The following is a 57,539-nucleotide window of genomic DNA, read 5'->3' as shown; positions in this document are numbered from 1 at the left end:
TCGATCACGGTGGTGGTGCCGCCAGCCAGTGCATCGCGCGTTGCGGCAAAACCAACCGCATCCGCACCAATGCCGGTATGGGGGTCAACCCCGCCCGGCAGGACCAGCAGGCCATCGGCGTCAATGATCGTGCAGCCGCTGGGGGCTTCAAGCTCAGGCCCCACGGCTAGGATTTCCCCCACGCCGCCGCACAGTACGTCCACCCGCAGGCTGGCCTGCCCCGTGACCACCGTGCCGCCGCGTATCAGCAGCAGGTCGCGTTGCGCGCCGTGCTTCATTGCTGCCCTCCGTCACCGATCTGCCTACAGGCTATCGTGCAGACGCCGCCTTTTTGAAAAAAGGCGGCACCCAAAAACTTCTATTCCGATTCAGTTTCCAACTTAGTGATCGCGGATGCGCACCGACATGTCCATGGCGCTGCCCAGGCGTTCGAGCCTGCGGCGCACGCTTTCGCCCTGCACCACGTCGCGCCCCGGCGCGAAATGCAGCGACAGCGTGCCGCCCGCCATTTCCAGCCGCGTGCCATCAAGCAGGGCTTCCGTGCCGCCACTGACCGTGTAAGCCAGCCGGAGCGCCTGCCCCAGCACCACGGCACGGGCAAACTGCGCGGGGTCAAGCAACTGCCGCGAGGGTTGCAGATACGCCACCGACAGGTCAGCCCCGTAGCGCACCGCAAGCGTAAGCGACAGGAAAGCCCGCGCCTGATGCGTAAAGCCCACGCCCTGCAGGCGCAGGATGCGCAGATAGGTCTGCTCGGCGCGGTATTCCGGGTGGTCATGCGCGCCGACATCCGAAAGCCAGCACGCCACCGTGCGCAGGCGGGCGGCCACGGGGTCATCATCGGGGAAGAGCGGCGCCGTCCAGTCCGTCAGGCGTTCGGGCAACTGCATGCTGCGCCCGAGCATGCTGCACATCTCGCGGGCCACGGCCTGCTGCGGGTCGTTATCGGCAACGCTTGCGGCGACATTGCGCATGTACCACCCCTCGCGCAGGCCATCGACACAGAAGACCAGCCCGTTGGGCTGCGCATGCCGCATGAGCCGGCGCAGCACGGTGGCGGCAAACGGCGCATCATCAAGCCGCTTGCGCGGCACGTTGGGCAGGCGCTCGATCGAACGTTTGTTGGCGCTCAGGATCCAGTCCGTCATCTCGCGCGCGGTGTCGGGCGCAAGCTGATAGAGATGCACGATATTGAGCGGATAGGCCGTGCGCGCGATCTGCATGCGCGCCAGCGCCCGAAAGGCGCCACCCACCAGATACAGATCCTGCCCGCGCACGGCCTCCAGCCAGTCCACGCGGGCCAGGTCTTCATCCACCAGCGTGCGTGCCCGGGCCAGATCGCCATCGGAGCGGTCATCGAGCCGGATCACCCCCAGCGGCAGGGTGCAGGCATCACACTTGCGCCCGTTCTCGATGCGGATCAGTTCAAGCGAGCCGCCGCCAATATCGGCCACCAGCCCGTTGGCGTCGGGTATGCCGCACAGAACGCCGGTGGCGGAATAATCGGCCTCCTCCTCCCCGCTCAGGATACGGATGGGCACGCCAGGCAGGCGCGATTTCAGCCCCGCCACGAATTCCGGCCCGTTGGTCGCATCGCGCACGGCCGCCGTGGCCAGCACCTCGAACGGGCTTGCCTCCATGCCGCGCGCAATGGCGTTGAAGCGGGCCATGACCTCCATGGCCAGGGGCACCGCCTCCTCGTTCAGCCGGCCCGTGGCGTTCAGCCCCCGGCCCAGCCTGAGCACGACCTTCTCGTTGAAAATAGGCGCGGGATTGCGCGAAATGCCGTCAAACACCACAAGGCGCACGGAATTCGAACCCAGATCAATGACCGCCGAACGGCGAAACCCGCCAGCACCCGTCACATCGCGCCCCATATGCTGCCCGCGCGTCCTGCCTTGAGCGTGCCCATGCCGTAATCCTCAGTCCTCAATAATCTGTTCCGCATGCCACGGCTGCGATGCGCTGACCCGGATCGGGGCTTCTGGCGCGCCACGTACCGGGTAGCCCGGATGCTCCATGAAATACTCATGCGATGAAAAGGGCCTGCGCCCCGGCTCCAGCCGCCGCCAGACTCCGTTACGCTGTAGAATCCACGACTGCAGGTTGTCTTTGAGATCGATCATCATGATCTGGTCAAGCACGCGGGCATGAATTTGCGGGTCGAGCATGGGCACCATGCTTTCCACCCGCCAGTCCATGTTGCGCTGCATCCAGTCCGCCGAGGAAATGTACAGCTTCGCCTGCTTGGATGGCAGGCGGTGCCCGCCACCAAACGCATAGATGCGCGCATGCTCGAGGAAGCGCCCCACGATGGACTTGACCTTGATGTTCTCCGAAAGGCCGGGCACGCCAGGGCGCAGGCAGCAGATGCCACGCACCACCGCCACAATGCGCACCCCCGCGTTGGATGCGGCATACAGCCGGTCGATCAGGTCGGGATCGACCAGCGAGTTCATCTTGAGCCAGATCTGCCCCGGCCTGCCCGCCTGCACATGCGCGATCTCGCCTGCGATCAGGTCTTCAAGCGTGCGGCGGATGGTCACGGGCGAGAACGCGATCGCCTCCATCTTGGCAGGCATGGCGTAGCCGGTCATGTAGTTGAACAGCCGCGCCGAATCGCGTGCAAGCTCAGGGTTGCACGTAAAGAACGACAGGTCGGTATAGATCCGCGCCGTAATGGGGTGGTAATTGCCGGTGCCAAAATGCGCGTACGAGCGCAGGCCACTGCCCTCACGCCGCACCACGAGGCTGAGCTTGGCATGGGTCTTGAGGTCGGAGAAGCCAAAGACCACCTGCACGCCCGCCGCCTCGAGCGCGCGGGCGAGGCGGATGTTCGCCTCCTCGTCAAAACGGGCGCGCAGTTCGACCATGGCGGTGACCGCCTTGCCTGCTTCCGCCGCCTCGATCAGCGCTTTCACGATCGGGCTGTCACGCGATGTGCGGTACAGCGTCTGCTTGATCGCCACCACGGCGGGGTCGAGCGCTGCCTGCCGCAGGAACTGCACTACCACGTCAAAGCTTTCAAACGGGTGATGCACGATCATGTCGCGCGCGCGGATGGCGGCGAAGCAGTCGCCCCCGCAATCGACAATCCGCTCGGGGAAGCGCGGCGTGTAGGGCGGGAACAAAAGGTCGGGCCGGTCATCGACGATCAGCTGCTTGAGGTCCACCACCCCGATGAGCCCGGACTGCACGAACACTTCATCAGGCGGGGGCGCAAGCCCGTCGGCCATGGAGCGGGCCAGGTCCTCGGGCATGCGCGATTCGATATCGAGATGGATCACCACGCCACGCCTGCGGCGCTTGAGCGCACTCTCATACGAGCGGACCAGATCCTCCGCCTCGTCCTCGAATTCCACATCCGTGTCGCGCACCACGCGCATCACGCCCCAGTCGCCTGCCACGAGGCCGGGGAACAGGCGGTCGATGCACATGACAATCAGGCGCTCGAGCAGGATGAAGCGCGTGACGCCGGGCGGCGAAAGGGCATCTGGCAGGCGGATGAAACGCTCGATGCGCGCGGGCAGCAGGATCAGCGCCTCCATCACGAACTGCCCGGTCTCGGCATTCATCAGCCGCAACGCCTGGGCTATGCCCATGTTGGGGATGAAGGGCAGCGGGTGGGCGGGGTCGATGGCCAGCGGCGTGAGCACGGGGAAGACGCGCTCCATGAAGCAGCTCTCCAGCCATTCCTGTTCCTCGGCGGTGAAGGAGATTTCATCGCGCACCACCACGCCGGCGGCATCGAGTTCGCGCTGCAGGTCGCGCCAGATGCGCTGCTGCTCCTGCAACAGCCGCCCCGTGCGTTCGCGCACGGCGGAAAGCTGCTGCTGCGGCGTCAGCCCGTCGGGCGAGGTCTTGACCAGCCCCTCGCGCACTTGCCCCACAAGCCCGGCCACGCGCACGGAATAGAATTCATCAAGGTTTGACGCGCTGATCGACAGGAAGCGCACGCGCTCGAGCAGCGGGTTGCGGGGATTGTCGGCCTCGTCAACCACGCGCTGGTTGAAGTCGAGCCAGGACAGTTCGCGGTTGATGAAGCGGGCGGGCGATGTGGCGTCGATCCGGGTTTCAGGCGCCTCGCGCAGGGCGACCTGCCGCCCTGCCGCTTTGGTGGAGGTTGCGCGGCTGCGCGCGCGGGGCGCCGGTTTTGCGCCCGTGGCAGGCTTGCGTGGCGTTCTGGCCAATGGATTCGCGCTCCCGTTCGGCGGTGGCATTGCTTGTTGCAAGTGATTCTAGACGACGGAGCATCCTCTTGGCCAGCGCCAAGCCCCTGCGTGCCCCGCAGCGTTCAGGACCGGCATCCTGAAGTCCGGGATGAGGCTGCTTTCAGAATGCTTCGGTAGAACGCCGCCTTTTTGAAAAAAGGCGGCACCCAAAAACTTTTATTCTGAATGGGATGCCTGCCAACATGCTTCAGGCTGAAAGCCGATGAATTTTTTATGACACGCGCAAACCGTCGTTTTTCTGGTCCGCAGGCACCAGCGGCGGCTCGGCTGGCAGCAGGTCGGCCAGTGCCTGCGCGGCCAGGGCGCGGGTGACCGGGCGGCCCGAGGCAAGGGCTGCATGGTCGAGCCGGTTCGCGGCCTCCTGCATGGCCAGCGCCGTGCGCGGCAGGCGGCGCAGCAGCCACTCCACCACCGGCTGCGCCACCACGATCTGGCGCTCGGCCAGCAGGCGCAGCAAAAGCACGCGCAAAAGCCCGTCGCCCGGCTGGCCAATGGCCACCGCCATGGTCGCACGCAGCCTGCTGGTCAGGTCCGGCAGGGCCACCGCCCACCGCGCGGGTGGCGTGCGCGCGCCCAGCAGCAGCACCATGCCATGCTCGCGCGCGGCATTGATCAGGTGCAGGAGCGCGCGTTCATCGGCGCATTCATCAGCACTATCGAGCGCAATGGCCATGAGCGGCGCCCGCGCGCCACAGGCCGGGAACAGGGCCGCCACATGCGCGTGCGACAGGCTGGCCCCGTGCAGCAGCCGCGCGCCATGACGCTGCGCCCAGATTTCAAGCAGGTGTGTCTTGCCGGTGCCAGCCGCCCCCCACAGCGCCAGCCTGCGCTCGGGCCATGGCGTGGAGCCGAGCAGCCAGCTCCGGGCTGCGGCGTTGGAAGCGGCAAAAACGAAATCGGCGGCACGGAAACGCGGCGTGTGGGCAAACGGCAACACCATCTGGCCGATCACCCCGGCAGGCGTGTTTTCATCCGTTTTCAGCTTCGTATGCTCAACCACCGCTTTGTGCGCAGCCCCACCATGACGTAAAGAAAGCCGGAAGTCCGTTTGAACCCGGCTCCAAGGGCGGTTTTCATAGCCTGCGCGAGGGAGTCCGGGAAAGTGATAGTTTGCTTGTGAAAAAGGCCTGCTGCATGACGTCCGCCCCCCGCCCGACCACACCTGCCTCCGACAACGCGCCAAGCGCCACCTACCGCGATGCCGGGGTGGATATCGCGGCGGGCGACGCCCTTGTCGAGGTCATCAAGCCTGCGGCCAAGGCCACGGACCGCCCCGGCACCATGGGCGGGCTTGGCGGATTCGGCGCGCTGTTTGACCTCAAGGCCGCCGGTTTCTCCGACCCCATTCTCGTGTCATGCACCGATGGCGTGGGCACCAAGCTCATGATCGCCATTGAAAGCGGCCTGCATGAAACCGTGGGCATCGACCTCGTGGCCATGTGCGTGAACGACCTTGTGGTGCAGGGCGCAACGCCGCTGTTCTTCCTCGACTACTTCGCCACCGGCAAGCTTGCGGTGGAAGATGCCGCCAAGGTGGTGCGCGGCATAGCAAAGGGCTGCGCCGAGTCCGGTTGCGCGCTGGTGGGTGGCGAGACCGCCGAGATGCCGGGCATGTACGGCCCCGGCCATTACGACCTGGCTGGCTTTTCGGTTGGTGCCGCCGAGCGCACGGCGCTGCTGCCCGGGGATATCCGCCCCGGTGACACGCTGATCGCGCTGCCTTCGGCGGGCGTGCATTCCAACGGATTCTCGCTGGTGCGCAACATCGTCAGGCGCAGCGGGCTGGGCTGGGATGCCCCCTGCCCGTTTGCCGATGGCCTCACACTGGGCGAGGCGCTGATGACGCCCACCACCCTGTACGTGCGCCCCGTGCTCGACCTGCATCACGCGGGCCTGCTGGTGGGCGCTGCCCACATTACCGGCGGCGGCCTGCCGGGCAACCTGCCGCGCGTACTGCCCAAGGGCGTGCGCGCCGTGCTGGATGGCACGTCGTGGCCGGTGCCGCCGGTCTTCCCGTGGCTGGCCAGCATTGGCAATGTCACCACCGAGGAAATGCTGCGGGTATTCAACTGCGGCGTGGGCATGGTGCTGGTGGTGCGCGATGCCGATGCCGCCATGGCGAAGCTGGCCGAGCGCGGGCAGCAGGCCTTCATCATCGGCACCATAACCCAGGGCGAAAGCCCGGACAGCCCGGCCACGCTGACCTTTGATGAACTACCCGAACTGCGTGACTGACCCCGCCCCGATGCACAAGACTCCCATTGCCATCCTCATCAGCGGGCGCGGCAGCAACATGCGCGCGCTGATCGAAGCCTGCGCTCAGCCTGACTATCCTGCCCGCATTGCCCTGGTGCTGAGCAACAACCCCGACGCGCCGGGGCTGGACGTGGCGCGTTCCGCAGGACTTGCGGCACAGGCCATCGACCACCGCGCCTACCCCCGCGACCGCGAAGGCCATGAGCGCGCACTCGATGCCACGCTGCGCGCGGCGGGCGTGGAATATATCTGCCTTGCGGGCTACATGCGCCTGCTCACCCCCTTCCTGACCACGGCGTGGAAAGGGCGGATGCTCAATATCCACCCCAGCCTGCTCCCCGCCTTTCCCGGCCTGCACACGCATGAGCGCGCGCTGGAAAACGGCACCCGCATCCACGGCTGCACCGTGCATTGGGTGACGGAGGGCATGGATGAAGGCCCGGTCATAGGCCAGGCCGCAATACCCGTGCTCGATGGCGACACGCCAGACATGCTCGCCGCCCGCGTGCTGGTGCAGGAACACAGGCTCTACCCCGCCGCCCTGCGCCGCGTGCTGGCTCCGGCCACGATCCCTGTGCCTGACGCGGCTGACAGCCTGCTGGCGGTTTAAACGGGCTTCCCGGCGCTGCCTTTTTCATGAAGGCAGCGCCGTGTCGAAGCTTTTTGAAAAAAGCTTCACCAAAACACTTCTTCTTTTTCGCTTTCATCCTGGCCGGGCCTTTGCGCGGCCAGTTCTGTCATTGTCGCCTTCCAATATCATTATGTGCGATAAAATATTGATGCGCCCGTCAGCCCGCAGGCATAAAAAAAGCCGACCCGAAGGTCGGCTTTTCCGCAACCGGGGCAAATGCCCCGGCCCGTCACTGATCCAAAAGGATCAGGGCAGGATCTCGGTGCCGGCGAAGAAGAAGGAGATCTCGTTCTTCGCGTTCTCGAGGCTGTCGGAGCCATGCACGGAGTTGGCTTCGATGCTCTCGGCAAACTGGGCGCGGATGGTGTGGGCTTCGGCCTTCTTGGGGTCGGTCGCACCCATCACTTCGCGGTTCTTCAGCACGGCGTTCTCGCCTTCAAGCACCTGCACCACGACCGGGCCGGAGATCATGAAGGACACGAGATCGTTGTAGAACGGGCGCTCCTTGTGCACTTCATAGAACGCGCCAGCGGTCGCCTTGGTCAGCTGGATGCGCTTCTGCGCCACGATGCGCAGGCCATTGCCTTCGAACACGGCATTGATCTTGCCGGTCAGGTTACGGCGGGTCGCATCGGGCTTGATGATGGAGAGGGTACGTTCGACTGCCATGGGACAGCTCCTTTCAACGGGTTGCAAAATATACGAGGCGGCATTGGACATAAGCCGACATCACCTTACAACCGCCATCTAGAGCATATCGCCGCAGACTGGTAGGTACAAACCCGCACGAAACCAGCCATGCCCCCTTTATTGCCGGAGTTTTCCGCCCGTGAGCCTGCTCGTCATATCTGACCTCACCCTGCGCATTGCAGGGCGCACCCTGCTCGATGGCGCGAGCCTGAGCATCGACCCTGGCCGCAAGATCGGCCTCGTGGGCCGCAACGGGGCAGGCAAGTCCACGCTGCTGGCCGCCATTGCGGGTGACATCGCGCCCGATGGCGGCTCCATCCACCTTTCCGCCCGCGCGCGCATGGGCCGCATCAAGCAGGAGGCCCCTACCGGCTATGGCTCCCTGCTCGACACCGTGCTGGCGGGCGATACCGAGCGCACGGGCCTGCTGGCCGAATCCGAAACCTGCACCGACCCCGCCCGCATTGCCGATATCCACGAGCGCCTGCTGGCCATCGATGCCCACAGCGCGCCCGCCCGCGCAGCCGCCATCCTGTCCGGCCTTGGCTTTGACGCCAGCGCCCAGGCGCGCCCGGTATCCGACTTTTCGGGCGGGTGGCGCATGCGCGTGGCACTCGCCACGGCCCTGTTCCTCAACCCCGACCTGCTTTTGCTTGATGAGCCGACCAACCACCTCGACCTCGAGGCCACGATCTGGCTCGAGAACTGGCTGGCCCGCTTTGGGGGTGCTGCCCTGATTGTCAGCCATGATCGCGGCCTGCTCGACCGCGCGGTCGATGCCATCGCCCATCTTGACCGGGGCAAGCTCACGCTCACGCCCGGCGGGTATGAGGAGTTCGTGCGCATCCGCACCGAGCAGGCGCTGCAACAGGCCCGCATGGCCGAGCGCATCAATGCCAAGCGCGCGCATATGCAGTCCTTTGTTGACCGTTTCCGCGCCAAGGCCACCAAGGCCAAGCAGGCGCAGGCCCGCATCAAGGCGCTGGAAAAACTGCCCCAGATCGACAGCGTGGTGGAGGACGTGCCCAGTCACTTCGCCTTCCCCGAGCCCTCGCCCCTGCCGCCGCCCATGCTGACCATGGAGCGCGTGAGCGCGGGGTATGGCGATCACACCATCCTGTCCAACCTGTCGCTGCGCATCGACATGGAGGACCGCATCGCCCTGCTCGGTGCCAATGGCAACGGCAAATCCACCTTCGCCAAGCTGGTGGCGGGCAGGCTGGAACCGCAATCGGGCACGATCCAGCACAGCCCCAAACTCAAGGTGGGCTATTTTGCCCAGCATCAGGCCGAGGAACTGCGGCCCGATGAAACGCCGGTGGACCACATGGCCCGTGCCCTGCCCGAGGCCACGCCGCCTGCCGTGCGCGCGCAGCTTGCCCGCTTCGGGCTGGATGCGGAACGGGCCGAAACCCCCACGCGCGACCTCTCAGGCGGCGAAAAGGCCCGCCTGCTGCTGGCCCTTGCCACGCGCGATGCCCCGCACCTGCTGATCCTGGATGAACCGACCAACCACCTCGACCTTGATGCGCGCGATGCGCTGATCCGCGCCCTGGCGGAATTCGAAGGCGCGGTGCTGCTGATCAGCCACGACCCGCATCTGGTTGAACTCGTGGCCGACCGCCTGTGGCTGGTAGGCGATGGCACGGTGCGCCCGTTTGAAGGCGACATGGCGGAATACCGCGTGTGGCTGACCGAACGCGCCCGCGCGGTGGCAGCCAGCAACCCCGACCGCCCCGCCGCCGCCCCCAAGCGCGATGACCGCCGCGAACGCGCCGAGGCCCGCAAGGCCACGGCCCCCCTGCGCAAGCGCATCCGCGATGCCGAGCAGCTTATGGCAAAACTGGTGGCCGAACGCGCAAAGCTGGAAGCCCGCCTTGCCGACCCCAAACTGTATGAAACCGGCAAGCCCGAGGAAGTGACGGCGCTCAACACCCGCCTAGCCGCCATTGCGCGCGAACATGACCACGCCGAGGAAGACTGGCTGGAAGCCGAAACCGAGCTTGAAGCCGCGAATGCGGACTAAGGCCGATAAAAGTTTCTGGTGAAGCTTTTTTCAAAAAGCTTCGAAAAAACGCTGCCTTTTTGAAAAAAGGCAGCACCCAAAAACTTCTATCATTTACAGGTCGCTTTCCGGGAACCGGCCAGCCCGATCAGGAAAATCCCCAGCCCCGCAGCCGAGAGGCAGGCCCCGGCCCACCCGACCGACTGCGCGCCATAACCCGCCGCAATCACCGCTCCACCCAGCCACGCCCCGAAGGCGTTGGCGATGTTGACGGCGCAGTGGTTGAGCGCTGCCGCCAGCCCCTGCGCCCCGGCTGCCACGTCCATCAGCCGGGTCTGGAGTGCGGGCAGCAGGGCGATGATGCAGCCGGTCAGGCCGATGACCGGCAGGATCAGCCAGACATTCCCCGCGCAGAGCGCAAACAGGCATGACATGAGCGTGCTCGCCACCAGGGTTACGATGATCGCCAGCACCGGGCTGACATCAACCAGCCGCGCGCCCGCCATGTTGCCCGCCACCATGCCCAGCCCCCACAGCATCTGGGCTACCGGCAGCACATCGGCGGAGACCCCGGTAACCCCCAGCAGCACGGTGGAAAGATAGGTGCCGACACAGAACATGCCCCCAAACCCGACCGCCCCCGTAGCCAGCGTCAGCCAGACCTGCGGGCGGCCGAGCGCCCCAAGCTCGCGCCGCACGGAGGACGCATGGGCAGGATCGACCGGCACCTGCGGCAGGCTGCGCGCCATCAGCCCGAAGGCGATGAGACCCATGAGCGTGACCAGCCCGTAAACCGCGCGCCAGCCCAATGCTTCGCCCACCCATGTCACCAGCGGCACGCCCACCACATGCGCGATGGTAAGGCCCGAAAACACGCCCGCCACCGCCCGCCCCCGGCGTGCGGGTGGCACCATCGCTGCCGCCACCAGCGCCGCCACGGCGTAAAAGGCGCCATGCGGCACCCCGGTCAGAAAACGCAGGGCCACCAGCGTGCCGTAACCGGGGGCAAGGGCGCACCCGGCATTGCCCGCCACGAACACGGCCTGCAACACCAGCAGCAGCCTGCGCCGGGGCATGCGGGCGGCAAACAGGGTGACAAGCGGCGCGCCCACCACCACGCCCAGCGCATAGGCGCTGATGACATGCCCCGCCACCGGCACGCCAACGCCAAGCGAGCGCGCCACGCCGGGCAGCAGGGCCATGAGCGCGAACTCACCCGTGCCGATGGCAAACGTAGCCACTGCCAGCGCCACCCAGACCGCCCATGCGCGACCCGCCGGAAGGGGGGCCATGTTCGCGTCACTCACATATCCGCCCTTTCCCGATGGCGAAGATTGGCTTACCGCTTGCACATCAATGCGGCATTAACCCATCAGGGGCCATATCACTTTAGCAGACCATCCGTGGCAGAATTTTACCCTCGGGCAATCCGTCCATCCTGCCCGGCGTTATCCGGGTTCACGCCACGCGCACGCCTTTCCCGTTCCACATGTTCCATGCCCAGCATACGGACCCATAGATGACAGCCTCTCCGCCCACGGCTCCCGCTTCCAACGAACCCGATTCAAAGCCTGTCCATCACAAGGATGACATCACCGACCCCCGCGCCACCCAGCTCGCACGCATCTATGCCCTGCTGCGGCTGACGCTGATCGTGACCATCGTGGTCATGCTGATCTGGGTGGTCGGCGATGTGCTGATGGTCATCTTCGCCGCAACCCTGGTGGCCGTGATCCTGCATAACCTTGCCGGTCTTGTTGAACGGCGCACGCGCATGCCTTACTGGCTGGCGCTGACCATCGTGGTGGTGGTGCTGATCGGCGCGCTGACCGGCCTGATCTGGAGCAGCGGGCCGGAAATATCGGAGCAGGCGGTCAAGCTGCGCACCGCGCTGAGCGAGCAGGCCCACAACCTGCGTGACAGCATGGGCAATTCCTCCACCGGGCGGATGATCCTTGATAAGCTGCCCACCACCCTTGGCGGCAACGAACAGACCTCGGGCAATGCCGGATTCGGGTCCATCGCGGGGTCGATGACCGGCTTTGTCTCCTCGGCCTTCGGGGCGGCGGGCACGCTGGCTGTGATCCTGATCGCGGGGCTGTATTTCGCCATCTCGCCCGAAATCTATGTCAATGGCATGCTGCGGCTGATCCCCCACCCCTACCGCAGGACATCGCGCACGCTGCTGCTGACCGCAGGCCGCACGCTATGGGCCTGGACGGCGGGGCAGGCGCTGGACATGACGGTGGTGGGGCTGCTGTCCTTCATCGGGCTGTGGTGCATTGGCGTGCCGCTGGCCCTGGCTTTGGGCGTGGTGGCGGGAATGGCCAATTTCATTCCCTATATCGGGGCCTTCGTGGGGGCGGTGCCTGCCGTGCTCATCGGGCTGTCGCAGGGCACGCGCGAGGGGGTGATGGTGCTGGGGCTTTACGCCGCCATCCAGTTCTTCGAGGGCAATGTCATGGCGCCGCTCATCCAGCGCCACGCGGTCAAGATGCCGCCGGGGCTGACCATCCTGTCACAGACGATCTTTGGCACCATCCTCGGCATTCCGGGCCTGATCCTGGCCTCGCCCCTCACCGCCGCCCTGCTCGCCACCATGGACAAGGCCACGCCTAAACTGGACGATGACGAGCGGGTTTAGGCACCGGCAAGCACAATGCCGCCTTTTTGAAAAAAGGCGGCACCCAGAAACTTTTATCTTTACCAGGTCGGTCTTGTCGCCCTGCGGCCATCAGGCCTGCAGGGTATTCACATCCACATGCGCCATGCCCGCGCGGGTGGCAGCCTGCATGCCCTCCGGGCTGTCCTCGAACACGAGGCAGGTGGCGGGCAGGCAGGCAATGCTGCGGGCAGCCAGCAGGAACATGTCCGGCGCGGGCTTGGGGTGGTTCACATCATCAATGGTGATGATGACATCAAACAGCGTCTCAAGCCCGAGATGGCCCAGGCAGGCCGAGACAACCTGCCGCGACCCGTTCGAGGCCACCGCCATGGGCAGGCGGCCATGATAGGCACGGGCGATATCGGTCACGACCGTGATCTCGCGCAGCACATGCAACTGCCTGAGCATGCTGGTCCGCGCATTCGAGATGATGCCATCGCGGTCCACCACGCGGCCAAGGCGCTGCTCGACAATATCGAGCACCATGTGCTCCGACATGCCGCCATGGCCATGAAACCACTCCGGCGGCACGCCGTGGCCGATCGCATCCTCAAGGGCCGCGAGCCAACCTTCACGGTACAGCGGCAGGCTGTCGACGAGCGTGCCGTCGCAATCAAAGATCAGGCCCTGCGTGCCTGCGCGCACAAGGCTCATGGAAAGGCCGACCGGGCATAGTCATACTGGTTGACCAGATCCCGCAGCGCGTCGAAATCCTTGTCCTTGTAGTGATGGAAGCGGATCACGGCGCCGGGGCGCTCCTCTACGAACACGGTGTTGTTCCAGTCAGCGGCGCTGATGCCGGTCCACAGCGTGATGCGGTACGGCACGGCGGGGCCACTGGCCTGCTTGCCATCGGGCGCCACCTGCATTTCCATCACGGCATCACCACTTGAAGGCGGGGTCTGGCCCAGCGGCCCCCAACCCTTGGTGTGGCCCTGCAGCCAGTCATTGAGCGTCTTGACCTGCGCTGCCGTGAGCGTGCGCTCGCGCCGCATGGGGCCGACCGCAATGGTGCCCGACTGCATGGTGGGGAAGCTTAGCGGCCGGAAATTGGGCATGGCCATGTACCACAACCCTGCTGCCGTGCCGATGGTGATGAACAGGAACCCGATCAGCAGGGCGGTTTCGCGTCTCATTGGCGTATGGTCTCCTTATGCACACACAGCCGCGATGACCCGGGCCACGTCATTGTCCGACAGTTCCGGATGTAGCGGAAGCGCCATGATCCGGCGCGAAAGATCTTCGGCCACCGGCAGCGATGCGCCATCATGGCAGGCCTCATAGGCCGGCTGGCGGTGCAGCGGCCGGGGGTAATAGATGGCCGAGGCCACGCCACGGGCCTTGAGCTTTTCCTGCATGGCGGCGCGGTCGGCCTCGCCTTTGGTCAGCACGGAATAGATCGCCCATGAGGACTCGCCATCCGCCACGCGGGCGGGGGGCACCAGATGGCCCGCGATGCCCTTGTCATAGGCGCTGGCAATGGCCCGCCTGCGGGCAAGCTCGGCATCGAAACGGTCCATCTTGGCCAGGATGATGGCCGCCTGCAGCGTATCAAGGCGGGCGTTCATGCCCGTGCGCAGCACCTCGTAGCGGGTCTTGCCCTCGCCATGGGTGCGCAGCGAGCGGTAGAGTTCGGCGCGCTGCGGGTCATCAGTCAGGATCGCGCCCGCATCGCCATACGCGCCAAGCGGCTTGGAGGGGAAGAAGGACAGCGTGGTCGCCACCCCCTCGCGCCCCAGCCTGCGGCCAGACAGGCTTGCGCCATAGGCCTGTGCGCAATCAGCCATGAGGAACAGGTCCTCCTCTGCCGCAATGGCGCGCAGTGCGGGCCACGGCGCGGGCTGGCCGAACAGGTCCACCCCGATCAGCGCGCGCGGGCGCAGGCGGCCGGCCCTGCGCACATCGGCAATGCGCTGGCGCAGGTTTTCAGGGTCGATCTGGAAGGTGTGGGGGTCCACATCCACAAAAACCGGGGTGGCGCCAAGCACCAGCGGCACCTCCGCCGTGGCGGTGTAGGTGAAGGCGGGCAGGAAGACGGCATCACCCGCCCCGATTCCCTCGGCCATCAGCACCACCTGGATGGCGTCCGTGCCTGATGAAACGCCCACGCACTCCGCAGCGCCCACATAGCCTGCCAGCCGGGATTCGAGTTCGGCCACTTCGGGGCCCATGACAAAGCGGCAGTGCCGCATCACCGTATCGACACGCTCGCGCAGTGCATCGGCAATGGCGGCCTGCTGTCTGGGCAGGTCAAGAAAACCTATGGGCGCCTGCGCCGGAGCGTTCATGATGCATTCCTTTCCACATCGGCCTGCCCCGCCGGAACCTGTGTAACCATGCCGTGCGGGTTATGGACAAATTCGGGTACGAGCTGGCCTGCCAGTTCCAGCGCCCGCGCGCTGTCACCCTGACGACATGCCACTGTCAGTGCATCCATGATATTGACGACCTGCGCAAGGTCCACCGTACGCGGCGTTGCCATCCGCAAACCGGGACAGCCGGTGGGTTGCAGGATTTCCTGGCTGTGAAACAGGTCTTCGGCCAGCTTTTCGCCCGGCCGCAACCCGGTAAAGCGGATCTGCACGTCACGCTCGGGCCGCAGGCCCGCCAGCACGATCATCTGCCGCGCCAGATCAAGGATGCGCACCGGCGTGCCCATGTCGAGCACGAACACCCCGCCCCGGCGCAGCAGGGCGGCGGCAAGCCTGTCCTCCTGCGCGCCGGTGCCACAGGCGCTGGCCTGCAGCACCAGCCCCACGGCCTCCGACACGGTCATGAAATAGCGCCGCATGCGCGGGTCGGTCACCGTAAGCGGGCCACCACGCTCAAGCTGGTGCTGGAACAGTGGAATGACCGAGCCGGTCGAGCCCATCACGTTGCCAAAGCGCACGGTCACGCAGCGCATCGCATCAGGGCCACCCCCGCGCCGGGCGCGGGCATCAAGGGCCTGGCAGTACATCTCGGCAATGCGCTTTGACACCCCCATGACACTGGCGGGATTGACCGCCTTGTCGGTCGAGACGAGCACCATGGCCCGCACCCCGTGGCGGCTGGCCGCATCGGCCACGATGCGGGTGCCGGTGACGTTGGTGAGCAGCCCCTCGCACGGGTTGGCCTCGACCATGGGCACCTGCTTGAGCGCGGCCGCGTGAAAAACCAGCTCGGGGCGATAGCGGGCAAAGGCGCGCTCGATGCGCGCGGGGTCGCGTATGTCGGCCAGCACCATATGGCGCTTCAGCGCGGGCATTGTCGCTTCAAGGTCGATATCCACCTGCCAGAGCGGAAACTCGCCCATATCGAGCAAAACGAGTTCCGCAGGCGCATGGCGGGCGATCTGGCGCACCAGTTCCGCCCCGATCGACCCACCCGCCCCCGTGACCAGCACCCGCCGCCCGCGCAGCATGCTGGCAAGGCCCTGTTCATCGGGGGGCATGGGCTGGCGGGGCAGCAGGTCGGCCAGCCTTACGGGGTGCAGGGGCGCGCGCGCGGTGCCCGTCAGGCCGGACAGGTCGGGCATGCAACGCACCGGGGTGCCACTTTCATGCGCCATGCGCAGGACAGTGGAAAGCCGCTCGCCCCGGCAATGCGGGTCGGCCACCACCACCATCCAGTCCTCATCCGCCCCAAGGGCTGCCAGAATGGCCCGCAGGTCGCCCACCTGCCCCAGCACCGGCAGGCCACGCAGCCTGCGGCCGGGGCGGCGCTGGCGGCCTTCAAGCACCAGCCCCGCGACCCGGCGGCCCCTATGCGGCGCCAGTGCGAGAAAGCGGCTGGCGTCTTCCCCATCGCCCAGCACGATCACGCGCTGGCGGCTCCCGAGCCCCCGCAGGCCCTGCCGCCAGTACTGATAGCCGCCCCGCACGCCCGCCAGCAGCACGAACGCCGCCATGGCGTAAACCATGCTGAAGGCTGGCGCAGCCATGCCCAGCCCGATCGTGGCCAGCAGCACCAGCCCGCCCGCCAGCGCGCAGGCCCCGCCCAGCCGCCAGAAATCGGACCGCCCGGCAAAGCGCCAGTGCTGCTGGAAGATACGGAACGGCCACCCCGCCACGCCAAGCCCCGCCATGCCGAGCACCTGCACGCCGGCGTGCCACACGCCGCCAGATACCGGCGCCGGATACCCGCACGCCCAGCCCGCAAGGCTTGCCGCCAGCCCCCCCAGGACCGTATCAAGCATGCAGTTCAGCGCTATTGTCCGTGTCATGCGCAGGCACTCGGCCAGGGAGTGCGCGCTGGAGGATTGCGTTGCCATTACCCCCTTCCTATAGCCGAGCCAGCGGGGGGCAAGAAGGAGAGATCATGCCCCGGACCCCGCTTTCATGACCCTTGTGCATGCCGATCATGGCGCGGCCATGCTTTTCGTGCTGCTGCTGGGCGCGGGCGCGACCGTGGCCGCCCTGCTGTCGCGCCGGGTCATCGGGCTGCGCATACTGGACTACCCCACCGGGCGCAGCGCCCATGCCCGGCCCGTGCCCAAGGGCGGCGGGCTGGCCATTCTGGCCGTGTTCATGACCGGCGTGCCGCTGGCGCAGATGCTCTGGCACCATGCCCCCACGCTTGCCGACAAGACCCTGCTGGCCGCGACGGCCTGGCTGGGCCTGTTTTCATGGCGCGACGACATGCACCCCATGCCCGCCCTGTGGAAACTGCGCGCGCAGGTGCTGGCGGCATTGCTGGTGGCCTGGGGCAGTCTGGGCGTGCTGCCGCATGATGGTGCCGCATGGACCGCGCTGGCAGGGCGCAGCCTGTGGCTGGTCGTGCTGTGCAACGCCATCAACTTCATGGATGGGCTGGACGGGCTGGCCGCGGGCTGCACCCTGCTGGCCTGCATGGCCACGGCCCTGTTGTGCCTGCATGCTGGCGCAGGGGTCGACACATGGGGCACGGCGCTGGTCATGGCTGTTGCCATTGCCGGTTTCCTGCCCTTCAATTTCCCCAGAGCGCGGCTGTTCATGGGCGATGTGGGCAGCCAGTGCTGCGGGCTGGTGCTGGGCGCGCTGGGGCTGCACATGGCCGACCTGCCGCCGCTGGCGCATGGCCGGGTGCTGATGCCGCTCATGCTGTCGGGCCTGCTGGCCGATGTGGGGGTGACGCTCCTGCGCCGCGCCATGCTGCGCCGCCCGCTGCTGCAGGCGCACCGCGAGCATTTCTACCAGATGGCCCATCGCGGGGGCATGGAACCCACCGCCATCACCATGCTGGCCTGGGCGGCAACACTCTGCGGCGCGGTGGCGGCGGGCGCACTGGCAGGCGGCGTGATCGGCCTGCCAGCCGCAACTGGCGGGCCACTGGCGCTGCAACTGGTCTGGGCCGCTGTGGTGATCTGGCGCGTGCGGCATGCGCCGGGCGTGCGGTGGTAGAAACGAAACAGGGGGAATGGCCCTGCGACCATTCCCCCTGCCGATCGTGACAGATAACGGACCTTACTTGCCGGTAAAGGTAATCTTCATGCCCTGGGCGGCTGCGGCAAGGCGGCCGCCGGAACTTGTGGTATCGAGCCGGATGCGCACGCCTGCGGGGTTGTTGAGCAGGACCGCGCCAATGCCGGTGCCCGCTGTGACATCACCGTTGACGGCGGCATAGCTGCCTTCAAAATCCTTGACCGAATGCAGGTTATAGACCGTGCCGCTGCCCTTGATGTTGGCATAGCCCACGGCCGCGAGCGACCCGCCCTCGACCTTGAAGCGGTAGGTATGGTGCCCATAGACCAGCTTGCCCGTGCCCCATGTATGCCCCACGCCGATATCGAGCGACTTGAACTTCATGGTGACGGTGCCCGATGGCGTGCCAAGCGAGGACTCCGCGGCCATGGCCGCGCACGGCAGGCTGGCAAGGGGGGCGATCGCAATGGCGAGGGCAAGCAGACGTCGAGAGATATGCATGAAATGGAAACCTTCCGTCCCGGAATGCACGAAGAGAACCTGCTTCTAACTCAACTCGCGCGGCGAAGTTCCTCGGTGCGGCGCGCACGCGGCGCCTTGCGCACGGGAGCGGCAACCTTTTCCTGCGCCGCGGCGGATGTTTCGTTCACGATCGTGCGCAGGTCGCGCAGGAAGCCGTTGCCCTGCGGGGTGTGCGTGATCAGCACCGAGCGGCGGTCCATCGGGTCGGCCGTGCGGCGGGCGAGGCGCAGGTCCTCGAGCCGGTCGAGCGCGCGGGTGATCGCGGGCTTGGACACGTTCAGCTCGGCGGCGAGGCCACGTACGGTGTGGGCGTTGTCGCTGAGGTAGCAGGTCAGGAACACGGCAAGCTGGCGCGCTGAAAGGTCAGGCCCGTCGCGGCGAACCATTGCAACAACGGTATCGCGCAGGGACTGCGTCATCTGGTCCGCATTAGCCTGATTAACCTGTGATGACTTGGCCATCGGTTGGAATCCTCTGTCATGATGTCGTGCCGGCCAACGGGCCTGTGGGCCATGGAATCGGACCGGCACGGAATGGTGTCTATCTGGTGGTGCCTATATAATTGGCATTTACGGCATATATAAGTCGCACCTGGCAAATTAGTTCGATTTCATAATTGTTTCTTTAACGGCGCGTTCGTTTCGTCAAGATTAAATATTTTTAATATCCCTTCATAAGTCGCTCTTAAACCAAGACTTTCTCCACCTTCGGGGCGGCCGGGGCGGTCGGAATCGTTCCATCCATAGGTATCGATATGAACCCAGCGCACATCAGTTTTGACAAAATTCTCTAGGAAAAGCGCTGCCGTAATCGCCCCTGCCGTCGGTTTGGATGAAATATTGTTCAGGTCTGCCACCGGACTGCGCAGCCATTTACGGTAGCCCGGCCACAGTGGCAGCCGCCATAGCGGGTCGCCGCAGGTCCATCCCGCCCCCTCCAGCGCCAGGGCGGCTTCATCGCTGTTGCTGAACAGCGCGGGCATGTCAGGGCCGAGCGCCACGCGGGCGGCGCCGGTCAGGGTTGCGGCATCAACCAGCAGGGCGGGATCGTGCTCGCACGCGGCATGCAGCAGGTCGCACAGCACCAGCCTGCCCTCGGCATCGGTATTGCCCACCTCCACCGTCAGCCCCGCGCGCGTGCGCACCACGTCGGATGGGCGCATGGCGCGGCCCGACACGCTGTTCTCCACGCAGCCCAGCCGCAGTTCCAGCCGCACCGGCAGGTCGCGCAGCACCACCAGCCGCGCCAGCGCGAGCATGATGGCAGCCCCTCCCATGTCCTTTTTCATCCGCAGCATGGAGGAAGGCGGCTTGAGGTCGTAGCCGCCGGTATCAAAACACACGCCCTTGCCCACCAGCGACACAAGCGGGGCATCCTCAGGCGCGGTGCTGCCGCTCCAGCGCGCCACCACCACGCAGGGCGCGCGCTCCGAGCCCATGCCCACATGGAACACGGTGGGGAAATCCTGCTCCAGCCGCGCCCCGCGAATGACCGACACATCCGCGCCGAGCGGCTCCAGCGCCACCTGTGCCGCGCGGGCCAGATCATCGGGGCCCATCAGGTTGGGGGGCGTATTGATGAGCGAACGCGCAAGGTTGATGCACTGCGCCACCGGACCTGCCGCCAGACCCGCCTCGTCAGCCACCAGCCGCGCGCGTGGCGGCTTTGGGGCACTGTCGCGCCCGAAGGCAGGCATGCGATACGCGCCAAGGCAGAAGCCAAGGGCCATGTCGGCCGGGGCAACATCCTGTGGCGCGCTGATGCGCCACAGGCCGCTTGGCAGCGAGTCGGTCAGGGCGCCGAACACGAACGGATCGGCTCCATCCGCCGCTTCCGGCACGCCCAGCACGGCGGTGGTGATGTTGCCATCCGCATCGGGCAGGCCCTGCACCTGCCCGTAACGGGCAACAAAACCGGCCTGAAGCGCAAAACGCGCCGCCTTCTCGCCCACCAGCGCCGCAAGCCCGCCCAGAGCCGAAGGGCGGATGGCGTGCACCACGCCCACGGGTTCGTGGCCCACATCGTGCGCGGCGACCAGGCAGTCGGGATGTTGCGGCATGTTCATGGCGTTCCTCGGTTGCGTCAGCTTCTATTGCCCGCAAGGGTGCGTCCGCCATCGCGCCAAAGCAACACCCCCTGGCGCGGTCCCGCGCATACCCACGTGGTTTTGCTTGCATTTCCGTCCACTTGGCCGGAGCATACCTTCATGACGGGTGTACCCTCGGGGCTTCGTGGCCCCCATCGCGCAGCGGCCGGACATCGCTCCGGCCCCCATTCCGACCAGGTGGTCCGGGCTGTGCTCGGCCCGACCAATACCGGAAAGACGCATCTCGCCATCGAGCGGCTGCTCTCGCACTCCAGCGGGGTGATCGGCTTCCCGCTCCGCCTGCTCGCCCGTGAGAACTACGACCGCATGGTCGCCCGCAAGGGCGCGCAGGCCGTGGCGCTGATAACGGGGGAGGAAAAGATCATCCCGCCGAAGGCGCGCTGGTTTTCATGCACGGTCGAGGCCATGCCGCTCGACCGGCGGGTGGAATTCGTGGCGGTGGATGAAATCCAGCTCTGCGCCGACCCGGACCGGGGCCACATCTTTACCGACCGGCTGCTGCACGCGCGCGGCACGGCGGAGACGATGTTCCTCGGTGCCGACACCATCCGCAACCTGATCCGCCGCCTTGTGCCGGGCATCGAGATCGAGCACCGCCCCCGCCTGTCACAACTGACCCATGCGGGCGCGTGCAAGCTCACGCGCCTGCCGCCGCGCTCGGCCATTGTCGCGTTCTCGGCGGGCGAGGTCTACGCCATTGCCGAACTGCTGCGCCGCAGGCGCGGCGGCTGCGCCATCGTGATGGGCCAGCTTTCGCCGCGCACACGCAATGCGCAGGTGGCGCTGTATCAGGAAAAGGAAGTCGATTACCTCGTCGCGACCGATGCCATCGGCATGGGGCTGAACATGGATGTGAACCATGTGGCCTTTGCCAGCCTGTCGAAATTCGACGGCTCGCGCATCCGCCCGCTCACGGCTGGCGAGATCGCGCAGGTGGCCGGGCGCGCCGGGCGCGGCCTGCGCGATGGCACGTTCGGCACCACCGGCACCTGCCCGCCCCTGCATGAGGAACTGGCCGAGGCGGTGGAGCAGCACCGCTTCGACCCGCTCACCCGCCTGTCATGGCGCAATAGCGCGCTTGATTTTTCCTCGCCCTCCAGCCTGCTTGGCAGCCTCAACCAGGCATCGCCCAGGCCTGAACTGATTGCGGGGCATGAAGCGAGCGACGTGCTGGCCCTTTCAGCACTCTCGGCAAACCCCGATATCCGCCCGCTGGTCCATTCCCGCGCAGCAACCCGGCTGTTGTGGGAAAGCTGCCAGATCCCAGATTTCCGCAAGCTTGGCGATGACAGCCATATCCGCCTGTGCGGGCGCATCTTCACCCATCTGATCAGCGATGGCCGCATACCCGCGACGTGGATGGAAAACCAGATTACCCATTTCTTCCAGACCGATGGCACGATCGACACCCTGATGCAGCGCCTGGCGGGGATTCGCGTGTGCAGCTACATCGCCGCCCGCCCCGGCTGGATCGCCAATGCCGAACACTGGCAGGCCCGCACGCGTGAGGCGGAGGACCGACTGTCCGATGTGCTGCACGAACAGCTCACCGCCCGCTTTGTCGACCGCCGCGCCACCACGCTGATCCGCAGGCTTGATGAGGGCGGGCACGACAACCTGCTCTCCGCCGTGACCGCGCAGGGCAATGTGGTGGTGGAAGGCCACGAGGTTGGCCGGATTGCGGGCCTTGACCTGATTGCGGGCGAACATACCGATGCCGAGGATGGCCGCCTGCTCATGCGTGCCGCCCGCCGTGCCGTGCGCAGCGAGATTCCCCGCCGCGTGGCGCTGCTGGTGCAGGGTGACGACCAGCAATTCACCTTCTCGCCCGATGGCACGCATATCATGTGGGAGGGCATGAACCTTGCCCGCCTGCTGCCTGGTGCCGACGTGCTCTCCCCCCGCCCGCTGGTGCTGGACAACCCGCTGCTCGACAACGCGCAGCGCGAGCGAATCCGCAACCGGCTCCAGACCTGGCTCGGGCAGGTCGTGCGCGAGCATCTTGCCCCGCTTTTTGCGGTGCAGGCCACCGTTGCCGCCACGCCCGCGTTGCGCGGCATCGTTCACCGCCTGCTCGAAGGTGCCGGCATCGCCCCCCTGCACCGGGGCGAGCGCCTGCCCCCCGAGATGCTGGGCCGCCTGCGCAGGCTGGGGGTGCGCGTGGGCCATTATACCCTGTTCATGCCCGCGATCCTGAAGGAACGCCCGTTGCAGTTGCGCGGCTGGCTGGTGGCCATCAGCCTGAACATGCCCTGCCCCGCCCTGCCCGCCATGAGCCGCGTCACCCTGCCGCCCGATGCCCTGCCCCCGGCCTTCATGGACCGCATGGGCTGGCTCGCGGCGGGGCCCGTGCGCCTGCGGCTCGATATTGCGGAAAAATTCATTCGTGAACTGGCCCGCCTGACCCGCCGCGCCCCCGTGCCGCTGCCCCCGCAACTGGCCTCGCGGCTGGGCGTGCGCCGTGAAATGCTCCCTGCCGTGCTGAAGGGGCTGAACATGCGCGTGCACCATCCGCGCCCCATGCCCGCCGACCGCTACGGACCACCAGCCCCGATCATGATCCGCTTCCATGCGGAGGGCGAAAACATTCGGCACGAGAAAACCCGCCCGGCGCAGGACCACCAGGCCAGCAGGCGCGGTGCTACCCGGCGGCCTGACAGCCCCTTTGCCGCCCTTGCCAGCCTTCTGGATCAGCCCTGAACCCATGAAACAGGCCCCCGCCCCCCAGCCTCTGGCCCAGCGCGTGGATGTGTGGCTGTTCCATGCCCGCTTCGGTCGCAGCCGCAGCGCCTGCGCGCAGATCGCCACCAGCGGGCACGTACGCATCAACCGCCAGCGCGTGACCAAGGCGCATGCACTGGTGCGCGCGGGCGACGTGCTGACCCTGCCCGCCCCCGACCGCAAGGCCGTGATTGTCATTCGCGTGACAGGTCAGGCCGAACGCCGGCAGGCAGCGCCACTTGCACAACTTCTGTATGAAATTGTTCCAGAAACTGCCTGAATATTGTGGCGATAGGGACAATACAGGCACGGATTATGCATTAGCCACCGTCTTGGGCTTGCCACGACCGGAAAACACTCTCATATCTTCCGCCATTCCCGATGAGGTCATGCCCCCTGTGGCGCCTCGTCCCTTTCCATGGCTGGGCCTACTGCCACAGGCCACACAAATAACGATCGGAGATAGGCGATGACCTATGTGGTCACCGAAAACTGCATTCGCTGCAAATTCACAGATTGTGTCGAAGTCTGTCCGGTTGACTGCTTCTACGCGGGTGAGAACTTTCTCGTAATCAATCCGGATGAATGCATCGACTGCGGCGTGTGCGAACCGGAATGCCCGGCTGAGGCCATCTTCCCCGATAGCGACGATCGCGCCACCCCCTGGGCCGAGCTTAACGCCAAATACGCCGCCCTCTGGCCCAACATCACCCGCAAGATCGATGCCCCGGCCGATGCCGAGGAATGGAAAGACAAGCCCGGCAAGAAAGACATGCTTTCCCCCGAGCCGCAGAAGGGCTGATCCCGCCGCTTCTGGCCAGGCCCAATAAAAAAGACCGGCACGGTTTCCCGTGCCGGTCTTTTTTTATGCCGTCTGGCCCAGGGGGCGGTTGCCCACCCCCATAGCCCAGCATGAAGCCGCGTATCAGCGCGACATCATGTTGATGGACGTGTCATGCATGATGAACATCGTGCCGCCCACAAGGACCAGAACCGACAACACCGTGAATGTAAACGCCATGACGTTCCAGCGCTGCTCGGACGAACCGTTCATGTGCAGGAAGTAGATCAGGTGAACCACGATCTGGACCACCGCCAGCAGGGCAATCGCCCCACCGGTGGCGGACGGTGACATCGCATGCGACATCACCAGACCGAAGGATGCTACCGTCAGGATAACGGCAAGTACGAACCCGGTCGCGTAAGATCCTACGCTACCATGGCCCTCTCCCGAGGATGAAATATGATCAGCCATCAGAGCACACCCATCAGATAGACAAAGGTGAAGACACAGATCCAGACAATGTCCAGGAAGTGCCAGAACAGGCTGAGGCAGGTCAGCTTGCCGATCATGCGCTCGTTCAGCTCAGTCTTGCCAGCCGTCTGGAACAGCAGAACCGCCATCCACAGCAGGCCGCAGGTGACATGCAGACCATGCGTGCCAACCAGCGTGAAGAAGGCGGACAGGAACGCGCTGCGATCCGGGCCGTTGCCTTCGGCAATCATGTGCGAGAACTCGCGGATTTCCATGAACAGGAAGCCCAGCCCCAGCAGGAAGGTCACCCCGAGCCAGGTCCGCATGGTGCTGACCTTGTTCTCGTGGGCGGCGATCATGCCAAAACCGTAGGTGATGGAGCTGAACAGCAGGATTGCCGTTTCAATGCCAACACCCGAAAGTTCGAACACTTCGTGGCCGGTCGGACCGCCGGCAAACTGGTCACGCAACACCGCGAACACTGCGAACAGCGTACCGAAGATGATGCAGTCCGTCATCAGATACAGCCAGAACCCGAACACCACGGGAGATTCGTGGTGTTCATCATGGGCATGGGCTGCATCAGCAGTCATGTTTTGCGCCATTATTCCGCTGCCTGTGCTGCCATAAGGTTATGGGTATGCTCCTGCTCGATACGAGCCACCTCGGACACCGGCACATAGTAATCGACGTCATTGTCAGCCGAACGCGCGATCACCGTAGCGATGACACCGATCAGACCAACAGCCGCCAGCCACCAGATGTACCAGATAGCACCGAAGCCAAGCACGAAGCTGAAGGCACCGATCAGGAAACCGCATGCCGTGTTCTTGGGCATGTGGATGGGCTGATAGTCACCACCAGCGCGACGCGTATCAATACCTGCTTCCTTGTCGTGGGCAAAAGCGTCGAGCTCATGCACTTCCGGCAGGATAGCGAAGTTATAGAACGGCGGCGGCGAAGAGGTGGACCATTCCAGCGTGCGTGCGTTCCACGGATCGCCCGTCAGGTCACGGTTCTCGGCCAGGTTACGGTCGCGGATCGAGACATAAAGCTGGGTCAGCTGGCACACGATACCGCATGCAATCAGCACGGCACCGGCTTCAGCAATCAGCAGCCAGGGGTGCCATTCCGGGTTGTCGTAGTGGTTCATACGACGGGTCATGCCCTCGAAACCAACGACATACAGCGGCATGAACGCCACATAGAAGCCAATGAACCAGCACCAGAACGCCCGCTTGCCCCATGCTTCGTTCAGCTTGAAGCCGAAAGACTTGGGGAACCAGAAGTTCATGGCCGCCACGTAGCCGAAATACACACCACCGATAATCACGTTATGGAAGTGAGCGATAACGAACAGCGAGTTATGCAGCACGAAGTCGGAAGCCGGGATGGCGAGCATCACGCCGGTCATGCCACCGATGGAGAAGGTGATCATGAAGCCGATCACCCAGTACATGGTCGCATGGAACTCGATGCGGCCCTTATACATGGTGAACAGCCAGTTGAAGATTTTCACGCCAGTCGGAACGGCGATGATCATCGTCATGATGCCGAAGAACGCATTCACGTTCGGGCCAGCACCCATGGTGAAGAAGTGATGAACCCATACCACCAGCGACAGGACCATGATGGAAGCGGTCGCGTAGACCATGGTCTTGTAGCCGAACAGCGGCTTGCGGGAGAAGGTCTGCGTGATTTCGGAGAAGGCACCGAAGGCAGGCAGGACCAGGATGTACACTTCCGGATGGCCCCAGCCCCAGATCACGCTCAGATAGAGCATCTGGTTGCCGCCGCCGTCATTGGTGAAGAAGTGCATGCCCAGGTAACGGTCCAGACCAAGCAGGCCCATGGCCACGGTCAGGATCGGGAAGGCAACCATGATCAGCACCGTGGTGCAGAAGATGGTCCAGGTGAACACCGGCATACGCATGTAGGTCATGCCAGGCGCACGCATCTTCACGATGGTCGCGAAGAAGTTCACACCCGTAAGCAGCGTGCCCACACCGGACAGCTGAACCGCCCAGATATAGTAGTCAACACCGACGCCGGGGCTGAACTGCTGCTCGGACAGGGGCGGGTAAGCCAGCCAGCCGCACTGCGAGAACTCACCGATGAACAGCGAGATGTTGACCAGCAGGAAGCTGATGGTCGTCATCCAGAAGCTCAGCGTGTTCACGAATGGGAAGGCCACGTCGCGCGCACCGATCTGCAGCGGCACCACGATGTTCATCAGACCCTGCATGAACGCCATGGCCATGAAGAAGATCATGATCGTGCCGTGCGCGGAGAAGATCTGGTCATAGTGGTGCGGCGGCAGGTAGCCGGGGTTGCCGGCATAGGCCAGCGCGAGCTGGGAGCGCATCATGATCGCGTCCGCAAAACCACGGAACAGCGCCACGAGGGCCACAACGATATACATGACACCAATGCGCTTGTGGTCGACCGAGGTCAGCCATTCACGCCAAAGGTAGCCCCATTTACCGTAATAGGTGATGAGACCGACAACGGCGAGACCCGCGATAGCGGCACCGATGAACGTCCCAACAAGGATCGGCACATCATAAGGGATGGCCGACAAAGTTAATTTGCCAAACATCTGTCCTATTCCTTCATGTTCATGTCGGACATCGCGGACTGCTGCACGTGCAGCATCTTGCCGGTGCTCTTGTCCATGACCATGCCGTCATTGTACTTGGCAACAATGGCATCGAAGAGACCCGCATCGACATGCGAGAAGTATTCAACCGGGTTGGCCTCGCTCGGCGCGGCCAGCTTCGGATAGCTTGCGCTGTCCAGCTGCTCGGAAGAAGCCTTCACCTTCTCGACCCACGCGCTGTACTGGTCCGCCGGCATTGCCAGCGCACGGAAGCGCATGTCGGAGAAGCCCTTGCCGCTGAAGTTGGAGGACTCACCCTGGAAGTCACCCGCTTCGTTGGCGATCAGGTGCAGCTGTGTCTGCATCCCGGCCATGGCATAGATCATCGTGCCGAGCTGCGGGATGAAGAACGAGTTCATCACGGAGTCAGAGGTGATCCGGAAATCGACCGGCGTATTCACCGGCATGGCCATCTGGTTGACGGTTGCAATCCCTTCATCCGGATAGATAAAGAGCCACTTCCAGTCCAGTGCCACAACATCGACATGAATTGGCTTGACGTTGGCTTCAGCCTCGAGCGGCTTGTACGGGTCAAGCGAATGACATGTCTGGTAAGTCAGCACCGCCAGGAACAGAATGATCAGGCTGGGGATTGCCCAGATGATCACTTCGATCTTGTTGGAGTGCGACCATTTCGGCAGGTATTCCGCCGAAGTGTTGGACTGACGGTACTGCCATGCGAACAGCAGCGTCAGGATACATACCGGTATGACAACCAGCAGCATCGCGTAGGTCGAGGTCAGGATCAGGCTTTTTTCCTGAGCACCGACAACGCCCTTGGGATCAAGAGTATCCCAGGTACAGCCTGCTAACAGCGCTGCTGAAGATAGACTCATCAGCTTTGTTAATCTCGGCAAGATTTTTTTCTTCATCTCACGCCTCGTTGGTTTCGACATCACCCTGTTTTGCTCACATCCTCGCTTCATCCACGGGCTTAGACAACAGCGGCCACGTTATACGCATGGCGGGAAAAAAGCATTCTGCTTTCCCGGCATCCAGCGACATCGCGCCTGAGTCGACTTCCGAAAACGACAATCGCCTCTTTCGGTTTGCATCCGTCATGAGTTAGTTGCCGGCCGGCTGGCCATGACCTTGATCAATACGGCCCGCCAGACCTTACGTAAATATTACTCTCAGGGCAGATCGGACCATGGATCGCGATGCCGTCCTGTGTGCTGAAGCGCATGTCCTGTGCCGCATACCCTTTCATATAGTTTTTCTATTCAAGGGTTATCCGACCTGAACGGCCTTATAGGCAAGCCTTCACATAATATTTCAATAGATTTCATTGCTTAAAATTTATCTTACAAAATCGTTGTTTTACAGTGACTTAATCAGGTGTCATTAACCTCACACTCTTGTCATCATATAATTTCCATATATGAATAAGTCTTATCTTTTTTAGCAGAAAGACCTTTCCAGCCCTCCAGCAACGCAAAAAGGGCCGCCACGGTCGTGGCAGCCCTTCTCATGCAGGCAAACAGGACTGATCCAGTCCTTGAATCCAGGAATCCTGCCGGTCAGTCGTTGCTGCTGTTTCGCACACCCATGAACTGCAGGAGGAACTGGAACAGGTTGATGAAGTTCAGATACAGGTTCAGTGCATCATAGACCGAGCGCTTCGCGGCCTGGTCCGGGCCTTCATAGGCTGCAACCTGCTGGTAGGTGGCCTTGATGTTCTGGGTATCGAACATGGTCAGCCCCACGAACAGCAGCACGCCTGCGGCGCTGTAGACAAAATACAGCGCAGGGCTGTGCAGGAACATGTTCACCACGCCCGCGATGATCAGGCCGAACAGCCCCATCATGAAGAACGAGCCAAAGCGGCTGAGGTCGGTACGAGTCGTGTAGCCCCAGATCGACATGGTGCAGAAGGTTGCGGCGGTAATGAAGAAGACGCGCGTGACCGAAACCCCGGTAAACACCATGAAGATGTTGGACAGGCTTGCCCCCATCACCCCGCAGAACAGCCAGAACAGGGTCTGCACCGCCTGGGTGGACAGCCGGTTGACCCCGAACGACATGACCAGGACGAAACCAAGCGGCGCGATCATGGCCAGCATGCCAAGCCCGGTCGGCTTGACCGTGCCAAGGGCAGGCACGTACTGGAAGAACAGCGCCTGTAGTTGGGTGTTGGCGATCAGGTAGGCGACTAGTCCGGTCAGGACCAGCCCGGATGCCATCCAGTTATAGACTCGCAGCATATAGGCACGCAGGCCCATATCGACGGAGCCCATGGCACTCTCAGCGGTGGGGCGGATGAAACTCCGCGAATCAGGGCCAAAAGCCATTTTGTTGTTTCCTTCCTCCACGTCCGTAACTGACGTGCGTCTGCCTGCATGTGGGCTTATGCTAGACGCGGTTCAAGAACATCAGCGTGACGAACACATTACAATGCGGCAACACGCCGCGCATTTCACAGCACTATATATACTGTACGACACATGCTGCATGTGTCGTTTTCTCTTTCCGCCAGAAAGGTGCCGGATGCGTCTGTTCATTGGCCTTGAACTCCCCCCTGCGCTTACGCACGCCCTCGCTGGCCTGCGGGGCAACCTGCCGGACGTGACGTGGTCTCCACCGGAGTCCTATCACCTTACGCTGCATTATCTGGGCGCGGTAACGCATGGCCATCTCCTCGAAGACATTCACCATGCGCTGAACGCCATAACAGCAGCCCCCCCCATGCTCCGCCTGAGCGCGCCGGGCCTGTTTGAACCCGAAACCCATCACGGACCGGATACGCTATGGGTCGGCTGCGCACCCGATGCCGCCCTGACGCACCTGCAACAGCGAGTCCGCGCCACCATGAACCGGCTCCTGCCCGGCAGTGCCCGCGCTACGCGCCGCTTTGTGCCGCATGTGACAGTGGGCCACATGCAACACCCCGATCCACTCCGGCGGCAGGCCTGGCTGGCCGCGATGCCGCCCATGCCCGAGGGGGAACTGGTGGGTCACTTCACGCTTTTCCAGTCCCTGCGCCATGCCGATGGCCCGGTTTATGATGCGCTGGAACATTATCCGCTACAGGGCTGATTCTCTGCCCCGATCCGTTACGCGTACGGCGTGAAGCAGATGGTCGTTTCACCAAAAATTTATGCCATTCATGAATAATAAAAATATATTTCTCATCATTTATTGTGAAACACCTGTCGCGCGGCCTTAGGCGCATCTTCTCATTCTTGCTGCAATATCAACATATTTTAAAAAAAACTCCGCTGGAGCCAGCTATCTGTTTCATTGCTTATCAGACAACATATTCACGTTTTCGTGAGCTTGAACACTAAAATGTCAGGAGACGGGCGTGCTAGCCTCGGTATGTTCGGGTGAAACGGACTACCTGCTTTATCTCCCTGCCCGAAGCCGGTTTCCTGTCTGGTCGGAAAATGAGCGCCGCCCGCGCTTTTTGCCGGTTACATTCAGAAAGCCTGCCCGGACGGAAAGTTGCAGCGGCGGCGTCCTGAATTCGAAACCGTTAGTTTTCTGAGGACATCACATATGATTTCTGCCGTTTTCGGAAAAAGACGTTCTCTGAGCAGAACGCTTACAGCCGGAACGATATGTGCGGCTCTCATCTCGGGCTATGCCACCATGGCATCCGCAGATGACGGGCAGGGCGCCACGGGGGAAGCGATCATCCACGCGGATGACCATCCCGGCGACTGGATGACCTATGGCCGCACCTATTCTGAACAGCGCTACAGCCCGCTGGATCAGATCAACCGTTCCAATGTTGGTAACCTGAAGCTGGCCTGGTATCTCGACCTTGATACCAACCGTGGCCAGGAAGGCACGCCGCTGGTTGTCAATGGCATCATGTATGCCACCACCAACTGGAGCATGATGAAGGCCGTTGATGGCGCCACCGGCAAGCTGCTGTGGTCGTATGACCCGCGCGTGCCCGGCAACATCGCCGACAAGGGCTGCTGTGACACGGTCAACCGTGGCGCCGCCTACTGGAATGGCAAGGTCTATTTCGGTACCTTCGATGGCCGCCTGATCGCGCTTGACGCCAAGACCGGCAAGCTGGTCTGGAGCGTGAACACCATCCCGCCCGAGGCGGAGCTGGGCAAGCAGCGTTCCTACACGGTTGATGGCGCGCCGCGCATCGCCAAGGGCCGCGTGATCATCGGTAACGGTGGCTCCGAGTTCGGCGCGCGCGGCTTTGTCTCCGCGTTCGATGCCGAGACCGGCAAGCTGGACTGGCGCTTCTTCACGGTTCCGAACCCCAAGAACGAGCCGGACCATGCTGCCTCCGACAGCGTGCTGATGAACAAGGCCTACCAGACCTGGAGCCCGACCGGCGCCTGGACCCGCCAGGGTGGCGGCGGCACGGTGTGGGATTCCATCGTGTATGACCCCGTGTCCGACCTGGTCTACCTTGGCGTGGGCAACGGTTCGCCGTGGAACTACAAGTACCGCTCGGAAGGCAAGGGCGACAACCTGTTCCTGGGCAGCATCGTCGCGCTGAAGCCGGAAACCGGCGAATACGTCTGGCATTTCCAGGAAACGCCGATGGACCAGTGGGACTTCACCTCGGTCCAGCAGATCATGACAGTTGACCTGCCGATCAACGGTGAGACCCGTCACGTCATCGTTCATGCGCCCAAGAACGGCTTTTTCTACATCATCGATGCGAAGACCGGCGAGTTCATCTCGGGCAAGAACTATGTCTATGTGAACTGGGCCAGTGGCCTCGACCCCAAGACCGGCCGCCCGATCTACAACCCCGATGCGCTCTACACGCTTACGGGCAAGGACTGGTACGGCATTCCGGGTGACCTTGGCGGCCATAACTTCGCGGCCATGGCGTACAGCCCCAAGACCGGGCTGGTCTACATTCCCGCGCAGCAGGTTCCGTTCCTGTACACCAACCAGGTCGGTGGCTTCACGCCGCATCCCGATAGCTGGAACCTTGGTCTGGACATGAACAAGGTCGGCATTCCCGACACGCCCGAAGCCAAGCAGGCCTTCGTGAAGGATCTGAAGGGCTGGATCGTGGCCTGGGATCCGAAGACGCAGGCTGAAGCCTGGCGCGTGGACCACAAGGGTCCGTGGAACGGCGGCATTCTGGCAACGGGCGGCGACCTGCTGTTCCAGGGCCTGGCGAATGGCGAGTTCCATGCCTATGACGCGACGAACGGTTCCGACCTGTTCCACTTCGCGGCAGATAGCGGCATCATCGCTCCTCCCGTGTCCTACCTTGGCAGCGACAAGAAGCAGTATGTCGCGGTTGAAGTGGGCTGGGGCGGCATCTATCCGTTCTTCCTCGGTGGCATTGCCCGCACCAGCGGCTGGACCGTCAACCACTCGCGCATCATTGCCTTCTCGCTCGATGGCAAGGCAGGCCCGCTGCCCAAGCAGAATGACCAGGGCTTCCTGCCCGTCAAGCCGCCGGCACAGTTCGACAGCAAGCGCACCGATAACGGCTACTTCCAGTTCCAGACCTATTGCGCCGCCTGCCATGGCGACAATGCCGAAGGTGCTGGTGTGCTGCCTGACCTGCGCTGGTCCGGGTCCATCCGCCACGAGGATGCGTTCTACAATGTTGTCGGCCGTGGCGCCCTTACCGCCTACGGTATGGATCGCTTCGACAGCAGCATGAACCCCACCGAGATCGAGGATATCCGCCAGTTCCTGATCAAGCGTGCGAACGAGACCTATCAGAGGGAAGTTGATGCCCGGAAGAATGCTGACGGTATCCCCGAGCAGCAGCCATAATCTCCCGGTTTTGACAATTTTTCGCATCAACGCGACGCATGATGGTGAACATAATGATCAACAGGCTTAAGGTGACATTCAGCGCGGCAGCGTTTAGTCTGCTGGCAGGGACGGCATTGGCACAGACGCCAGATGCCGACCCCGCGCTGGTCCAGAAAGGGGCGTATGTCGCACGACTGGGTGACTGCGTAGCATGTCACACCGCCCTTCACGGGCAGTCGTATGCAGGCGGGCTTGAAATCAAGAGCCCGATCGGCACGATCTATTCCACAAACATTACACCGGACCCGACCTACGGTATCGGTCGCTACACCTTCGCCGAATTCGACGAAGCCGTGCGCCATGGTATCCGCAAGGATGGTTCCACGCTGTATCCGGCCATGCCGTATCCTTCCTTCTCGCGTATGACGAAGGAAGACATGCAGGCGCTGTATGCATACTTCATGCATGGGGTGAAGCCGGTCGCACAGCCTGACAAGCAGCCGGACATTTCCTGGCCGATGTCGATGCGCTGGCCGCTGGGCATCTGGCGCATGATGTTCTCGCCCTCGCCCAAGGAATTCACCCCCGCCCCCGGCACCGATGCCGATGTGGCCCGTGGTGACTACCTGGTGACGGGTCCGGGCCATTGCGGCGCGTGCCATACGCCGCGCGGCTTCGCCATGCAGGAAAAGGCGCTCGATGCTTCGGGTGGGCCTGACTTCCTGTCCGGTGGCGCGCCGATTGACAACTGGGTGGCCCCCAGCCTGCGTAACGACCCGGTCGTGGGTCTGGGCCGCTGGTCGGAAGATGACATCTACACCTTCCTCAAGTCCGGCCGTATCGACCACTCCGCCGTGTTCGGTGGCATGGGCGATGTGGTGGCATGGAGCACCCAGTACTTCACCGATGACGACCTGCACGCCATCGCGAAGTATCTGAAGAGCCTGCCGCCGGTGCCGCCCTCACAGGGCAACTACACATACGATCCGTCCACCGCGACGGCCCTGAACGCTGGCAACACCGCCAGCATGCCGGGTGCTGACACGTATGTGAAGGAATGCGCCATCTGTCACCGTAACGACGGTGGTGGCGTGGCCCGCATGTTCCCGCCGCTGGCTGGCAACCCGGTTGTCGTGACCGAGAACCCGACCTCGCTGGTGAACGTGATCGCTCATGGTGGCGTGCTGCCGCCGAGCAACTGGGCACCTTCCGCAGTGGCCATGCCGGGTTACAGCAACTCGCTGTCCGCCCGGCAGATCGCCGATGTGGTCAACTTCATCCGCACCAGCTGGGGCAACAAGGCGCCGGGCACCGTTACGGCAGCCGACGTGACCAAGCTGCGCGACACCGGGGCTCCGGTTTCCAGCTCCGGCTGGAACAGCATGAGCAGCGGCTGGTCGGTGTTCCTGCCGCAGCCTTACGGCTCGGGCTGGACGTTTGCACCGCAGACGCACACCGGTCAGGACGCCGCGCAGTAATACGCGGCAGGGGTGGCCTTTTCTCCCGGGTCACCCTTCCCCTGATACGCATTACGGAAAACCGCCATGGGCTTATGTCCATGGCGGTTTTCTTATGTGTACGGCAATCCCGCACATTACTGGCTTCCACCTTGAAGGAGAGTTCGCATGCAGCGCATTGTTGTCCTGACCGGGGCGGGCATCAGCCAGGAATCGGGCCTTCAGACCTTTCGTGGCCCGGATGGATTGTGGAACCATGAACGGATCGAGGATATCTGCACACCGCAGGGCTTCGCGCGCGATCCGCTGCGGGTGGACCGGTTCTATAACGGCCTGCGCGCACAGCTCCCCAGCGTGCACCCCAACGCCGCGCACAGGGCGCTCGCCATCCTTGAGCAGGCCGGACGTAACGGCGACTGGCCGGGGCACCTCACCATCATCACGCAGAATATCGATGACCTGCATGAACGCGCAGGCAGCCGCAACGTCATTCACATGCATGGCGAACTGCTGCGCCTTCGCTGCACCCACTGCCACGCCACCCCGGCATGGCATACCGACTGCACCCCCGATACGCCCTGCCCCGATTGCGGAGCAGCGGCACTCCGGCCCGATATCGTCTGGTTTGGCGAAATGCCCTACCATATGGAGGCCATAGCGCAGCGCCTTGCGGCCTGTGACCTGTTCGTGGCCATTGGCACCTCCGGCGTGGTCTATCCGGCGGCCGGGTTTGTGGACAGCGTGGCCGACCATGCTGATACGATGCTGTTCAACCTTGAAGCCCCATCGGGCCGCAGCGCCTTTGACCAGACCATTCTCGGGCCTGCCACCCGCACGGTTCCCGCATGGACACGCGACCTGCTCAACGCGTAAAGGCAGCTACCATGGCCGAAACCCTTGAAGACCTGCTGCGCGCCATTCGCGCCTGCCAGAGCTGCGCGGCACACCTGCCGCTTGGCCCCCGCCCGGTGCTGCATGTCTCGCGCACGGCGCGGCTGCTCATTGCCAGCCAGGCGCCGGGCACGCGCGTGCATGAAACCGGACAGTCCTTCAATGATGCTTCAGGGGACCGGCTGCGGGGATGGATGGGTGTGGATCGCGCCACGTTCTATGATTCCAGCCGCATTGCACTGGTGCCCATGGGCCTGTGCTATCCCGGCCGCCTGCCCAAGGGTGGCGACTGCCCACCCCGGCCGGAATGCGCGCCGCAGTGGCGCGCGCGCATCATGGCGCAGATGCCCGGCCTTGAACTGACACTGGTGGTGGGCAGCTACGCCCAGCTTCATATTCTGGGCAAGGGAAAGGTCAGCGAACGCTGCCTCGACTTCCGCCGCTACCTGCCGCGCTACTTTCCCCTGCCCCACCCTTCATGGCGCACGGGCGCATGGGAACGGCGAACACCGCAATTCGGCGCGGATGTGCTGCCTGCGTTACGCGCCTGCGTGCGAGCCGTGCTCGATGGACGGCCCGTACCTGAAATCGCCCCGCTGTCGTGATGAGGAAATGAAACTTGCCGGATGCCGCTTTTTTGCAGTCACGCAGCGTTCCTCAAAGCCTTTTGAAAAAAGCTTCATCGAAAAATTTTAGAGACTGTCTGAAAAGTTGGCGCAGAAAACGTCCAGTAATTTAAGGAAGTTTTTGGTGAAGCTTTTTTCAAAAAGCTTCGAAGAACGCCGCCTTTTTGAAAAAAGGCGGCACCCAAAAACTTTTATCGTTTTTTTATCAATGAATTGTTTTTAAACAGTTTCTTAATTCGCCATTGTCATGACGGCATGCGCGGTTGACAGCACCACCCCCTGCACGCCCGTAACCAGGATCTGCACGCCAATCGAGAGCAGGATCAGTGCTGCGAGCCGCGAGACAATGCGCGTGCCGGTCTTGCCCAGCAGATGCAGCAACTGCTCGGCATAGGCATAGGCCGCCCAGACAATCCCTGCCACCAGCACCGCCGCAATCGACAGCACGCCGTAAAAGATGATGTGGGTACCTGTCGGTGGACCTTCCGAGCCAAGCGCAATGGCCACCGCAATCGTGCCGGGGCCGACGGTAAAGGGCATGGTCAGCGGAAAGAACGCCTGCCCCATCAGGTTGGCGGCCTGCGTGCTGCCACTGGCCTGGGCCTGCTTGCGGGCTTCCTCCGTCTCGGGGGCCTGGAGCAGCGACCATGCCCGCACCGCCACCACCAGGCCGCCCGCAATGCGCAGGGCATCAATGGTGATGCCAAAGAACGACAGCACCAGCCCGCCCACCCAGATCGAGGCCAGCATCAGCATGGCGGAATAGAACGCCACCTGCCCGGCAAGTGCTACGCAGGTGCGCCGGTCATGCCCCGCCGTAACCTGCGCGAAGATCAGCGCCGCCCCCAGCGGATTGACAATGGAGAACAGCGCCGGAAACGCCATGAGGAACGCACCCGACAGGCTGGGCAGGCCCACCACGGTGGAAAAATGGGTGAGCAGCCCGGCATGGGCGGTCATGAGCGGTTTCCTTTACGCCACGCGGCACGCGCCTTCAGCATCCGGCCTTCCCCAAAGGCGCGAAGGCCTTGTCCATCAGCGAGCGGATCGTGTTCAGGTCATCCGCGCCCGCGCACAGGAAACACGGGTGCAGCGGCGCGCCTTCCTCGGTCAGGGGCCACGGCGTCAGGCCCAGTTCGTTATAGACCGCAAGCAGGCTCGTGCCGACATGCCAGAAAGCAGGCTGACAACCTTCCTGCACCGCAAGGTCGCGCAGCCACCAGATGGCCGATGTGCAGTCATCCGCATGGCCCGCCGGGTCACCCAGCCCGACCAGATACGGCCCCAGCCGCACGAAGGGCAGCAGCGCCTGCCGCCGCGCCCCCGGTATCAGCCCCGAAGGCGCGGGAGTGACCTGCCCCACCCCGTCAAGCGCATGGTCAAGGGCGCGGTAACGGGCCTGGCCCTGCTTGTTCCACGGCAGCACATGAATGCGCCCCGGCCGCACCAGCCGCACGATCATGACCAGCCCCAGCATGACCGCAAGCCCCAGCGTCCATTGCGCAATGCCCGGACGGGTGGCGAAGAGCATGATCTCCCACCAGCTTCCCCCCGCCGAATCATGCGGGCCCGCCAGCACCAGCACCACGACCGAACTGATCAGCAGCACAAGGGAGAGGATGGTCTGTGAGGAAAGCGGCTCGCTCATGATCCGCGCATGGCGGTAATAGGAACCCCGGAAAGGAGCGATCAGCAGGCACACCAGCATGAGCAGGCCCGGCACCGCCATGGGCGAGTCGCGCAGCAGCGTCAGCGCGCACGCCACCGACAGCAGCCCGATTGTCGCCTTCCACGCCAGCGTCACGCGCTGCGAAAGCCCGATGCCCAGACCGATCAGCGCCACACCGATCAGCGAAAGCAGATAGTCGCCCACCATGGCGAAGAGCGGTTGCAGGCGGCCCGCATTCAGCCAGTTTTCGGGGTCGAGCAGGGTCAGCGCCAGCAGCAGTCCCCCGCACAGCGAGACCGCACCAGTCGCCACCGCCACCGAGAAATCGGCCTCGCTTTCACGGATCACCTGGCTTGGCCTGCCGGGGCGCGGCCCACGCAGGGGGCTGCCCCCGCTCGCCTTGCGCGCAAGGGCCGCGTCACCGCGCAGGAACAGTTCATGCGCCGCGAACATGATGCCCGCCACGAACAGCGGCACGATGTAATAGAACAGGCGGAAGATCAGGATGGCGGTCACGACACGGGTCGCGGGCACGTAGGCGCCAAGGGCCAGCATCATCGTGCCGTCAAATACGCCCAGGCCACCCGGCACGCTGGCCACCAGCCCTGCGGTGTAGGAGGCGATGTAGATGGCCAGGAACGTGCCGTAATCCAGCCCGGGCGCTGCAGGCACGAAGGTGTAGGCAATGGCCGCCGTGGCCGCGACCTCAAGGGCCGCGACAAGGGTCTGCATTACCGCCATGCCAGCGGACGGAAACGTGACCTGCCAGCGCCAGACCCTGATCTCGTTCACGTAGCGACCGGCAATGACATAGCCGATCACCCCCGCCCACAAGACACAGCCTATGAGCCGCATCACGGACGAAGGCAGCGCATGGCCGATGAAGGGCACCGTGCCCGGCTCCAGCACCAGCACGCTGCCGATCAGCACCGCAGCCCCCAGAAGGTAGGTGGCCGAACAGAACGCGATGATCTGGGCGACATCAAAGGGCTTCAGCCCCCAGTTGCCATACAGCCTGAAGCGCACCGCCGCACCCGAAATGGCGGAAAACCCGAGATTATGCGACAGGACATAAGAACAGAACGCCGCAAACGCCGTGCGCCGGAAGGCCAGCTTGCAGCCCACCTGCCGCACGGCAAGCCAGTCATAGAAGGACAGCACCAGATAGGACAGCAGCGTGAAGCCTGCCCCCGCCCACAACGTGGTGGCGGGAATGGTGAGCAGCGCGTGGCTGATGTCCTGCCAGTGCAGGGTGCGCACCTCGCGCTGCACCACGATTACGGCGCTCACCAGCAAAAACAGCCCCAGCACATGCGGCAGGTGGCGCAGCAGCGCGTTGCGCCGGCGCGCGGGAGTCAGGTCCGCCCCGGTGGGGCCACCACCGTCAGGCGGAGCAGGCGTTGCGTCTTGGGTCGGACGTTCAGCCATGGGCAGGCCCTTAGGCCGCTGTTCCCTCGGCGCGGGTCAGGGCGGCCTCGATCAGGGCCACGGTTTCCGCCACGCCGTAGAGGGCAACAAAGATGCCAAAGCGCGGGCCTTCCTTCTGGCCCAGCAGCACTTCATACAGGCAGCCAAACCACGCGCGCAGCGGCTCGAAGCCGTGGGTCTTGCCAATCTCGAACACGAGGTTCTGGCAGGCATCGGGGCTGACATCGCCGCCTTCCATGCCGCGCAGGGCCTGGGCCAGATCAGCTAGCGCCTTGCGCTCATGCGCCTCAGGCGCGCGGTACTGCTTGGTGGGCCGCACGAAATCGGCGTAGTAGACGATGGCGTATTCCACCAGCCGCGCCAGCATGGGGCAGCTTTCCGGCGTAGCATTGGCATCATAGCGCTGGATGAACTTCCACAGCACATCCGGCGTCTCGGCATTGGCGACCGAGGCGAGGTTGAGCAGCATGCCAAACGTGACCGGGCTGCCTGCATCGGCAGGGATCGCGCCCTTGTGGATGAACCACGCGGGATTGGTCAGCAGCACGGGGTCGGCAGGCTCCATGGCGCGGGCCTTGCCCACATGGGCCAGGTATTCATCCGTCGCCTTGGGGATGACATCAAAGAACAGCCGCTTGGCGCGCTGCGGCGCGTTGAACATGTACTGGCCCAGGCTTTCAGGCGGGGCATAGCGCAGCCATTCCTCGACCGAGATGCCATTGCCCTTGGACTTGGAAATCTTTTGCCCGTTCTGGTCCAGGAACAGCTCGTAGGTCAGGCCCGCGGGCGGCTGGCCGCCAAGGATGCGGCAGATCCTGCCAGACAGGCGCACGCTGTCGATCAGGTCCTTGCCCGACATTTCATAATCAACGCCCAGCGCATACCAGCGCATGGCCCAGTCGGCCTTCCACTGCATCTTGGCATGGCCGCCGGTTACGGGTGTCTCGAAAGTTTCGCCTTCTTCATCGGTCCAGCGCACGGTGCCTGCCACTGGGTCGATGGCGTCCATCTTCACCTGCATCACCTGCCCGGTGCGCGGGTGGATGGGCAGCACGGGGGAATAGGTGGCGCGGCGTTCCTCGCCCAGCGTGGGGGCAATCACGGCCACGATCTGGTCATGCACCTCAAGCACGCGCTTCAGGGCGGCATCAAAACGCCCGCCTTCATAATACTGCGTGGAGGAGGCGAATTCGTAATCGAACCCGAAGCCATCGAGGAAGGAGCGCAGGCGGGCATTGTTGTGGGCGGCAAAGGATTCATGCGTGCCGAACGGATCGGGCACGCGCGAGAGCGGCTTGCCGATATACTGGCGCAGCATCTCCTGGTTGGGCACGTTCTCTGGCACCTTGCGCAGGGCGTCCATGTCATCGGAGAAGGCCAGCAGCCGCGTGGGCAGGCCGGTCAGCTTCGTAAACGCCTGCCTGACCCATGATGTGCGCGCCACCTCGCCAAACGTGCCGATATGCGGCAGGCCGGACGGGCCATAGCCGGTTTCCAGCAGCACGGGTTTATCGGCCGTCACTGCACGCGCACCAACATGCGCGGACAGTTTGGCGGCCTCCTCGAACGGCCAGGACTTGGGAAGGGGCGAGATAAGGGCAGGATGCTGTTCTGACATGGACCGGCAAGCTATGGACAGGAAGGGCACGGGTCAATCCATCCTATTCCACACCCCGGGGTACAGCAATAAGAATGGCATGACACACGGCGGGCGACATCTGCCCGCTTGTACCCTATATCATTGACGACCATGCCAGACACCCCGCCCCTGCCGGACAGCGCCCCGGCGATCCTTCCCCGGCACGGCGCCTGGTCGGTGCTCACGCCGGATGGGGAAATCCTGTCCATGCAGGCTGCCGACATCCGCCGTGAACTGCCGCAGTGGCCCGTGCCCATGGTCATCCATGCGCCTGCCATCGCGCGCAGGCTCGATCTGGCGCCCCCGCCACGGCCCTGCCCGTGGCTGGACCTGCTGGAACTGTTCGCCTTTACCCTGCCCGCCCATGCGGCCCCGCCCACCGCGCGCGGGCTGGGCATGGCGCTGGGGCTCGGGGCGGACAGGCTGGAAACCCCCGAGGCCGACCTGCTGCCCGACCTTGCCTTCGAGATGCTCGGCCGCATCGCCCGGCTGCGCAACACGCCCGAGGGCGGCATCCGCGCAGCACTTGCCTGGCGCATGCGCAAGGCCGGGTGGGCGTGGGGGCCATCGGTCTGCGCGGCACTCGGCCTGAAGGATGACGGGCCACTGCCCGCGGGCATGATCCAGCCCAACGAGGCGCTCAAGGTCTGGACCCGCCTGCCAAAATGGGAGGAAACCGCCCCGCGCCCCGCGCCCGGCGCCCATCCGGTCAGCGGGGAGGAAGCGCAGGCGCATCTGCGCGAGATCATTGGCGAAGGGGCCGAGCACCGCCCGGCGCAGGAGGCGTTCAGCCACATCGCCGCCCGCGCCTTCACCCCGCGCGCGACCCAGGGCGACCCGCACATGGTGCTGGCCGAGGCGGGCACCGGCACCGGCAAGACGCTGGGCTACGTGGCGCCCGCCAATATCTGGGCACGCCGCAACGGCGGCGCCGTGTGGATCAGCACCTATACCCGCCACCTGCAACGCCAGATCGAATCCGAACTGGCCCGGCTCTACCCCGACCCCGCCGTGCGCCGCAGCCATGTGGTGGTGCGCAAGGGGCGCGAGAACTACCTGTGCCTGCTCAACATGGAGGAGAGCGTGAACATAGCGCTCTCACGCGGGCAGGCGGGCGATGGCACCCTCATCGGGCTGGCGCTGGTGGCGCTATGGGCGGCGCATACGCTCGATGGCGACCTGTTTGGCGGCGACCTGCCCGGCTGGTTTGCCGACCTGTTCGGGCGCGGGCTGCTGACCGCCATTGCCGACCGGCGGGGCGAGTGCATTCACGGGGCCTGCCCGCATTACCAGCAATGCATGGTCGAGCACTCCATCCGCCGCGCCCGCACGGCGGACCTCGTGATTGCCAACCACGCGCTCGTCATGTCGCAGGCGGCGTGGCACGCGCTTGATGGCACCGGGGCCAGCAACGAGGACAACACCCCCACCCGCTATATCATGGATGAGGGCCACCATATTGCCGATGCGGCGGACAGCGCCTTCGCCCTTGAGCTTTCAGGGCTGGAGGCGGCCGAACTGCGGCGCTGGCTGCTCGGCGCCGAAGGGGCCCGCTCACGCGCGCGCGGCCTGCGGCGCAGGCTTGAAGACCTGATGGCCAACATTCCCCGCATCGAAACCCCGCTTGATACCGCGCTGATGGCCGCCCGCGCCCTGCCCGCACCGGGCTGGTCGGCGCGCCTCGCGGCCCTTGACCCGGTGCACCGGGCCGCCCGCGTGCCCATCGAGGGCGAGGAGCCGGTGCTGTCCAACCCCTCCGAAGCGCTGCTGCATGAACTGCGCCAGCAGGTGCTGGCCCGCACGCAGGGCAGCCCCGAGGGCGGGGCGCGCCGCAGTGACAGCGAATGCGATCTCTACCCCATGCCCGAATCGCTGCATGCGGCGGCACAGGCGCTGGAACGGGCATTGAGGCGGCTGGCCGAGCCACTGCGCACGCTGGTGGCCCGCCTTGATGAGGCGCTGGAAACCGAGGCCGACTGGCTCGACACCCCCATGCGCGAGCGCATTGCCGCCGCCATCCGCTCCATCCGCCGCCGCGCGCTCTCACGGGTGGATGGCTGGTGCGCCATGCTGGGCAGCATGCAGGCAAACGAGCCGCCCACGGGGGGCGAAACGCCGCAATATATCGATTACATCCGCATGGACCGACGCGAGGGCCAGAACCCCGGCGAGCGCGACGTGGGGCTGTACCGCCACTGGCTGGACCCCACCATTCCGTTTGCCAGCGTGCTCGCGGCCCCGGCGCATGGCGTGCTGGTCACATCCGCCACGCTGCGCGATGAAAGCGGCGAGGACAACACCAATGACAGCGCCGAACGCGCATGGGATGCCGCCGAGGCAAGGTCAGGCGCGATCCACCTGCCCTCGCCCGCCATCCGCGCGTCGTTTCCCAGCCCGTTTGATTACGCGCGCCAAAGCCGGGCCTTCATCATTACCGATGTGGCGCATGATGACCCGGCGGCCCTTGCCGGGGCCTACCGCACGCTGTTCATGGCATCGGGCGGGGGCGCACTGGGGCTGTTTACCGCCATCTCGCGCCTGCGCGAGGTGTACCGCCGCATCGTGACCCCGCTGGAGGAAGCGGGCCTGCCGCTTTTTGCCCAGCATGTGGACCCGATGGATAACGCAACGCTGGTCGATATCATGCGCAGCGAGCGTCATGCCTGCCTGCTGGGCACGGATGCGATGCGCGATGGGGTGGATGTGCCGGGCGAGGCCCTGCGTCTTGTCGCCTTCGAGCGCGTGCCGTGGCCGCGACCCGATATTCTGCACCGCGAGCGGCGCATTCACCTGTCTGGCGGCGCGCCGGGGCGCTTTGATGACAGGATCGCCCGCCTGCGCCTGCGCCAGGCTTTTGGCCGCCTGATCCGCAGCAGGCAGGACAGGGGGGTGTTTGTCCTTCTGGACCGGCGCACCCCGTCACGCCTGCTTTCCGCCTTCCCCGAAGGGGTGGCCGTGCGCCGCCTCGGGCTGAGTGCGGCGGCGCGGGAGATCACGGCCTTCCTGCAGGCGCAGGACATATCCGCGGACCAGCTTTCCTGATCGTGTCTCCCTGCCCTTCCCCGCGCGGGGCGGGGCAGACGCCTCAGAGCGCCTTGAGGTTGGTCGCGGCAGCCTTGCCACGCTCCATGGCGATGTCGTAGCTGACCGCCTGGTCCTCGTTCAGGCCACGCAGGCCCGCAGCCTGCACCGCCGTGATGTGCACAAACACGTCCTTGCCGCCATCATCAGGCATGATGAAGCCAAAACCCTTGGTTGCGTTGAACCATTTTACTTTTCCGGTAGCCATAGCCAGTCTCTTCTCCAGCGCCATCCTTGCCGGTCCTAATACCGGCAATCCGGGCGCGTGTGCCTTTACCGCCATGAAAAAACGGGGCATCCGGAAAACACCCTGCCACTTCCACGCCGTTCGTGCACCCATAGGGGCAGCATGAAATGGGCACCCGTGTCAAATGATCCCGACATGATCGCACGCGCCGGGCATAAAAAAAGGGGGAAAGGCCAATGGCCCTTCCCCCTTTTTTTATTCTGGCATCCGGCCCCGTGCTGCAGCTTGGGGCCGGGGTGCGCAGGGCTGGCCGGATCAGAAATCCATGCCGCCCATGCCACCTTCCGGTGCCGCGGGCTTCTTCTCGGGGCGCTCGGCAACCATCGCCTCGGTGGTGATCAGCAGGCCCGCGACCGATGCCGCATCCTGCAGCGCCGTGCGCACGACCTTCATCGGGTCGATGATGCCAGCTTCCACCAGGTCCTTGTAGTCGCCGATCTGGGCATCGAAACCGAAGGTGTAGGTGTCGTTTTCCAGCACCTTGCCAGCAATGACCGCACCGTCTTCACCCGCGTTGTGGGCGATCTGGCGCAGCGGAGCCTGCAGGGCCTTGCGGATGATCTCGGCACCAACGCGCTGGTCATCGTTATGGAAGTGCAGGCCACCAAGCTTGGTCGATGCGCGGGCCAGCGCCGTGCCACCACCGGGAACGATGCCTTCTTCAACAGCCGCACGGGTTGCGTGCAGGGCGTCGTCCACGCGGTCCTTGCGCTCCTTCACCTCGATCTCGGTGGAACCACCCACGCGGATCACGGCAACGCCGCCTGCCAGCTTGGCCAGGCGTTCCTGCAGCTTCTCGCGGTCGTAGTCGGAGGTGGTTTCCTCGATCTGCGCGCGGATCTGGCTGCAACGGCCCTTGATGGCCTCGCCTGCGCCCGCACCCTCGACAACGGTGGTGTTTTCCTTGTCGATGTGCACCTTCTTGGCGGTGCCCAGCATGTCCAGCGTCACGCTCTCGAGCTTGATGCCGAGGTCTTCGCTGATGACCTGGCCACCGGTCAGGATCGCGATGTCTTCGAGCATCGCCTTGCGGCGGTCGCCAAAGCCCGGCGCCTTGACGGCGGCGACCTTCAGGCCACCACGCAGCTTGTTGACCACCAGGGTCGCCAGCGCTTCGCCATCGACGTCTTCAGCGATGATCAGCAGCGGACGGCCGGACTGCACGACAGCTTCAAGCAGCGGCAGGATGGGCTGGAGCGAGGAGAGCTTCTTCTCGTGGATCAGGATGTAGGGGCTGTCCAGATCGACGGTCATCTTCTCCGCATTCGTCACGAAATACGGGGAGATGTAGCCACGATCGAACTGCATGCCCTCGACCACGTCGAGTTCGGTGTGCAGGCCCTTGGCCTCTTCCACCGTGATCACGCCCTCGGAGCCGACCTTCTGCATCGCCTTGGAGATCATCTCGCCGATTTCATGCTCGCCATTGGCGGAAATCGTGCCGACCTGTGCGGTCTCGGCAGGCGTGGTGATCTTCTTGGCGTTCTTCTTCAGCTCTTCAATGACAACGCCAACCGCCTTGTCAATGCCGCGCTTGAGGTCCATCGGGTTCATGCCGGCGGCAACAGCCTTGGCGCCTTCACGCACGATGGCCTGTGCCAGCACGGTTGCCGTGGTGGTGCCGTCGCCTGCGATGTCGTTGGTCTTGGAGGCGACCTCACGGACCATCTGCGCGCCCATGTTCTCGAACTTGTCGGCCAGTTCGATTTCCTTGGCGACGGAGACACCGTCCTTCGTGATGCGCGGCGCGCCGAAGCTCTTGTCGAGCACGACGTTGCGGCCCTTGGGGCCGAGCGTCACTTTTACTGCATCGGCCAGAATGTCCACGCCGCGCAGCATGCGCTGGCGGGCTTCACCGCCGAACTTTACGTCCTTGGCTGCCATTGTTCTCTTCTCCGTATGGAAAGGTTTTTTAAAAGGTTACCCGGTGCGGAAAGCGCAGGTGGGTCAGGCGACCACGCCCATGATGTCGCTTTCCTTCATGATCAGCAGTTCTTCACCGTTGATCGTCACTTCCGTGCCCGACCACTTGCCGAACAGGACGCGGTCACCCGCCTTCACGTCGAGGGCCACAATCTGGCCCTGCTCGTTACGGGCACCTGCGCCCACCGAGATCACCTCGCCTTCCATCGGCTTTTCCTTGGCGGTCTCAGGGATGATGATACCACCTGCTGTCTTTTCCTCGCCCTTGAGGCGACGGACGACCACACGGTCATGCAGGGGACGAAATTTCGTCATGGATCGCTCCAAATCTTCTAAAGGTAACGCCCTTGAATCAAGCAACGCCACCGGTTGGCGCGCGCGCCAGGCCGCATCGCGTTAGCACTCCCCTCGTGAGAGTGCTAAATACCAGATAGGTGGCCCCCCCACAGGTGTCAAGAATGGCGCGCGGCGAGACGGCGCAGAATTCGCGCGCAAAAGGGCCAGCGGAAAAAAAACCGTGTTTTTACGTTTAGTATCAATGGTTTGATAAAGTGTTCCGCCCCCCATCAAAAGCGGCGGAACAGCCCTCCCTACAATGCATGACACGCTGCCGCGCCGATTCCATCACGCAGCCCGGCTAGGCGGGCCTGAATGCGAAAGAATTCTCATAAAGTCGCCCCTCACGCGGGTTTCATATTGACGTCAGGGCAGGCCGCATCATTCTTTGCCCGGCAATGAAGGAAAGAATGGAGTGAAAACCATGGGCGCAGTCGTAACCGTTACCGCAGCGGACGGGCATGAATTTTCCGCCTATCGGGCTGGTCGGCCCGATGCGGCGCGCGCCGTGGTGGTGGTGCAGGAAATATTTGGCGTCACCCCCTATATCCGCGCGGTGTGCGATGCCTTCGCCGCCCAGGGCTATCAGGCCATTGCCCCTGCCCTGTTCGACCGCGCGCGGCGCGATGCCATCCTGCCCTATGATAATGCGGGCATGCACGAAGGGCTGAAGCTGCGCGCCGAAGTGGGGCAGGAGAACGCGCTGCGCGACCTCGTGGCCGCAGCCGATATGCTGACAACCGAGAAGAAGGGCATCGTGGGCTTCTGCTGGGGCGGCAAGCTGGCGTGGGAGGCCGCGTGCCACACCAGGGCGTTCGCAGCCGCCGTGGCGTGGTATGGCGGCGGCATTGCCGAGAGCCGGGGCCAGGTGCCCAACTGCCCCGTGCAACTGCATTTTGGCGCGGAAGACGCCCATATCCCGGCGGACGACGTGGACGCCATCCGCGCGGCGCATGAGGAGATCGAGATCTTTACCTATGAGGGGGCCGATCACGGCTTTGGCTGCACGGATCGCCCGTCCTACAACGAGGCCGCCGCCACCCTGGCCATGCAGCGCACGCTGAGCTTTTTCGAGCACTGGCTGTAACCGCCAAAAAAAATGCCGCCTTTTTGAAAAAAGGCGGCATCCAAAAACTTCTGTTTTTTCAAGGCCGTTTTTTAACCGCGGCTGAGCACGCGGCCCGCAACGGCTTCCAGCTTCTTGAGCAGCGCCGGATCACGCTTTTCGGGGGCTGTGATGATGGCGTGCTCGAGCGCGCGGTCGCAGCCTGCATAACAGGGACCACGCTTCGCACCGAGCTTGGGGATGACCGAACGCACGAGCGCGCGCGCGCGGCTGGCGTTCTGCTGCATGACCTTGACCACCGCATCAACCGTGACGCTGTCATGGTCGTCGTGCCAGCAGTCATAATCGGTGACCATGGCCACGGTGGCGTAGCAGATCTCGGCCTCGCGGGCGAGCTTGGCCTCGGGCATGTTGGTCATGCCCACCACCGAGCAGCCCCATGAGCGGTAGAGGTTGCTCTCGGCACGGGTGGAAAACTGCGGGCCTTCCATGACGAGGTACGTGCCGCCACGGGTCACGTCCAGCCCGAGTTCACGGCACTGGCCCTCAAGCACGTCGCCAATGCGCGGGCAGAGCGGGTCGGCCATGCCGACATGCGCCACGCAGCCGGTATCGAAAAAGCTCTTCTCGCGCGCGAACGAACGGTCGATGAACTGGTCGATGACCACGAAATGGCCCGGCGGCAGTTCTTCCTTGAGCGAGCCGACCGCCGAGAGCGAGACGATATCCGTCACACCCGAGCGCTTGAGCGCATCGATATTGGCGCGGTAATTCAGGCGCGAGGGCGGCAGCGGGTGGCCCCGGCCATGGCGCGGCAGGAACACGCAGCGCACGCCATCAAGCCGGCCGAACAGGAGCTGGTCGGACGGCTTGCCCCACGGGGTCTCGACCGTGCGCCATTCCTTGTCCTCAAGGCCCTCGATATCATACAGGCCGGACCCGCCGATCAGGCCGATAACCGGCTCGATCTGCGCGCCGGTGGCAGCGTTAGTGGACATTGGACCACGTTCTCCGTTTCAGACAGATGGAAATTACAAGCAAGATCAGCAGGAACACGACCGCCCCCACGCCCGCGCGGTGGCGTGCCGTCAGGTGCGGGCTGGCCACCCAGGCCAGGTAGGTCGTGACATCACGCGCCTGCTGCTCAACCGTGGCGGGCGTGCCATCGGGGTAGGTAATGCCGCCTTCATACAAAGGCGGCGGCATGGCGATCTGCCCGTTGGCGGCATACGGATTATAGAACGTGCCCGGCGGCACCACCGTGCCCGCGGGCGGGGTCTGGCCGTAGCCGGTCAGGAAGGCATAGATGCGGTCCACGCCGCCGGGATGCACCACGGCAAGGCGCGACTGGTCGGGCGGCACCACGCCATGATTGGCCGCCGCCGCCACATGCGCATCGGGATAGGGGGAGAGCAGATGGTCATCCATGTTGGCGGGCCGGGTGACCGGGTGGCCGCCTGCATCCACCCCCGCCGGAATGTGGTGGCTGGCCGCCAGCGCGTTGACATCCGCCTCCTTCAGCCCCAGCCCGGCCAGGTCGCCATAGGTGACGGACTTCATGCCGTGGCAGGCGGAACAGACCTGGGCATACACCGTGTAGCCACGCTGCACGGCCGCCATGTCAAAATGCCCCAGCGGCCCCTGAAAGCTCCAGTGCCGGGGAGGCGGCTCGCGGTAGTCATGCGGCTGCGCCCTGGCCCCGCTGCCCAGTGGCAGGAGTGCCAGCAGGCCGCCAAGCAGCAGGCCACGGCGTAACATGATGCGCCGGCGTTGCGCCACGCGCTGCTGATGACCCGGTTCATGCATGTCTGCTACTGTTCCTGCCGCAATTTCCGTCTGCCCCGCATTTCGGCACGGGGCTGGCCTCCTTCCTAGCGGCAGCGCGGCCGGTCTTGCAATCACCCGTCTTGCAATAAGTGGAACAAACGGGCACCCGTAATATCCATCACGAACGACCAGAACGGGCTAAATGAGACCAGCATGACAATTTCCCGCACCCCCGTCGCCCACGACGCACTGAAGGACACGGCCCGGACCTGGTTTGAAACCCTGCGCGACCGGATCTGCACGGCCTTTGAACAGATCGAGGATGAGGGCGTGGCCGCTGGCACGCCCACCCTGCCCGGTAAGGAAAAAGCGGGCCGCTTCGAGCGCAAGCCGTGGTCGCGCACCAACGACGATGGCACGCCCGGCGGCGGCGGCGTGATCAGCCTCATGCGCGGGCGCGTGTTTGAAAAGGTGGGGGTCAATGTCTCCACCGTGAGCGGGGTGTTCAGCCCCGGCTTCCGCGACTCGATTCCCGGCGCGTCGGAAGACCCGCGCTTCTTTGCCACCGGCATCAGCCTCGTCGCTCATATGTGCAGCCCGCTGGTGCCCGCGGCCCATTTCAACACCCGCATGATCATCACCACGCAGGGCTGGTTTGGTGGCGGCGGCGACATTACGCCCATGTTCCCCGAAAGTGCCGAGGCCATCAGTGATGGCGCGCGCTTTCATGACGGGTTCCGCAAGGCATGCGAGAAGCATGACCCGGAATACTATCCGCGCTTCAAGGAATGGTGCGACAGGTACTTCTACCTGCCCCACCGCGATGAAGCCCGCGGCCTGGGCGGCATTTTCTATGACCGGCTCAATACCGGCAACCTCGATGCCGATTTCGCGTTCACCCGCGATGTGGGGCTCGGCTTCCTGGAAACCTATCCCGACATCGTGCGCAGCCGCATGATGGAGCCGTGGACACAGGAGCAGCGCAAGGCGCAGCTTGTCCGGCGCGGGCGGTATGTCGAGTTCAACCTGCTGCATGACCGTGGCACGATTTTTGGCCTCAAGACCGGCGGAAACACCGAAGCCATCCTCATGAGCCTTCCCCCGGAAGTCCACTGGCCATAAGAATAGCCGCCATGCCCGTTTCACGCTCCCTGCCCTGCCCTGACCAGCCCGTCCGCCCCCATGCGGCGGAACCCCACAGGGCATTGGTTGCGCGCAGGCCCCACCGGCAGCGCCAGCCATGATCAACCGCCGGGCTTTCATGGCCCTTATGGCCGCAGGCTCCGCCCTGCCATGGGGGGCACGGGCCTCGGAACTTCCACGCGAGCGCCTGCCCCAGCTTCCTTCCGGCACGCCGGGGCTGCTCATGGCGGGCAGCCACAGCGCCATGGCGGAACGCTGGAGCCCCATCCTGCCCACGGCCCTGGCCCAGGGGCTGGGCCAGCCCACCCCGCTTGGCGTGCGCGATACGGTGGGGCAGGACGGGGTGACGGGGGCCAACCTGTTCGATTCCCAGTTCGCATCCGATGGCATGATGGCGCTGGCGGCCCCCGGTTCGGCGCTGGTTTCCTCGCTGTGCGGCGACCCGCGCATCCATTTCGACTACAGCCGCTGGCTGCCGTTGCTGCTCAGCCTGACGGTGCCCATCGTGATCGGGCGCACGCAACTGCACCGCAGCCTTGGCAGCTTCATGCGCGACCGGCCCGTGCGCATTGCCGTCTCGACCCTGACCGGAATCGAACTGCCCACCGTGCTGGCCATGACGCTGTTCGGGCTGCGGCCCATACCGGTTACGGGCCTGGCCACGCCGCAGGCCGCCGCCGCCGCCCTGCGCGACAACCAGGTCGATGTCATCCAGATTACCGACCCGCTGGGCACGCCCGAGACGGCGGCGCTGACCAGCACGCTGGCGCAGGCGGGCTGCCCCGCCCTGTTTGCCCTGACCGACCGGCCCGGCCCGTGCAGCCTGCCCGGCCAGACGATCATGAACATGGAAGACCGGCTGCGCCAGGATGCGCGCTCGGCGCTGAACAGCCTGCTGCATGCGGCGCTGAAGCCGCTGGCGGGGGCCGCGGGAGTGGATCTGGCGCTGGTGCTGCCCATGCTGACCTCATCGGCCACGCTGGCGCGGTGGCGGGCGGCCACCACGCAGGCGCTGCATGATGGCACCCTGCAGGCCACGATGCATGATGCAGGCCGCACGCTGCTCACCGGCACGGACGCAACCGAGGCGCTGCGCCAGATCTCGGGCGATACCTCGAGCATCATGACCCTGCGCCGCTGGCTGGCCGCCAACCTGCCCACCTGGCGGCTGGGCTGAGGGGGCGATGGTAGTAGCGGCGCGGCGGCGGCTCTAGCGGTACACGCCGCGCCCCGGCCTGCGCAGCAGCACGCGCACGGCACCCTGATTGGCCGCATGCGGGTGCACCACCGCCAGGATCAGGCGGCCAAGATCGCCGCGCCCCAGCCAGAACGGCAGTTCGCGCCGCAGGATGCCGCCATGATGGCCGCTGCCCAGCCCGGTAATGATCTCGACACAGCGCACATTGTCGGCATGCGCCTGAATGAGAAAGCCGTGCAGGCGGTGGAACGCCGTCTGCGCCACCTGCCCGTGCAGGTCCAGCCTGCGCTCGGGGCGCAGCTTGCCGCTCACCAGCCCGCGCCAGCTCGTATCATCGAGCCCCGGCCTGCGCACACCGATCTCGAACGCGCCGCCCTTTCCCTTCTGCACCGTCAGGCTGTGGCTGGCGGTCTGGTGCACCGCATGCACGCCGCCCTGCGCAAGGCGCTGCATGATGGCCGCGCGGCTCATGCCCGGCCGGTCGGCCTCGGGCGGCACGGAGGGCGGCAGTGCGGACGGCGGTGTCTGGCCCGTGTGGCGTGGCATGGTCCGTAGCGGCGCAATACCCTGCGCGAAGGCCGCCCACAGGGCCTGTTCCTCCTCGTTCAGTCTGCGCTGCCTCACGGTATGATTCCTTTCTGCGGGCCGGTGGCCTGCGCGCATAGAATCATACCGCGCCCGCAAGGTCCATGTTTTCAGGCATGGCACCCGCGCAAAAGCCCTGAAAAGCCAGCGGGAAAAACATCCGGGAGAACGCCGCCCTTTGAGATAAAGGCGGCGCCCGAAAACTTTTATCCTCTCACGGCGCCGTATTGCGCAGCGTCTCGCCCTGGTAGCGCCCGGTCAGCGTGTTGAGGAAGGCCACGATATCCGCCACGTCAGGATCGGACATGTCATGGTCCGGCGTCTGGTAGCGCGCCATCTTGCGCACGGCCTCATCAAGCGTTGTGACGCTGCCATCATGGAAGTAAGGCGCGGTCAGCGCGATGTTGCGCAGGTTGGGCACCTTGAAGCGCTCCATGTCAGCCGGGTCGTGCGTGACTTCGAAACGTCCCCTGTCGGCATCGGTCAGCTTGCCGCCACGGGCCGCGAAATAATCGCCTTCCAGCCCCATCGGCTCAAGCGCCTGGCCACCCATGGACGGGCCGGTATGGCAACCGGAACAGCCAACCTGCTTGAACAGCGCGTAGCCATGCTTTTCCTGCGTGTTCAGTGCTGCGTCATCGCCTTTCAAATACTGGTCAAAGCGGCTATCCGGGGTGATCAGCGTCTTTTCGTATTCCGCGATGGCGTTGGTGATGGTGCCTTCATCAATCGTATCGCTGCCAAAGGCGGCCGCGAACGCAGGTGCGTAGGTCGGGTCGGCGCGCAGGCGGTCTGTCACGGCGCTCCAGTCATGCGACCCCATCTCGACCGGGTTCATGACCGGGCCTGCCGCCTGCTGTGCCAGCGTGTCGGCGCGCGCGTTCCAGAACTGCCATCTGCTGAAGCCCGCATCGAACACCGTCGGCACGTTGATCGGCCCCTTCTGGGCGCCAATGCCGGTGGCCGTGACCAGACCATCCACGCCGCCATGCTGCAGGCTGTGGCATGAGGCGCAGTTCGACTTTTCATCACCCGACAGCCTGCGGTCAAAGAACAGGCGCTGGCCCAGCGCCACCTTGTTGGCATCCACCGCGACAGATTCGGGAATGGGCTGCACGGGTTCGGCGGCAAAGCGGTCGGCAACGCCGGCGGTGGCGTAATGCTGGCGGCGCACCTGCGCGATCCAGGCCAGCATGCTCTCGCGCTGGCTGGCGGAAAGATGGGCATGCCAGTGCATGAGCAGGTACAGCGTGGGAGGCATGCGGTTCTGGTTGATGACTTCCTCGATGCGGGCCAGCTTTTCCTCATCGGGCACGCCGCCATTTTGCAGCGCGTCGATCACCGGCTCCACGCGGAAGTGGCGCAGCCCCTCGGCGCGGTCGCGGCTCATGAGCGGCTGCGCTACGGGAAGGCGGAAGTAGAACGGCAGTTCGACCTTGGCCGCATGGCAATAGTCACACCGTGCCTCGCGCACGACATCAAGTGCCGCGGCGGACACGGCATCCACGCCCGCACCCGCAGGGGCAGGCGCGGTTGCGTGATCAAAATGGGTGAGATAGGCGACCGTACCGCCATACACCACGCCCCCGGCCACCACCGCCGCCGCAACCATCTTCCTCATCGACATGCAAAACCCTTTCGCTTGGCCTGCGGACGTTCTGGTCGATTGGGGGATTATTTGTCAAAACAATCGTTTTAATGAAAACGATCAATAATTTCGATCATCCATCCCGTCCGCGCCCGCTTCAGCCGCCGCCATAGCTTGCCGCACGCGCTGCCGGGCCACATTGACATAGATGGTATCGAGATCAATTCCGATGCCCCGCCCCCCTTCGCGCACGGCGGCGACAAGCGTGGTGCCCGTGCCCATGAAGGGGTCGAGCACCACCGGCGCGCTCTTGCCATGCAGGCGGATGCACATCTGCGGCAGCATGACGGGAAACGTGCCGGGATGATGGAATTTCTGCGCCTTGCCCTGCACCGTCTCATACGGAATGAACCACGTATCGCCCCGGCAGCGCCGGTCCTGGCGGTGGCCACGGCGCACGATGTTGGACTTGTCCATGTAGGGCACGCCAATATCGAGCCGGTTCAGCCCGACATCGCCCCCACGGGTCAGGTGGAACAGGTGCTCGTGGTTACGGTTGAGGTAACGGTGGCTGTTGACCGGCTTGAAGTGACCATGCGTGTCGGTGCCGACCGAGATCGACTTGACCCAGGCAATATGGTTTTGCAGCACGAACACTTCGCGCAGCCGAACCATCAGTTCGAACGGCAGCCAGGGCTGCGCCGATGATCCCGCCACGTTGAGGAAGAACGACCCGTCAGGCCGCATCACGCGCCGCACCTCGCGCGCGATCTCGACCATCCAGTCCAGATAGCCGTCCTCTTCCAGCCGGTCGCGATAGGTGCGGTATTTCAGGCCGATATTATAGGGCGGCGAGGTCACGACCACATCCACGCTATCGGCTTCCATGCGGCGCAGCGCGCGCAGGCAGTCGCCGCGCACGAGCAGGTGCGGCCCCTCGGTGTAACGGACAGTCCGCGGCAGGCGGGGTGTGGATGCGGAAACCTGCCCCGCGCGGGGTCGCCCTGTCATGATGCTGCTACGCTCTTAACTCCGCCCGGAGCGGATCTAGTGTTTGTGTTTATGCCTGTGCTTCTTTTCCTGCCCCGGTTCGCTGCGGGGCACCAGCAGGATCATCTGGCCGGGTGAATGCAGGTTTCCCGCTGCCTGCGCGGCTTCTGGCCCCCAGCCCATATACAGGTCGGCCCGGTCCGGTCCCTTGATGTCGGTGCCCAGATCCTGCGCGAAATCGAGCCGGTTCCACGCAGCAATGTGGCCTGCAACCGGCACCTGCGCCTGCACCCATACCGGGCTTCCCAACGGAATGTAAGAGCGGTCGACCGCCATGGAGCGCCCCGGTGTCAGCGGCACGCCCAGCGCGCCCGGCGCACCGGCCAGCGGGCTGTCGGACGGCAGTTCGCGGAAGAAGACGTAATTGGGATTCTGCTCCATCACCGCCCGTGCCTTGCCCGGATTCGCTTCCAGCCAGCCCCGGATGGAGGCCATGTTGACATCATCGCTGCCAATCAGGCCCTGCGCCACCATGGCCCGGCCCAGCGGCACGTAAGGCTGGCCATTGAGGCCATCGAAGCCAAGGCGGACCACCTCGTCATTGGGCAGGCGCACGCGGCCTGAACCCTGAATCTGCAGGAAGAACAGGTCAACCGGGTCGGCCAGCCACAGCAGTTCGAGCTTTTGATGCGCGAGTGCGCCGCCGTCGATCTGCGCGCGGGTCCAGTAGGGCACGACCTGCCCGTCATGCAGGCGCCCGGTCACGACATTGCCCTGCGCGTCACGCTGGCGCAGCAGGTCGGACGGCCTGCGGTAGACGGGGGTCTGGTAAATGCCGCCACGACGCAGGGAACCGCGGATCTCGGGCTCATAATAGCCGGTGAACAGCATGCCGCCCGCCCGCTTGCCCGCGGCCATGCGGGTTGGCACGAACCATTGCTCGAAAAATGCCCGCGCAGCAGCCCGGTCGCCGGTCGGCACCGCGCGGGCCGCCGTGCAGGCGGCCTGCCAGTCACCCACCTGATGGCCCGCATGCGCGGAAGCATCGCCCCCCAGCCCGCTTTCAGGCGGCAGGCTCTCGATCTTATGGCATTCAGCCAGAAAGACGGGAAGCGCCTCTTCGAGCGCATCGTCCTGCCAGCCGGGCAACTGGCTGAAGGCGAGTGCGCGGGCATGGGACGATGGTGCCTTTGCCCCCAGCGTGGGAGACTCCATATGGCACCCGCACAGGGCGACTACGGCGCACAACGGCGCGATACGCTTAAACACTTTCATAAAGATGTATTTATCATGACTTTATTGGTGAAAGTAAGGCCGTTCCTGCACCCTACGCGCTGCGGCTTGCCCCAAGCCGCCAGCCATCACCATTAACGCCAAGAATACGCTCGAACACCCACAGGTCGGAGAACTCGGTCACCGCATCCACGCCCGCCACCGGCTGGCCATTGCCATCCAGCGTGACGCTGATCTGGTCGGACACGATGCGCACCTCAACATGGGCGACAGGATTGGGGCCTGTCGTCTCGTCGATATCCGCGCCAATGATGGCAATATCGGTAATATCGCGGATTTCGCTGCGCAGCGTCTCGCCCGCCTGCTGGCGCGACGCGATCGCGGCCTCGAACGCCGTGAAGGTCGCCGCGGTCAGCAGCGTGCGCAGCGTGTTCAGGTCGCCCGCCGCATAGGCGGTCACGATCTGGCGGAAGGCCGCCTCCGTGCCCTTGGCAAACCCGTCTGGCGTGAAATCGGGCTGGAGTGCCGCGATGCGGGCCAGCACGCCGCCTACGCGCGTATCGGGCGTGGGGATGTCATAGGTTACGGCGGGGGGCGGTGGTTCAGGCGCCGTTTCCACCACCGTGGGGGCCATGGGCGGTGGCGCCACGGGACGGGGGGCCTGCTCGGCGCCAACACGGCGACCGAGGATACTGCGCAGCCGCAGCACGAGAAAAACAGCCACCAGCCCCAGAACAATCAGATCCAGCGGAAAATGACCAAAAGAAAAATTCATGCCGCGCGTCCATTACCGCAGGCGGGCCAGCCTGCCAAAGATTACCCTACGTCACAACATAGGCAACGCCCGGAGCCAGCACAATGCGCGACGGGCGTTAAAATTCCGGCAGCTGGTATGGCATCACCTGCATACCCATGCTACGGCCAGAGAATACGGTACCCTTAAATCCTTTTGCGTCTCTCTTGTGGGGAATACAGACAAGCATGTCCGACACGACCAAGCCGCCCACCCCTGAAAACGACCAGACCGCCCCCCCGGCACAGCCGCTGGCGATCAACCTGCAATACATCAAGGATCTTTCGTTCGAAGTGCCCGCCGGGGCGGAAATCTTCGCAACGCTGCGCACCAACCCGCAGATTTCGGTCAACATCGATGTGCAGGCCAACCGTCTGGAACCCGACCAGATGGTGTTTGAGGTGATCCTGGCCGTAAAGACCGAGGCCAGCGAGCCGCCGCAGCAGGAAGGTGGCCCGCAGGGGCGTCCGGTGTTCATTGCCGAGCTGGCCTATGCCTGCATCGTGACCCTGACCAACCCGCCCGCCGAGCTCGTCGAGCCGATCCTGCTCGTTGAAGTGCCGCGCCTGATCTTCCCCTATGTGCGCAACATCCTCAGCGAGGTCACACGTGATGGCGGGTTCCCGCCCGTGGTGCTGCAGCCGATCGACTTCGTGGCGCTGTGGCAGGCCAAGCGTAACTCGTTTGACCAGACGCCGGGCCACGCCTGATCCTTCTGGCGGTTACGGTTACAGGCAAAAAGGCCGGGGGCATGTGCTCCCGGCCTTTTTTCATGGGTCGTGCAATTCATGCGCCAAGGCTGTTATTTTCTCAGACACCGTTTTAAAAACAACTCATTGATGAAAAAGAGTAATCATCCGGCGAGAGACGCGGGCGTATTCAGGCGGCGATGGTATTGTGGACCTGCTGGTGGGCTTTCCAGTGCCAGGGCAGGAGTTCATGGAGGCGTGGATTGGGAATGTCATTGATCCGTGCCAGGACATCAGCGAGCCATGCCTGGGGATCGACATCGTTCAGGCGCGCGGTGACGATCAGGGAATACATGGCGGCAG

At 64.4% G+C, this 57,539-nt stretch carries 50 protein-coding genes (1 of these 50 running past the window's edge); 18 read left to right on the top strand and 32 right to left on the bottom strand.

Going from position 1 to position 57,539, the window contains the following annotated elements:
• From GXY01S_RS05190 to GXY01S_RS05175, 4 genes are all read right to left on the bottom strand, one after another.
• Positions 1-278, bottom strand: partial view of an amidohydrolase family protein gene (locus GXY01S_RS05190; RefSeq protein ID WP_061272580.1) — the 5' end (the start) only. The gene continues 1,072 nt to the left of window position 1, outside the view; only the first 278 of its 1,350 coding nucleotides appear in the window; the start codon lies at positions 276-278; its stop codon lies beyond the left edge, outside the window.
• Positions 279-380: 102 nt separating this feature from the next.
• On the bottom strand, positions 381-1,877 hold the full coding sequence (locus GXY01S_RS05185) for a Ppx/GppA family phosphatase (protein ID WP_061272577.1): 1,497 nt from the start codon (positions 1,875-1,877) through the stop codon (positions 381-383).
• Between the two features lie 45 nt (positions 1,878-1,922).
• Complete coding sequence (locus GXY01S_RS05180; RefSeq protein WP_061272574.1) at positions 1,923-4,220, bottom strand: RNA degradosome polyphosphate kinase; 2,298 nt, start codon at positions 4,218-4,220, stop codon at positions 1,923-1,925.
• Positions 4,221-4,443: 223 nt separating this feature from the next.
• Positions 4,444-5,232 carry a P-loop NTPase family protein gene (locus tag GXY01S_RS05175; protein ID WP_082770725.1) on the bottom strand — a complete coding sequence of 263 codons (789 nt, stop codon included), beginning with the start codon at positions 5,230-5,232 and terminating at the stop codon, positions 4,444-4,446.
• Positions 5,233-5,366: 134 nt separating this feature from the next.
• On the opposite strand from GXY01S_RS05175, the gene purM reads away from it, so the two are divergent.
• Together purM and purN are read left to right on the top strand one after the other, a co-directional pair.
• Positions 5,367-6,467: a phosphoribosylformylglycinamidine cyclo-ligase gene (gene purM / locus GXY01S_RS05170; RefSeq protein WP_061272571.1), complete on the top strand. Its 1,101-nt coding sequence runs from the start codon at positions 5,367-5,369 to the stop codon at positions 6,465-6,467.
• A 10-nt stretch (positions 6,468-6,477) separates the two neighbouring features.
• The gene (gene purN / locus GXY01S_RS05165; protein WP_061272568.1) at positions 6,478-7,098 is read left to right on the top strand and encodes a phosphoribosylglycinamide formyltransferase; all 621 of its coding nucleotides are present in this window, start codon (positions 6,478-6,480) and stop codon (positions 7,096-7,098) included.
• Positions 7,099-7,365: 267 nt separating this feature from the next.
• On the opposite strand, the gene ndk is transcribed toward purN, so the two are convergent.
• Entirely contained in the window at positions 7,366-7,788 is a 423-nt protein-coding gene (gene ndk / locus GXY01S_RS05160; RefSeq protein ID WP_010514331.1) for a nucleoside-diphosphate kinase, read from the bottom strand.
• 160 nt (positions 7,789-7,948) lie between these two features.
• Between ndk and GXY01S_RS05155 the strand changes: the two genes are divergently transcribed.
• Positions 7,949-9,835, top strand: a complete 1,887-nt coding sequence (locus GXY01S_RS05155; protein WP_061272565.1) for an ABC-F family ATP-binding cassette domain-containing protein — start codon at positions 7,949-7,951, stop codon at positions 9,833-9,835.
• Positions 9,836-9,924: 89 nt separating this feature from the next.
• On the opposite strand, the gene GXY01S_RS05150 is transcribed toward GXY01S_RS05155, so the two are convergent.
• A complete protein-coding gene (locus GXY01S_RS05150) occupies positions 9,925-11,121 on the bottom strand; it encodes an MFS transporter (RefSeq protein WP_255210360.1) in 1,197 nt (398 codons plus the stop codon).
• A 212-nt stretch (positions 11,122-11,333) separates the two neighbouring features.
• Between GXY01S_RS05150 and GXY01S_RS05145 the strand changes: the two genes are divergently transcribed.
• Positions 11,334-12,458: an AI-2E family transporter gene (locus GXY01S_RS05145; protein WP_061272559.1), complete on the top strand. Its 1,125-nt coding sequence runs from the start codon at positions 11,334-11,336 to the stop codon at positions 12,456-12,458.
• Positions 12,459-12,548: 90 nt separating this feature from the next.
• Here the strand turns inward: GXY01S_RS05145 and GXY01S_RS05140 are convergent, their stop codons facing one another.
• Genes GXY01S_RS05140 through GXY01S_RS05125 form a run of 4 tightly spaced genes read right to left on the bottom strand, consistent with a single transcriptional unit; the run spans position 12,549 to position 16,731 of the window.
• Positions 12,549-13,133 carry an HAD family hydrolase gene (locus GXY01S_RS05140; RefSeq protein ID WP_061272557.1) on the bottom strand — a complete coding sequence of 195 codons (585 nt, stop codon included), beginning with the start codon at positions 13,131-13,133 and terminating at the stop codon, positions 12,549-12,551.
• Complete coding sequence (locus tag GXY01S_RS05135) at positions 13,130-13,615, bottom strand: hypothetical protein (protein ID WP_061272555.1); 486 nt, start codon at positions 13,613-13,615, stop codon at positions 13,130-13,132. Before GXY01S_RS05135 ends, GXY01S_RS05140 begins: the two co-directional genes overlap by 4 nt.
• Before the next feature lie 15 nt (positions 13,616-13,630).
• The gene (locus GXY01S_RS05130; protein ID WP_061272553.1) at positions 13,631-14,767 is read right to left on the bottom strand and encodes a DegT/DnrJ/EryC1/StrS family aminotransferase; all 1,137 of its coding nucleotides are present in this window, start codon (positions 14,765-14,767) and stop codon (positions 13,631-13,633) included.
• Positions 14,764-16,731: a nucleoside-diphosphate sugar epimerase/dehydratase gene (locus GXY01S_RS05125; protein ID WP_174520912.1), complete on the bottom strand. Its 1,968-nt coding sequence runs from the start codon at positions 16,729-16,731 to the stop codon at positions 14,764-14,766. Before GXY01S_RS05125 ends, GXY01S_RS05130 begins: the two co-directional genes overlap by 4 nt.
• A 67-nt stretch (positions 16,732-16,798) precedes the next feature.
• Between GXY01S_RS05125 and GXY01S_RS05120 the strand changes: the two genes are divergently transcribed.
• Positions 16,799-17,839, top strand: a complete 1,041-nt coding sequence (locus GXY01S_RS05120) for a glycosyltransferase family 4 protein (protein ID WP_061272551.1) — start codon at positions 16,799-16,801, stop codon at positions 17,837-17,839.
• Positions 17,840-17,902: 63 nt separating this feature from the next.
• Here the strand turns inward: GXY01S_RS05120 and GXY01S_RS05115 are convergent, their stop codons facing one another.
• The 3 genes from GXY01S_RS05115 to GXY01S_RS05105 form a co-directional block, all read right to left on the bottom strand.
• Positions 17,903-18,361, bottom strand: coding sequence for a hypothetical protein (locus tag GXY01S_RS05115; protein WP_061272704.1), 459 nt, complete (start codon positions 18,359-18,361; stop codon positions 17,903-17,905).
• Between the two features lie 50 nt (positions 18,362-18,411).
• A complete protein-coding gene (locus GXY01S_RS05110) occupies positions 18,412-18,843 on the bottom strand; it encodes a MarR family transcriptional regulator (RefSeq protein WP_061272549.1) in 432 nt (143 codons plus the stop codon).
• 149 nt (positions 18,844-18,992) lie between these two features.
• Positions 18,993-20,447 (bottom strand): leucyl aminopeptidase family protein, encoded by a 1,455-nt coding sequence (locus GXY01S_RS05105; protein ID WP_061272547.1) that lies wholly within the window; start codon positions 20,445-20,447, stop codon positions 18,993-18,995.
• Positions 20,448-20,588: 141 nt separating this feature from the next.
• On the opposite strand from GXY01S_RS05105, the gene GXY01S_RS05100 reads away from it, so the two are divergent.
• The 3 genes from GXY01S_RS05100 to fdxA all read left to right on the top strand — a co-directional run bounded on the left by GXY01S_RS05100 (position 20,589) and on the right by fdxA (position 24,012).
• The gene (locus GXY01S_RS05100; RefSeq protein WP_061272545.1) at positions 20,589-23,189 is read left to right on the top strand and encodes a helicase-related protein; all 2,601 of its coding nucleotides are present in this window, start codon (positions 20,589-20,591) and stop codon (positions 23,187-23,189) included.
• A 4-nt stretch (positions 23,190-23,193) separates the two neighbouring features.
• Positions 23,194-23,490, top strand: coding sequence for an RNA-binding S4 domain-containing protein (locus tag GXY01S_RS05095; protein ID WP_061272701.1), 297 nt, complete (start codon positions 23,194-23,196; stop codon positions 23,488-23,490).
• Between the two features lie 189 nt (positions 23,491-23,679).
• Positions 23,680-24,012: a ferredoxin FdxA gene (fdxA, locus tag GXY01S_RS05090; RefSeq protein ID WP_061272543.1), complete on the top strand. Its 333-nt coding sequence runs from the start codon at positions 23,680-23,682 to the stop codon at positions 24,010-24,012.
• A 123-nt stretch (positions 24,013-24,135) separates the two neighbouring features.
• Here fdxA and cyoD read toward each other — a convergent pair whose 3' ends face one another.
• The 5 genes from cyoD to GXY01S_RS05065 form a co-directional block, all read right to left on the bottom strand.
• Complete coding sequence (gene cyoD, locus GXY01S_RS05085) at positions 24,136-24,465, bottom strand: cytochrome o ubiquinol oxidase subunit IV (protein WP_061272541.1); 330 nt, start codon at positions 24,463-24,465, stop codon at positions 24,136-24,138.
• Positions 24,465-25,070 (bottom strand): cytochrome o ubiquinol oxidase subunit III, encoded by a 606-nt coding sequence (gene cyoC / locus GXY01S_RS05080; protein ID WP_061272539.1) that lies wholly within the window; start codon positions 25,068-25,070, stop codon positions 24,465-24,467. Before cyoC ends, cyoD begins: the two co-directional genes overlap by 1 nt.
• Positions 25,070-27,064, bottom strand: coding sequence for a cytochrome o ubiquinol oxidase subunit I (gene cyoB, locus GXY01S_RS05075; protein WP_061272537.1), 1,995 nt, complete (start codon positions 27,062-27,064; stop codon positions 25,070-25,072). Before cyoB ends, cyoC begins: the two co-directional genes overlap by 1 nt.
• Positions 27,065-27,069: 5 nt before the next feature.
• Complete coding sequence (gene cyoA / locus GXY01S_RS05070; protein WP_165165683.1) at positions 27,070-27,996, bottom strand: ubiquinol oxidase subunit II; 927 nt, start codon at positions 27,994-27,996, stop codon at positions 27,070-27,072.
• 648 nt (positions 27,997-28,644) lie between these two features.
• Positions 28,645-29,415 (bottom strand): Bax inhibitor-1/YccA family protein, encoded by a 771-nt coding sequence (locus GXY01S_RS05065; protein ID WP_061272533.1) that lies wholly within the window; start codon positions 29,413-29,415, stop codon positions 28,645-28,647.
• Positions 29,416-29,611: 196 nt separating this feature from the next.
• Between GXY01S_RS05065 and thpR the strand changes: the two genes are divergently transcribed.
• From thpR to GXY01S_RS05040, 5 genes are all read left to right on the top strand, one after another.
• On the top strand, positions 29,612-30,160 hold the full coding sequence (gene thpR, locus GXY01S_RS05060; RefSeq protein ID WP_061272531.1) for an RNA 2',3'-cyclic phosphodiesterase: 549 nt from the start codon (positions 29,612-29,614) through the stop codon (positions 30,158-30,160).
• A 462-nt stretch (positions 30,161-30,622) separates the two neighbouring features.
• Complete coding sequence (locus tag GXY01S_RS05055; RefSeq protein ID WP_061272529.1) at positions 30,623-32,845, top strand: PQQ-dependent dehydrogenase, methanol/ethanol family; 2,223 nt, start codon at positions 30,623-30,625, stop codon at positions 32,843-32,845.
• 53 nt (positions 32,846-32,898) lie between these two features.
• A complete protein-coding gene (locus GXY01S_RS05050; protein ID WP_370664423.1) occupies positions 32,899-34,305 on the top strand; it encodes a c-type cytochrome in 1,407 nt (468 codons plus the stop codon).
• Between the two features lie 147 nt (positions 34,306-34,452).
• The gene (locus GXY01S_RS05045; RefSeq protein ID WP_061272527.1) at positions 34,453-35,157 is read left to right on the top strand and encodes an NAD-dependent deacylase; all 705 of its coding nucleotides are present in this window, start codon (positions 34,453-34,455) and stop codon (positions 35,155-35,157) included.
• Positions 35,158-35,168: 11 nt separating this feature from the next.
• Positions 35,169-35,780 carry a uracil-DNA glycosylase family protein gene (locus GXY01S_RS05040; protein ID WP_061272525.1) on the top strand — a complete coding sequence of 204 codons (612 nt, stop codon included), beginning with the start codon at positions 35,169-35,171 and terminating at the stop codon, positions 35,778-35,780.
• Positions 35,781-36,032: 252 nt separating this feature from the next.
• Here GXY01S_RS05040 and GXY01S_RS05035 read toward each other — a convergent pair whose 3' ends face one another.
• Genes GXY01S_RS05035 through GXY01S_RS05025 form a run of 3 tightly spaced genes read right to left on the bottom strand, consistent with a single transcriptional unit; the run spans position 36,033 to position 40,516 of the window.
• Complete coding sequence (locus GXY01S_RS05035) at positions 36,033-36,761, bottom strand: MarC family protein (protein WP_061272523.1); 729 nt, start codon at positions 36,759-36,761, stop codon at positions 36,033-36,035.
• A gap of 34 nt (positions 36,762-36,795) precedes the next feature.
• A complete protein-coding gene (locus GXY01S_RS05030; RefSeq protein WP_061272522.1) occupies positions 36,796-38,898 on the bottom strand; it encodes a lysylphosphatidylglycerol synthase domain-containing protein in 2,103 nt (700 codons plus the stop codon).
• Positions 38,899-38,908: 10 nt separating this feature from the next.
• A complete protein-coding gene (locus tag GXY01S_RS05025; RefSeq protein ID WP_061272520.1) occupies positions 38,909-40,516 on the bottom strand; it encodes a lysine--tRNA ligase in 1,608 nt (535 codons plus the stop codon).
• A gap of 132 nt (positions 40,517-40,648) precedes the next feature.
• Here GXY01S_RS05025 and GXY01S_RS05020 point away from each other — a divergent pair, with 132 nt between their 5' ends.
• Positions 40,649-43,579: an ATP-dependent DNA helicase gene (locus GXY01S_RS05020; RefSeq protein WP_061272518.1), complete on the top strand. Its 2,931-nt coding sequence runs from the start codon at positions 40,649-40,651 to the stop codon at positions 43,577-43,579.
• Between the two features lie 43 nt (positions 43,580-43,622).
• Here GXY01S_RS05020 and GXY01S_RS05015 read toward each other — a convergent pair whose 3' ends face one another.
• The 3 genes from GXY01S_RS05015 to GXY01S_RS05005 all read right to left on the bottom strand — a co-directional run bounded on the left by GXY01S_RS05015 (position 43,623) and on the right by GXY01S_RS05005 (position 46,103).
• The gene (locus GXY01S_RS05015; RefSeq protein ID WP_010507660.1) at positions 43,623-43,826 is read right to left on the bottom strand and encodes a cold-shock protein; all 204 of its coding nucleotides are present in this window, start codon (positions 43,824-43,826) and stop codon (positions 43,623-43,625) included.
• A 294-nt stretch (positions 43,827-44,120) separates the two neighbouring features.
• The gene (gene groL / locus GXY01S_RS05010) at positions 44,121-45,749 is read right to left on the bottom strand and encodes a chaperonin GroEL (protein WP_061272516.1); all 1,629 of its coding nucleotides are present in this window, start codon (positions 45,747-45,749) and stop codon (positions 44,121-44,123) included.
• A gap of 63 nt (positions 45,750-45,812) precedes the next feature.
• Positions 45,813-46,103, bottom strand: a complete 291-nt coding sequence (locus tag GXY01S_RS05005) for a co-chaperone GroES (protein ID WP_061272514.1) — start codon at positions 46,101-46,103, stop codon at positions 45,813-45,815.
• A gap of 445 nt (positions 46,104-46,548) precedes the next feature.
• On the opposite strand from GXY01S_RS05005, the gene GXY01S_RS05000 reads away from it, so the two are divergent.
• A complete protein-coding gene (locus GXY01S_RS05000) occupies positions 46,549-47,211 on the top strand; it encodes a dienelactone hydrolase family protein (RefSeq protein WP_061272512.1) in 663 nt (220 codons plus the stop codon).
• Positions 47,212-47,282: 71 nt separating this feature from the next.
• Here the strand turns inward: GXY01S_RS05000 and GXY01S_RS04995 are convergent, their stop codons facing one another.
• Together GXY01S_RS04995 and GXY01S_RS04990 are read right to left on the bottom strand one after the other, a co-directional pair.
• Complete coding sequence (locus GXY01S_RS04995) at positions 47,283-48,188, bottom strand: S-methyl-5'-thioadenosine phosphorylase (protein ID WP_061272511.1); 906 nt, start codon at positions 48,186-48,188, stop codon at positions 47,283-47,285.
• The gene (locus tag GXY01S_RS04990) at positions 48,178-48,996 is read right to left on the bottom strand and encodes a cytochrome c1 (protein ID WP_061272509.1); all 819 of its coding nucleotides are present in this window, start codon (positions 48,994-48,996) and stop codon (positions 48,178-48,180) included. The genes GXY01S_RS04995 and GXY01S_RS04990 overlap by 11 nt, the downstream gene beginning before the upstream one ends.
• 174 nt (positions 48,997-49,170) lie before the next feature.
• Here GXY01S_RS04990 and hemF point away from each other — a divergent pair, with 174 nt between their 5' ends.
• Both hemF and GXY01S_RS04980 read left to right on the top strand, forming a co-directional pair.
• Positions 49,171-50,079 carry an oxygen-dependent coproporphyrinogen oxidase gene (hemF, locus tag GXY01S_RS04985; RefSeq protein WP_061272507.1) on the top strand — a complete coding sequence of 303 codons (909 nt, stop codon included), beginning with the start codon at positions 49,171-49,173 and terminating at the stop codon, positions 50,077-50,079.
• A 118-nt stretch (positions 50,080-50,197) separates the two neighbouring features.
• Positions 50,198-51,277 (top strand): hypothetical protein, encoded by a 1,080-nt coding sequence (locus tag GXY01S_RS04980; RefSeq protein WP_061272505.1) that lies wholly within the window; start codon positions 50,198-50,200, stop codon positions 51,275-51,277.
• 33 nt (positions 51,278-51,310) lie between these two features.
• On the opposite strand, the gene GXY01S_RS04975 is transcribed toward GXY01S_RS04980, so the two are convergent.
• The 5 genes from GXY01S_RS04975 to GXY01S_RS04955 form a co-directional block, all read right to left on the bottom strand.
• Positions 51,311-51,922, bottom strand: coding sequence for a Smr/MutS family protein (locus GXY01S_RS04975; protein WP_061272695.1), 612 nt, complete (start codon positions 51,920-51,922; stop codon positions 51,311-51,313).
• A gap of 175 nt (positions 51,923-52,097) precedes the next feature.
• Positions 52,098-53,504 carry a cytochrome-c peroxidase gene (locus GXY01S_RS04970; RefSeq protein ID WP_255210362.1) on the bottom strand — a complete coding sequence of 469 codons (1,407 nt, stop codon included), beginning with the start codon at positions 53,502-53,504 and terminating at the stop codon, positions 52,098-52,100.
• A gap of 87 nt (positions 53,505-53,591) precedes the next feature.
• The gene (locus GXY01S_RS04965; protein ID WP_061272502.1) at positions 53,592-54,482 is read right to left on the bottom strand and encodes a DNA-methyltransferase; all 891 of its coding nucleotides are present in this window, start codon (positions 54,480-54,482) and stop codon (positions 53,592-53,594) included.
• Between the two features lie 36 nt (positions 54,483-54,518).
• Positions 54,519-55,736, bottom strand: a complete 1,218-nt coding sequence (gene mltA, locus GXY01S_RS04960; RefSeq protein WP_061272499.1) for a murein transglycosylase A — start codon at positions 55,734-55,736, stop codon at positions 54,519-54,521.
• A 52-nt stretch (positions 55,737-55,788) separates the two neighbouring features.
• Positions 55,789-56,469 (bottom strand): Tim44/TimA family putative adaptor protein, encoded by a 681-nt coding sequence (locus tag GXY01S_RS04955; RefSeq protein ID WP_061272497.1) that lies wholly within the window; start codon positions 56,467-56,469, stop codon positions 55,789-55,791.
• A gap of 206 nt (positions 56,470-56,675) precedes the next feature.
• Between GXY01S_RS04955 and secB the strand changes: the two genes are divergently transcribed.
• The gene (secB, locus tag GXY01S_RS04950) at positions 56,676-57,197 is read left to right on the top strand and encodes a protein-export chaperone SecB (RefSeq protein WP_061272495.1); all 522 of its coding nucleotides are present in this window, start codon (positions 56,676-56,678) and stop codon (positions 57,195-57,197) included.
• Between the two features lie 169 nt (positions 57,198-57,366).
• Here the strand turns inward: secB and GXY01S_RS04945 are convergent.
• A partial coding sequence (locus GXY01S_RS04945; protein WP_169797728.1) for a transposase domain-containing protein occupies positions 57,367-57,539 on the bottom strand: 173 nt, incomplete at its 5' end.

Source organism: Komagataeibacter xylinus NBRC 15237, from assembly GCF_001571345.1.
Lineage (GTDB): Bacteria > Pseudomonadota > Alphaproteobacteria > Acetobacterales > Acetobacteraceae > Komagataeibacter > Komagataeibacter xylinus.
This window is presented reverse-complemented; position numbering and strand designations above follow the sequence as displayed.

Coding starts and splice junctions, on each gene's coding strand:
- ndk (WP_010514331.1), bottom strand. CDS start 7,788: ATGGCAGTCGAACGTACCCTCTCCATCATCAAGCCCGATGCGACCCGC.
- GXY01S_RS05000 (WP_061272512.1), top strand. CDS start 46,549: ATGGGCGCAGTCGTAACCGTTACCGCAGCGGACGGGCATGAATTTTCC.
- GXY01S_RS05030 (WP_061272522.1), bottom strand. CDS start 38,898: ATGGCTGAACGTCCGACCCAAGACGCAACGCCTGCTCCGCCTGACGGT.
- GXY01S_RS05135 (WP_061272555.1), bottom strand. CDS start 13,615: ATGAGACGCGAAACCGCCCTGCTGATCGGGTTCCTGTTCATCACCATC.
- cyoD (WP_061272541.1), bottom strand. CDS start 24,465: ATGGCTGATCATATTTCATCCTCGGGAGAGGGCCATGGTAGCGTAGGA.
- GXY01S_RS05125 (WP_174520912.1), bottom strand. CDS start 16,731: ATGGCAACGCAATCCTCCAGCGCGCACTCCCTGGCCGAGTGCCTGCGC.
- cyoB (WP_061272537.1), bottom strand. CDS start 27,064: ATGTTTGGCAAATTAACTTTGTCGGCCATCCCTTATGATGTGCCGATC.
- GXY01S_RS05045 (WP_061272527.1), top strand. CDS start 34,453: ATGCAGCGCATTGTTGTCCTGACCGGGGCGGGCATCAGCCAGGAATCG.
- cyoC (WP_061272539.1), bottom strand. CDS start 25,070: ATGGCGCAAAACATGACTGCTGATGCAGCCCATGCCCATGATGAACAC.
- purN (WP_061272568.1), top strand. CDS start 6,478: ATGCACAAGACTCCCATTGCCATCCTCATCAGCGGGCGCGGCAGCAAC.
- GXY01S_RS05140 (WP_061272557.1), bottom strand. CDS start 13,133: ATGAGCCTTGTGCGCGCAGGCACGCAGGGCCTGATCTTTGATTGCGAC.
- GXY01S_RS05180 (WP_061272574.1), bottom strand. CDS start 4,220: ATGCCACCGCCGAACGGGAGCGCGAATCCATTGGCCAGAACGCCACGC.
- GXY01S_RS05110 (WP_061272549.1), bottom strand. CDS start 18,843: ATGGCCAAGTCATCACAGGTTAATCAGGCTAATGCGGACCAGATGACG.
- GXY01S_RS05095 (WP_061272701.1), top strand. CDS start 23,194: ATGAAACAGGCCCCCGCCCCCCAGCCTCTGGCCCAGCGCGTGGATGTG.
- GXY01S_RS05115 (WP_061272704.1), bottom strand. CDS start 18,361: ATGCATATCTCTCGACGTCTGCTTGCCCTCGCCATTGCGATCGCCCCC.
- purM (WP_061272571.1), top strand. CDS start 5,367: ATGACGTCCGCCCCCCGCCCGACCACACCTGCCTCCGACAACGCGCCA.
- GXY01S_RS04990 (WP_061272509.1), bottom strand. CDS start 48,996: ATGCATGAACCGGGTCATCAGCAGCGCGTGGCGCAACGCCGGCGCATC.
- GXY01S_RS05020 (WP_061272518.1), top strand. CDS start 40,649: ATGCCAGACACCCCGCCCCTGCCGGACAGCGCCCCGGCGATCCTTCCC.
- GXY01S_RS04955 (WP_061272497.1), bottom strand. CDS start 56,469: ATGAATTTTTCTTTTGGTCATTTTCCGCTGGATCTGATTGTTCTGGGG.
- GXY01S_RS04970 (WP_255210362.1), bottom strand. CDS start 53,504: ATGAGGAAGATGGTTGCGGCGGCGGTGGTGGCCGGGGGCGTGGTGTAT.
- GXY01S_RS05105 (WP_061272547.1), bottom strand. CDS start 20,447: ATGAACATGCCGCAACATCCCGACTGCCTGGTCGCCGCGCACGATGTG.
- GXY01S_RS05015 (WP_010507660.1), bottom strand. CDS start 43,826: ATGGCTACCGGAAAAGTAAAATGGTTCAACGCAACCAAGGGTTTTGGC.
- GXY01S_RS05025 (WP_061272520.1), bottom strand. CDS start 40,516: ATGTCAGAACAGCATCCTGCCCTTATCTCGCCCCTTCCCAAGTCCTGG.
- GXY01S_RS05120 (WP_061272551.1), top strand. CDS start 16,799: ATGACCCTTGTGCATGCCGATCATGGCGCGGCCATGCTTTTCGTGCTG.
- GXY01S_RS05005 (WP_061272514.1), bottom strand. CDS start 46,103: ATGACGAAATTTCGTCCCCTGCATGACCGTGTGGTCGTCCGTCGCCTC.
- GXY01S_RS05130 (WP_061272553.1), bottom strand. CDS start 14,767: ATGAACGCTCCGGCGCAGGCGCCCATAGGTTTTCTTGACCTGCCCAGA.
- GXY01S_RS05065 (WP_061272533.1), bottom strand. CDS start 29,415: ATGGCTTTTGGCCCTGATTCGCGGAGTTTCATCCGCCCCACCGCTGAG.
- secB (WP_061272495.1), top strand. CDS start 56,676: ATGTCCGACACGACCAAGCCGCCCACCCCTGAAAACGACCAGACCGCC.
- groL (WP_061272516.1), bottom strand. CDS start 45,749: ATGGCAGCCAAGGACGTAAAGTTCGGCGGTGAAGCCCGCCAGCGCATG.
- mltA (WP_061272499.1), bottom strand. CDS start 55,736: ATGAAAGTGTTTAAGCGTATCGCGCCGTTGTGCGCCGTAGTCGCCCTG.
- GXY01S_RS05035 (WP_061272523.1), bottom strand. CDS start 36,761: ATGACCGCCCATGCCGGGCTGCTCACCCATTTTTCCACCGTGGTGGGC.
- cyoA (WP_165165683.1), bottom strand. CDS start 27,996: ATGAAGAAAAAAATCTTGCCGAGATTAACAAAGCTGATGAGTCTATCT.
- GXY01S_RS05145 (WP_061272559.1), top strand. CDS start 11,334: ATGACAGCCTCTCCGCCCACGGCTCCCGCTTCCAACGAACCCGATTCA.
- fdxA (WP_061272543.1), top strand. CDS start 23,680: ATGACCTATGTGGTCACCGAAAACTGCATTCGCTGCAAATTCACAGAT.
- GXY01S_RS05100 (WP_061272545.1), top strand. CDS start 20,589: ATGACGGGTGTACCCTCGGGGCTTCGTGGCCCCCATCGCGCAGCGGCC.
- GXY01S_RS05185 (WP_061272577.1), bottom strand. CDS start 1,877: ATGGGGCGCGATGTGACGGGTGCTGGCGGGTTTCGCCGTTCGGCGGTC.
- hemF (WP_061272507.1), top strand. CDS start 49,171: ATGACAATTTCCCGCACCCCCGTCGCCCACGACGCACTGAAGGACACG.
- GXY01S_RS04965 (WP_061272502.1), bottom strand. CDS start 54,482: ATGACAGGGCGACCCCGCGCGGGGCAGGTTTCCGCATCCACACCCCGC.
- GXY01S_RS04980 (WP_061272505.1), top strand. CDS start 50,198: ATGATCAACCGCCGGGCTTTCATGGCCCTTATGGCCGCAGGCTCCGCC.
- GXY01S_RS05040 (WP_061272525.1), top strand. CDS start 35,169: ATGGCCGAAACCCTTGAAGACCTGCTGCGCGCCATTCGCGCCTGCCAG.
- thpR (WP_061272531.1), top strand. CDS start 29,612: ATGCGTCTGTTCATTGGCCTTGAACTCCCCCCTGCGCTTACGCACGCC.
- GXY01S_RS05055 (WP_061272529.1), top strand. CDS start 30,623: ATGATTTCTGCCGTTTTCGGAAAAAGACGTTCTCTGAGCAGAACGCTT.
- GXY01S_RS05050 (WP_370664423.1), top strand. CDS start 32,899: ATGATCAACAGGCTTAAGGTGACATTCAGCGCGGCAGCGTTTAGTCTG.
- GXY01S_RS04995 (WP_061272511.1), bottom strand. CDS start 48,188: ATGTCCACTAACGCTGCCACCGGCGCGCAGATCGAGCCGGTTATCGGC.